This is a genomic window from Aquimarina sp. RZ0 (assembly GCF_008370685.1).
Classification (GTDB): Bacteria; Bacteroidota; Bacteroidia; order Flavobacteriales; family Flavobacteriaceae; genus Aquimarina.
The window spans coordinates 1-57,671 of record NZ_VTZU01000025.1 but is presented as its reverse complement, the minus strand read 5'-3'; the positions used below and the strand labels follow the sequence as shown (position 1 = coordinate 57,671).

30 protein-coding genes (1 of these 30 running past the window's edge) are annotated in these 57,671 nt (G+C 34.8%); 6 read left to right on the top strand and 24 right to left on the bottom strand.

Annotated features, from left to right (window positions below; translation table 11 throughout):
• The 18 genes from F0000_RS11195 to F0000_RS11105 all read right to left on the bottom strand — a co-directional run.
• On the bottom strand, positions 1-504 hold the 5' end (the start) of the coding sequence (locus tag F0000_RS11195) for an MATE family efflux transporter (RefSeq protein WP_149624826.1). The gene continues 876 nt to the left of window position 1, outside the view; only the first 504 of its 1,380 coding nucleotides appear in the window; the start codon lies at positions 502-504; its stop codon lies beyond the left edge, outside the window.
• 378 nt (positions 505-882) lie between these two features.
• Entirely contained in the window at positions 883-3,069 is a 2,187-nt protein-coding gene (locus tag F0000_RS11190; RefSeq protein WP_188112092.1) for a glycoside hydrolase family 9 protein, read from the bottom strand.
• A gap of 754 nt (positions 3,070-3,823) precedes the next feature.
• The gene (locus tag F0000_RS11185) at positions 3,824-8,419 is read right to left on the bottom strand and encodes a DUF5060 domain-containing protein (protein WP_149624802.1); all 4,596 of its coding nucleotides are present in this window, start codon (positions 8,417-8,419) and stop codon (positions 3,824-3,826) included.
• An 808-nt stretch (positions 8,420-9,227) separates the two neighbouring features.
• A complete protein-coding gene (locus F0000_RS11180) occupies positions 9,228-12,635 on the bottom strand; it encodes a PKD domain-containing protein (protein WP_149624801.1) in 3,408 nt (1,135 codons plus the stop codon).
• Between the two features lie 129 nt (positions 12,636-12,764).
• Positions 12,765-19,724: a PKD domain-containing protein gene (locus tag F0000_RS11175; RefSeq protein ID WP_149624800.1), complete on the bottom strand. Its 6,960-nt coding sequence runs from the start codon at positions 19,722-19,724 to the stop codon at positions 12,765-12,767.
• Positions 19,725-19,838: 114 nt separating this feature from the next.
• On the bottom strand, positions 19,839-22,358 hold the full coding sequence (locus F0000_RS11170; RefSeq protein WP_149624799.1) for a cellulase family glycosylhydrolase: 2,520 nt from the start codon (positions 22,356-22,358) through the stop codon (positions 19,839-19,841).
• 185 nt (positions 22,359-22,543) lie between these two features.
• Positions 22,544-29,557 carry a glycoside hydrolase family 48 protein gene (locus F0000_RS11165; RefSeq protein WP_188112091.1) on the bottom strand — a complete coding sequence of 2,338 codons (7,014 nt, stop codon included), beginning with the start codon at positions 29,555-29,557 and terminating at the stop codon, positions 22,544-22,546.
• Positions 29,558-31,882: 2,325 nt separating this feature from the next.
• Complete coding sequence (locus F0000_RS11155) at positions 31,883-33,271, bottom strand: M20/M25/M40 family metallo-hydrolase (protein ID WP_149624798.1); 1,389 nt, start codon at positions 33,269-33,271, stop codon at positions 31,883-31,885.
• A gap of 36 nt (positions 33,272-33,307) precedes the next feature.
• Positions 33,308-34,186: a PPK2 family polyphosphate kinase gene (locus F0000_RS11150; protein WP_149624797.1), complete on the bottom strand. Its 879-nt coding sequence runs from the start codon at positions 34,184-34,186 to the stop codon at positions 33,308-33,310.
• 75 nt (positions 34,187-34,261) lie between these two features.
• The gene (locus tag F0000_RS11145; RefSeq protein WP_223148895.1) at positions 34,262-34,771 is read right to left on the bottom strand and encodes a hypothetical protein; all 510 of its coding nucleotides are present in this window, start codon (positions 34,769-34,771) and stop codon (positions 34,262-34,264) included.
• Positions 34,772-34,819: 48 nt separating this feature from the next.
• Positions 34,820-35,341: a hypothetical protein gene (locus tag F0000_RS11140; protein WP_149624795.1), complete on the bottom strand. Its 522-nt coding sequence runs from the start codon at positions 35,339-35,341 to the stop codon at positions 34,820-34,822.
• 48 nt (positions 35,342-35,389) lie between these two features.
• Positions 35,390-36,553 (bottom strand): sigma-54 dependent transcriptional regulator, encoded by a 1,164-nt coding sequence (locus F0000_RS11135; RefSeq protein ID WP_149624794.1) that lies wholly within the window; start codon positions 36,551-36,553, stop codon positions 35,390-35,392.
• The gene (locus F0000_RS11130; RefSeq protein ID WP_255452694.1) at positions 36,553-37,452 is read right to left on the bottom strand and encodes a DUF6268 family outer membrane beta-barrel protein; all 900 of its coding nucleotides are present in this window, start codon (positions 37,450-37,452) and stop codon (positions 36,553-36,555) included. Before F0000_RS11130 ends, F0000_RS11135 begins: the two co-directional genes overlap by 1 nt.
• A 25-nt stretch (positions 37,453-37,477) precedes the next feature.
• Positions 37,478-38,374, bottom strand: a complete 897-nt coding sequence (locus tag F0000_RS11125; RefSeq protein ID WP_149624793.1) for a mechanosensitive ion channel family protein — start codon at positions 38,372-38,374, stop codon at positions 37,478-37,480.
• Between the two features lies 1 nt (position 38,375).
• Positions 38,376-39,674 carry an ABC transporter permease gene (locus tag F0000_RS11120; protein WP_149624792.1) on the bottom strand — a complete coding sequence of 433 codons (1,299 nt, stop codon included), beginning with the start codon at positions 39,672-39,674 and terminating at the stop codon, positions 38,376-38,378.
• Entirely contained in the window at positions 39,667-40,596 is a 930-nt protein-coding gene (locus tag F0000_RS11115) for an ABC transporter ATP-binding protein (protein ID WP_149624791.1), read from the bottom strand. The genes F0000_RS11120 and F0000_RS11115 overlap by 8 nt, the downstream gene beginning before the upstream one ends.
• 333 nt (positions 40,597-40,929) lie before the next feature.
• Positions 40,930-42,048 (bottom strand): molecular chaperone DnaJ, encoded by a 1,119-nt coding sequence (gene dnaJ, locus F0000_RS11110; protein ID WP_149624790.1) that lies wholly within the window; start codon positions 42,046-42,048, stop codon positions 40,930-40,932.
• Between the two features lie 95 nt (positions 42,049-42,143).
• A complete protein-coding gene (locus tag F0000_RS11105) occupies positions 42,144-42,689 on the bottom strand; it encodes a nucleotide exchange factor GrpE (protein ID WP_149624789.1) in 546 nt (181 codons plus the stop codon).
• Between the two features lie 161 nt (positions 42,690-42,850).
• Here F0000_RS11105 and F0000_RS11100 point away from each other — a divergent pair, with 161 nt between their 5' ends.
• A complete protein-coding gene (locus F0000_RS11100) occupies positions 42,851-43,522 on the top strand; it encodes a YceI family protein (RefSeq protein ID WP_149624788.1) in 672 nt (223 codons plus the stop codon).
• Between the two features lie 219 nt (positions 43,523-43,741).
• On the opposite strand, the gene F0000_RS11095 is transcribed toward F0000_RS11100, so the two are convergent.
• The 3 genes from F0000_RS11095 to F0000_RS11085 form a co-directional block, all read right to left on the bottom strand.
• Positions 43,742-44,647, bottom strand: coding sequence for a TIGR01777 family oxidoreductase (locus F0000_RS11095; protein WP_149624787.1), 906 nt, complete (start codon positions 44,645-44,647; stop codon positions 43,742-43,744).
• 121 nt (positions 44,648-44,768) lie between these two features.
• The gene (gene mnmD / locus F0000_RS11090; RefSeq protein WP_149624786.1) at positions 44,769-45,458 is read right to left on the bottom strand and encodes a tRNA (5-methylaminomethyl-2-thiouridine)(34)-methyltransferase MnmD; all 690 of its coding nucleotides are present in this window, start codon (positions 45,456-45,458) and stop codon (positions 44,769-44,771) included.
• Between the two features lie 3 nt (positions 45,459-45,461).
• On the bottom strand, positions 45,462-45,968 hold the full coding sequence (locus tag F0000_RS11085) for a DUF4920 domain-containing protein (protein WP_149624785.1): 507 nt from the start codon (positions 45,966-45,968) through the stop codon (positions 45,462-45,464).
• 191 nt (positions 45,969-46,159) lie between these two features.
• On the opposite strand from F0000_RS11085, the gene F0000_RS11080 reads away from it, so the two are divergent.
• The gene (locus F0000_RS11080; protein WP_149624784.1) at positions 46,160-47,227 is read left to right on the top strand and encodes a branched-chain amino acid aminotransferase; all 1,068 of its coding nucleotides are present in this window, start codon (positions 46,160-46,162) and stop codon (positions 47,225-47,227) included.
• Positions 47,228-47,576: 349 nt separating this feature from the next.
• On the opposite strand, the gene F0000_RS11075 is transcribed toward F0000_RS11080, so the two are convergent.
• The 3 genes from F0000_RS11075 to F0000_RS11060 form a co-directional block, all read right to left on the bottom strand.
• Entirely contained in the window at positions 47,577-47,963 is a 387-nt protein-coding gene (locus tag F0000_RS11075; protein WP_149624783.1) for a nucleoside triphosphate pyrophosphohydrolase family protein, read from the bottom strand.
• Between the two features lie 264 nt (positions 47,964-48,227).
• Entirely contained in the window at positions 48,228-50,441 is a 2,214-nt protein-coding gene (locus tag F0000_RS11065; RefSeq protein WP_188112090.1) for a HAMP domain-containing sensor histidine kinase, read from the bottom strand.
• Positions 50,442-50,525: 84 nt separating this feature from the next.
• On the bottom strand, positions 50,526-52,583 hold the full coding sequence (locus F0000_RS11060; protein ID WP_149624780.1) for a dihydrofolate reductase: 2,058 nt from the start codon (positions 52,581-52,583) through the stop codon (positions 50,526-50,528).
• A gap of 520 nt (positions 52,584-53,103) precedes the next feature.
• On the opposite strand from F0000_RS11060, the gene F0000_RS11055 reads away from it, so the two are divergent.
• The 4 genes from F0000_RS11055 to F0000_RS11040 all read left to right on the top strand — a co-directional run bounded on the left by F0000_RS11055 (position 53,104) and on the right by F0000_RS11040 (position 57,212).
• Positions 53,104-54,138 carry a GyrI-like domain-containing protein gene (locus F0000_RS11055; protein WP_149624779.1) on the top strand — a complete coding sequence of 345 codons (1,035 nt, stop codon included), beginning with the start codon at positions 53,104-53,106 and terminating at the stop codon, positions 54,136-54,138.
• A 181-nt stretch (positions 54,139-54,319) separates the two neighbouring features.
• Positions 54,320-54,685: a fluoride efflux transporter CrcB gene (gene crcB, locus F0000_RS11050; RefSeq protein WP_149624778.1), complete on the top strand. Its 366-nt coding sequence runs from the start codon at positions 54,320-54,322 to the stop codon at positions 54,683-54,685.
• Positions 54,686-54,747: 62 nt separating this feature from the next.
• Complete coding sequence (locus F0000_RS11045) at positions 54,748-55,086, top strand: P-II family nitrogen regulator (RefSeq protein ID WP_149624777.1); 339 nt, start codon at positions 54,748-54,750, stop codon at positions 55,084-55,086.
• A 971-nt stretch (positions 55,087-56,057) separates the two neighbouring features.
• Positions 56,058-57,212: a serine hydrolase domain-containing protein gene (locus tag F0000_RS11040; RefSeq protein ID WP_149624776.1), complete on the top strand. Its 1,155-nt coding sequence runs from the start codon at positions 56,058-56,060 to the stop codon at positions 57,210-57,212.
• Positions 57,213-57,671 lie beyond the last annotated feature (459 nt).

Sequence of the window (57,671 nt, the reverse complement as noted above, 5' to 3'; positions counted from 1 at the left end):
ATTAGCTATTAGAGTAGCATACATTGGGTATTTGGTCATTGACAACCCATCAGAAAATTGTTTTAGTGCCTGAAAACCTATTAGAGGGATTAATGAGACTGCCACCAGATCCAGATAGGGTATTGCCAATGCTACAACCTCTGTAGGCTGCTTCATTAGATACATAAGAGGTCTGGCAAACACTACCCCTATAAACAATAGTACGCCAAGGACTGTACACAAAAGAAAACCGTGTTTAAAGATTGATTTACCACTAGTAAAATTATTTTCTCCATCCGCTTCTGCTACCAAAGGCGTGATTGCCATAGAGAACCCAATACCCAGAGACATCGCGATAAACATAAAACTGTTCCCCAGAGATACTGCTGCCAATTCTGCTGTTCCCAATTGCCCAACCATAACATTATCTATCAATCCTACAAAAGTATGCCCTAACATTCCCAACATTACCGGAGCAGCTAACTTAAGATTATACCTAAACTCTTTTGTGTATTGATGCAACATGTTTCTTTTTTGAGTTGGCAAAGATAGTAAGATTACATCTCAGAATATAGCTTGTTACTGCAAGTTTATTCCATAAGAAAAGGCTGTCCAGTTAACTGACAGCCTTTTCTCGAGTTGAGTTTGATGACTAATAAATTTATAATTTTATTAATATGACTGCAAATAAACACATCAATGATCTTCACAACTACACACATCTATTATACGCTTGCCTAAAACTAGAATACGTAACAAATTAAAAAGAATTCGGTTTACACATCATGCTTTTGGTAAACAAACTCAGAGTATCCAGTCATTTGGTTCATATATAAAAAAAAGCTGCCCTCTGATAGGGCAGCTTTTACAAGTATTAAATCAATTTAAAATATTCTATGGAATTTATTCCTTTACAAACTTAGACGTTAGTTGACGTCCTTCATTGGTAGTAAGATTAAGGAAATATACTCCTGATGCAAAATCAATAGTATTTATTGCTATAGTACCAGTAGTATTATTGGTTATAGATTTATTATAGATTGTATTACCCAAAATTCCGGTGATTACAATTTTTCCGTTTTGTAATACTGAAGTATCTCCGGATATGTTTAAAACCCTTTTTGATGGGTTTGGATATACTACCAATCCAGACTCATTAATATCATCTACTGATAACAAACCTCCAGGCTCGTTACCAAATACTAATACTCCATCATCATACACTGGAATATTTTCACTTTCTAAATCTTCAGACTCATTTATTCCCTGTGCAGACCAATCATTAGAAGTATCATAAGGCACTCCATTTTGAACTCTTACATTAATTTGAGTTTCTGTTCTGAACTGAGGATCTCCTATAGGTGCTATAGACGGTAGATTGGTGATCTCTGCATAATAAATACTTCCTCCAGCAGATTTGATCTCCATTTGAGCGCTACTTCCAACGCCATTAAGAGAGATATCATAATCATCAATGGTTTTTCCTGCTGCAATACCTTCTGATATATCAAAGAAATATCTATAACTTAGTTTATCCGTCACTCTTGCCGGCCATGCAGTTCTATTCTGTATTAAAATTCTGATTGTACTTCCGAATGGGTTATTGCTATTAAATTTTGATACTGAACGAATTTCAGATCTAGAAGGTACTTCATCCACAGGAAAATCAGATAATGGATCTCCTCCAAACTCTCCATACATTCTTGCTAATACACCTGTTATAGCTGCATTATAATCACAAGCTACTTCATTCGCTATAAATTCACCTCTATCATCTACAAAATCATCATTATCTGGAGATTTTGGACCTCCAACTACTGCTCCAAATATAACGTGACTTGCTACTTCTGGTGGTCCACTCTGACTATTTGTCCAATTACCACTATTTGCTCTATGATGAGGATCATTCGCAGGGTTATTACCAAAACCTACCATAAAACTTCTATTAATAGGATTATCTCCCAATGCATAATCCACCATTCTTTTAGCAAAATCACCATATCTTGCTTGTTTAACGGGATCAGTTGTCACTTTATCCGCATAAATAACAGATAACAATGAAACATTTGACGCATATCTAACTGTACCCCATTGTCTTAAATGTGGTAATCCTCCTGGTGTTGTAGGAACAGATTCTCCATTAACATTAAAAGAAAAATAATCAAGATTACGCTCTGCATCTTCTTTATATTTATCCTTTCCGGTAAGTTCTGCTAATAACACATACGCTCCATATGCTTTATCATCCCAAGAAAAAGCTTCTTTATATTTTGCAATTGTACTTTGACCTTCTCGCTGCAAGTTGTCATATTCTGACTCTGCCTTGTCTAGATACTGAGCTTCGTTTGTAGCTCTATATAACCAAGAAGCACCCCAAACCAGTTCGTCCTGATAACTACTAAATGATCTATAAAATCCAGCTGCGTCTGTTATAGAATTAGAATACTCATCTCTAAAATTATCTGCAAAATTATATAATTGTTTTGCATGAGTTACTAAAGTAGCGCTATAAGTAGGATCATCATCTTTTAATAAAATACTAACTGCTGCCATTGCTGCTGCTGTTTCTGCAGCAAGATCAGATCCAGGGTTTGCCTCATCGATCTTATAAGAAGGTCGTTCTCTTGGGTACACTTCTGGAGAACCCCACCATCCATGATCAACACCTCCATTACCTACTTGTCCATATAACTCATTAGGTGCTGTATGACATTTTAAAAGGTAATCAGTAACAAACCTTAAGTTTCTTTTTATAATATCTAATTGCCCACTGTCTCTGTATGCATCTTCATATTCTATAGCACCCCAAGCTAATGTTGTTACACTATATGCCATTGGGAAATTAAATTTCACATGATCTCCAGCATCATACCAACCTCCTGTAAGATCTAATCCAACATCAGAACCATCTTCTAATGCTGAGTCTCCCCTCCAGGATACTCGATTCCAATCTGGCAATTCTCCTGACTGCTGTACTTCATAGAAAAAAAGCGCTTTTTGTAATGCTTCTCCATAATTAAATTGTGCTATTAATTGTCCACAATAAAGACTTAATACCACTAAAAATAAGTTTAGTTGATTTCTTTTCATTTCTAATAATGATTTGCGTTAAACGTTACGTTTGTTAAATATAATGTATTGAATAAAAATTTTATTTTGCAATTATAGGCTTTCAAACGAAATATATAAATCTCTTATTGCAATAATTTTTAATCAAAATGACATTGTTAAGATAGTTATAAGAATCTTATAGGTTAAAAAAAGTGATTTTCTCTGCAAATCAGTATTATGATTATATAAAGTAAAGAAAGGCTGTCTGGTAATCCAGACAGCCTTTTAAGAAATTGATATAGTTAGTTGAGTCTATTTTTTATTAATAAATCATAATAAATACGATCATTAATTGTATCCTAAAAGTAGGATATTAATACTGCTTTTTCGCTCTAAAAATCTTATCCGCATATTTTAAATTAGAATGTGTACTCATTTCTAAAGAATTCGATACTTATTCAATTCAGTCTTAAAACTATCCATCCAAATTTGCTCTTTTTTAATTTATATTTCAAAATAAAAAGAGGTCGTAGCTTTTAGTTATGTCATAATTTCTTTTTTTGTCTAAGCAAAAAATGGATGTTTTTGTACTTGAGTGGCTTTTAAGCAGCGATGAATACTATCTTTCTTTATCAAAGTCAACAAAATCAAAGAAGCAACATATAATAGACAGGTACCTAAACAAAAAAGGCTGCCTATTATAATATAATAGGCAGCCTTTTTTGTTTTTTAAAGGACTTTGATTTAACTATTCTTTTCCTTTTGCTTAGTTAATAACCTTTTTTTAAGAAATTTACTCTTTTATTACTCGTAAGAATTCGTTTCTCTCTAAACTTCTAATTGCTAAGAAATAAGCTCCTTTAGGAAGATTAGAAAAGTCTATGATATTGTTGGCAGCATCGACATCAACTGATCTCTGTTTAGCTCCCAGAACATTATAAATCTCAACTGATATCTTTTCTCCATCCAGTATTCCTGATAAATTAAGAATATCATTTACAGGATTAGGGAAGCCGGTAAGATGACCACTTGTATCCTCAATAGTACTACGTCCTGTATCTTTATATTTTATAATCAACTGCGGTACTCCCACACTTCTATTCTCTTTTGATGCGAAGGCAAAATCATTTCCTGATGTAGCCTCTAATATTAGACTTACTTTATTGCCTTTAATCAAACCAGCTTTAAGGTTTATTATTTTCTTAGTACCAATTGTATAATTAGTATTTATATTTCCTAATAATGAACCTTTTGCAGGCTTATTGGCATTAGACAAGTTATTTTCAGTCCAATTATCAGAAGTTCCTTTGTATACGTCTAAATTACCATTTCCAGCATCACTATCAACAGTAAACTCTAATTGAGCCTCCAAAATTTCTCCTTTTACAGACGATAAATCAAACATTAAATACCCGGTTCTCCTATTTTGTTCTACACGAACTATATTGATATTTTGTCTGGTATTACCTTGAAGGTATGCATCGTGAATTGTTGATAATGCAACTGTTTCTTCACTATTTGTACTCCCCGTTTTTCTAACAACTGTTATTCGATTAGAAAGATCCAAAGTACCTGTCAATGCCTGAATATTTGTGCCTTTTTCCAAATCTGTCACTTCGCCAGCATAACTCATATGATAAATAAAACAAGTTCCTTCTCCTGCTCCATCAAAATCAACATCTTCTGGAGCCCCCGGGAGCCCCAAGATCGAACCTTGATCATCTGTAACTATCCACTGTGATTGTCCTTTGTTACCTGTTACTTTTACACCAGAAACATTATCTGCAACACCATCACCAACGGTAAACTCAAATGGACCACCACTAACGACTCCACCATCTACTTTTTCTGTAGTAATTATTAATTGTGGAGGGGTGTTAGAACTGTTCTCTTTTGATGCAAAGGCAAAATCATTTCCAGAAGTTGCTGTAAGAATCAAAGAAATCTTATCTCCAGATATTTGACTTATGCTCAAAGGAATCGTTTTCACATTTCCAATTGCAAAAGTACTACTAACCTGTCCTAATTCTGTTCCTATTTCAGGTTTGTTTGTAACCGACAAAGTCGTTTCTGTCCAGTTATTAGAGGTTCCTTCATTTATTTTTACTTCTCCACTTCCAGCATCAGAATTCACTGTAAACTTAAGCTCAGCTTTTGTTATTGTTCCCTGAACAGAAGAAACATCAAACATGAGATATCCTGTTCTTCTATTTTGCTCTATTCTCACAATCTCACTATTTGTTCCTCTAATACCCTGAATAAATGCATCATGAATTGGTGATAAACTAATCGTATCTCCATTACCGCCACCACCTCCAGTAGTATCTTTCTCTCTAGTTACTACAATTGAGTTATTAGAGACTGAAAACTTATCTGATGATAAATCAGCAGCAGTAATATTTTTACCTGTAAGTTGCAAAGATCCTGTATAAGACAATCCATATACTTTACAAATACCTGGTGTAGCCCCTTCAAAATCATGGAAAGAATTTTCTGTGGTAAGGATTTTTCCTGATTCGTCTGTGATTACATAGATATAAGAATTAGATGCTGTACTTGTAGTTCTAAAGTTGATTACATCTGCAACATTATCGCCTGTTATTGTTGTAACGGATGTCAATCCATTTGATGTAGATACCTTACCACCATCTAAAACATCTCCACAATCTGTAAGATTTTCTGCAGGACCTGCTCCACTTGGCTTGGTATACGTTTTGGATAACACAAATTTATCCATTTCGAATCCATCTTCTCTCATAGAAAATGAGATAGTATGTACTCCTGCACTAGGAATATCAAGATATATTTTCTGAGCTTCTCCACAGTGATTAGCATCTGTACGTTGCTTACTTTCCCAAGTCCATTGATTTTTCCCAGAACACCATTGTAATCTTCGACCGGATTCTGGCCATGTCCCATTAATACCAACATGTACTCCATTATCCTCTGTTCCTGAAGAATATGCTCTTACCCAAACAAAGTATTTACCTGCACTAGAGAATTTTATTTTGTAATCTACTATTGCATGTTTTCCTGGGGTATTACTAAAGTTATCACCGTTTAATGGATCTCCGTGAGTGACACGAGTATCTGGTAAGATCTCCAAATATTCACCATCACTGGCTCCACTGTGATGACTCGGGTCTGGATCAGGAGTTGGTGTAGATCCACTACCATTTAGAACATACCATTTTCTTTTTCCATCTTTAGATTGACTTACAAAATGTTCTGCTTCGACTGCGACTACTCCATTTTTTTCTTGTGGAATACAATTTCCACCACCATCACCTCCGCCGGTAACTGTAATAGCGCTTGTTGCGGTTTTACTTCCATCGACAGTAGTCACTGTAATAGTTGCTATACCTGCCGATACGGCTCTCACCACACCAGAATTATTAACTGTCACTACGTTACCATTAGAAGAAGACCAGGTAACAGATTTATTTGTAGCATTATTAGGACTTACTGTTGCATCTAAGTCTTTTGTCTGACCAATACTTAATGTCACATTAGTATCAGAGACATTTACTCCAGTAACAGCAACAGTATTATTTCCTCCACCATTACCTTTCTTAGTAATTAAGGCAACCCAATCATTATTGTCTGGGGCTACTAAATTATTACCCAATGTACTTTTTGATGTTAAGTTACCTCCACTTCGAGGATTATACCACTGCACATCATACTTATTATTTCCTGAAGGTAAATTTAAACCTGTAGAACCTCCTTTAGGCCTGTAAACAGCATAAATTTCTCCTGCTTGTGCAAATACATAATCATTACCATCAGATGTAACTCCATCAGAAGAAACCATATTTATCATATTCGCTTGCAGATAGTTATTAAAAAATGCTAATGCATAGCCTCCTTCTTTATATTTTTTTCCTCTTTTTCTATGATCATTACCATTAATATCGCCATCATCATTGGTATAACCACTGTAGTATTCTACACCAGCGCCACCTGCCATCAAAGTACCCCATAGCACTTCTTCTCTCACTTGTTTATCAGAAACTCTTACTCCTTCTCCTGCATTTCCTTGCTCATCATTGGCAACTACCCATTTCTTTCCTTCGTTTCTGGATTTTTCTACCCATCTCTTAACATCTCTATGAACATTACTTTTTGCTGTTTGAACAGAGGCTCCTGTCAATACAGATTTATTTCCGATTAGAGGATTATAGCCTTCATTCTGTTTCCCAGGAAATGTATGAATTACAATATTATGATCATAAGGGTCTATATCTTTTATATATTTTGCAGTAGCTTTTGCTACATCAACGGGTATGGTAGTTTCTTCTGTTAAATTCCAGTTTAGTGCTAAATGATGACTGAATCTCGCAATTAATTCTCGGTAATACAACTTTCTTTCATTTCCGAATTTATTACCATCCATTTTATTGTCATTCTCAGTTTCCATGGTTTTAAAATGAAGATAAACACCTTTCTTATCAGCGTATTCCATCACTTTTTCCCATTGCGCTAGTTTAGAAACATCAAAACGATCGTGATGTACTTTATTCCATTGACTACCTCTCGAAGTATTACCATATTCTTGTTCTGAAACTTTTAATATGTGAGGAAATACTGCTCCCCCGTCTCCACTTGTATTCCAGGTTAAGAAAGAAACTACGTTTGCTCCTTCTTTTGCAAGGTAATTAAACATTCCCAAAATCTCTGTTCCTTTACCACTCGCCCAAGTATAAGCACTTGCATCTGCTGCTACATAGTCTCTTTGATGAGGTTGCCAGGTTTTATTCCCTATTTTATTTAAATTATTGTTGTAACTGGGAGTTGCATCAAAATCAACATAATTAAAAGCATTTTCTGGCGAATCCGCACCTGCTTTTATAAACCAAGATCCATTAGGACTTCCTGGGTTTGTTCCCACATGTCTTAAATAATGTTCTCCTACGTACTGAAGCCTACCCAAGTCTTTATTTCTAAAATCTTTACCAGACTTATCAGATTCTGCAATTGAAAAGTTACCCGTATCTCCATCCATAAAACCACCTCCGGAGCCGCCTCCGTTCATAGCCACATTAGAACCTTTTTTAAAGGATACAGACCAGTTCCAAGTTCCTGTTCTATCGGGAGTAAAATGAACTCTCCATTTATTTCCTGATGTACAGCTATTGTTTTCTGCATTCCCACAGGCAGCATAATACCCAGGAACTGTATATCTAGCATTACTTCCCTGATGCGTAAATGTTACATCAAGGCGAAAATCTGTAAACGGATTGGGGTTTTCTGTTTCTGAAGTATTCGGTCCATTAAATGTTAATGAAACCTTGTGCCATCTTTTTAGTTCTCCTTCTGCCATCTGTCCTTGCACCAGGAATCCAACAAATAAGAACCCTATTAAAACATTAAGTTTAGTTAGTTTCATGAGATTGTGTTTCGAGTTTTGATTTGGTTTAATAAAATATAAATCCTGTCATTATGCTATAAAATAAATATTTACAAAAAAGCTACTCAAATACAATCGTTTGATACTGAATATCAAATCATTCAAGTCATTTTCTTTATGTATAGCAAAGTCAATTGGCAACTAAAGTACCTCATCACTCATCACAGTTTTTAATAAAACTAGAATATGGATACTAATAAATAGCATTCGTTTTAAAACAACGAGAATTCGATTGAAAAGAATTTTTATTTAAAAATGTGTCCAATTCATGTTGATTACACCTATAGATTTTTATAGCTATCATTCACTGTATTCCTCTCAATAACAACTTCTTAAACTATTTATTTACATATATTCAAAAAAATAAATGAATCAACAACGTCTGTATCAAGAAGCTTTATTACTTTACTTTTGGGAGTATTTGCCTGACCGGGAATAGACAATTTTCATGATTCGAAAGATTTTTGATAAAATTTTGCTTTTGCTGTATTTCTGACCAAATACTAGTTAACAGCCGACTTTCTAAGCTTTTTAATTTGACTAGTTTTAGAGATAAGAGCTTGTTTAAAAACCTTACTTCTTGAAAACAAATATTTTAAGAACCGTGAGCTTACTTCAAATTAATGTAAATATCTCGATATACTCATCATTTGAAGTGTCCTCAGAACCTCAAACTATTGATTTTCAATTTATATTCTTTTTAAACATACTCTAAAATAAAAACCCGTACTCAATCAGATTGAGTACGGGTTTTTAATTATTGAAGCGATCCTTTTATGGATAAATTCTATTTGACAATTCTCCTAATTTGTCTTTTAGTAGCATCTACCACTTCGATAAAATATACGCCTCCTATTAAATCAGAGGTATTAAATTCTACCTGAGTAGCTTTTGATTTTAGAGATTCTTGTTTTAGCATTCTTCCAGAAACATCTAAAAGTTTAATTCTTGCTTTTTCAAAATTTCCCAGACCATCAATGATCAATTTATTGGTGATAGGATTGGGATATGCTATAAACGCTACAGTCTCTGTTTGGATATCTGGGTTTGATCGGATTATCGTTGGTTCGACACCCCAGATAAGGTTTCCATTTAGGTACAACGTTATCTTATCATGAGCACTGTAGCTAGTTATAGTACTATCATAGGAATAGTCATTATCTTCTTCAAAAGGACTCCAATCGGTCTTAGAAAATCTTGTTTGTATAGGACCGGAGTTAGAGTTCCCTACAAGGTCTCCTGCCTCTGAATCAAATGATATTTCCAGATAATCCATACCTCTGGATTGACCAAAGGTGCCATTAATAAAATCTGTGCCTACCTGTGCCCAATCACACCAGAAATTTAAAGTATCATTATCTTCTGATGTAAACCAGTACCTGATAGTGATATCCTGGTACGCTGTTGATTGATTACCTTTATTCACAATCTGAAGATGTGGATTAATCACATTATCAGTATTCTCACCGCGTCCGCCTTCTATATACTCCAGGGCAAGCGTAGTATCGGCTACCTCCTCTATAACACTAATTGTGATTGCTTCTGTTGCTGTTGTTCCTAATCCATTCTCTATGGTTAATACAACATTATATGTACCGATATCATTAAAAACATGAGAAGTAGTGACTCCAGCCTCTATATCTCCATCCCCAAAATCCCAGGAGTATGTAAGCGCATTCCCTGAAGGGTCAACAGATCCCGAAGCGTCAAAATTCACTTCTAATGGGGCTAACCCTTCTATTTTATCTGTTGTAAAACTTGCTAGTAAATCTCCATTAGTTATCCTGATTGTTCCTGTAGCTGTATCTTCTAGTCTCCCATCACTTACAGTCAATGTTATTTCAAAATCACCTGCTTCTGTAAATTCCTGAGATGCAGTAATTCCAGTGGCAGTATTTCCATTTCCGAAATCCCAGGAATAGGTTAATGCATCGTTGTTTGGATCCGAAGATCCGGCAGCATCAAAAGTCAGTATTACCGGAGCGATTCCTGATGTCATATTCGAAACATAAGATGCTACAGGAGGCTGATTAGGATCTGTAACAGTTATTATAATGGTTGTACTATCAGTATTTCCATTACCATCATTCACTGTCAACGTAACAATATGTTCTCCAAATTCTATGAATTCATACACCGTAACTACGCCATCTGCCTTATCTCCGTTACCAAAATCCCATACATATGACAATGTATCTCGATTAGGATCTATTGATCCAGATGCATCAAATGTAACTGATAACGGACCATTGCCTGATATTGCAGATGCCGTTATCACAGCATCAGGAATATCATTAGAAGTTCCAGGTTCTATACCACTAATCAGTTTCCCATTGAGGTATAAGGTAACTTTTTCCCAGGCTATAAATTCTTTTTTAGTTCCATCGTATGAATAATCATTGGTCTGGTCTACATCAGCATAATTACTATTCGCTATTTTGGCTTCTATTCTGCCCGATCCGGCATTTCTGCCCAGCATTCCTGAAGCGGGATCGAAAGTGAGTTCCATATAATATTTATTCCCTTCGGTATTGATAATATTTCCGATTACGTTATTATTACCAATCACAGCATAATCTACAGAAAAATTTTGTGCTAAATCATCTTCTGTTTCATACCAGTATCGTACACTCAGATCGGCATAAGATATATCTTCTGATGAATTGTTGAATAATCTAAAATGCGGTTTTATCACATTACTAACAGCAGCTGTAGAAGCATCTTTATACTCTAATACTACCACGCCTTCTCCTCCTATCTGGATTTTTCTGACAGAAGATTCTTTTGTGACTCCAGTTATACTAGTTGCTACAGATGTAATTTCATATACCCCATCAGAAAGATCTTGCAAATCAAATTCGTAAGGAGCGATCGCATCTTCCCCTACTAATACACCATTACTAAAAAATTCTACTTTTGCAACGGTATTATTTTCATTAATCAAATTAGCTTCTATATGCACATCACTACCAGAAACAAATTTATCTCCTGATTTAGGAGATAGTAAAGAGAGATAAATATGCTCTCCTCCAGACATTTCTTCCATCTTCAATGCGTGTTCTTTGTAGATGGCTACTTCTACATCGCCTTCAAAAACTCCAAATTTATCTCTTGGCGTTTTATCATCCGGAAACCACCAGAAAGCACTTGCTCCTATTTTCTTTTCTTCAATAAAATTATAAATTTCTTCCCACCACTCAAATCGTTCTTGTATTTCTACATTAAACTCTCCTACATATAGTGGTTTTTTAATAATATTATGTGATTCATCTGCCCATTGGCATATGAGCGCCATCGTTTCTTCTAAGGTGAAATCTGCCCAACTTTCTCTTATATACGGATGTGCTGATGTAAAATCTATATAGGGTGATTCATGAATTTTTATGAAATCATTTCCTTCATCTCCACCAAAACCATATTTTAATCCGTGTGCTTCTAAACCTGTTCCTAAAAGGTGATTAGCATCTATATCTTTTATAAATTCTCCCATATCATCTACCCAGGCTCTCAATACATCTGAAGAAAGATCATCTCCAAATCCCTGATATCTGGGCTCATTCATAAGCTCCCAGGCCAGTATCGTGGGATCGTTTCGATATTCTATACCATCATAATGATTGACACGTGTAATAAAATATGCTACATAATCCTTATATCCTTGTATTGCAGCAGGGTGTGTAAAGAACTGTCCCTGGTCATGTGATCCGCCACCACTTACATCTATCCCTTCCCACTTAAGCCGGTCTTTGATTCCTCCATAATCATTCCAATAGTTTTCTAAAGCCACTATTAATTTGATCCCATTGGCTTCTGCAGATTTTATAATATAATCAAAAAGAGAAAATTGCGCTTCGCTGTACACCCCTTTTTCGGGTTCAAAACCATGCCAATCTTCATGACTAAATCCCCATAATCGCACTACTCTGATACCATTGACATATAATCTCCTCATATGGGCATCAATACGATCTTTATCCATAAATTGGGTTTCTATATCTCCACTGGAAGATCCATATGTAAAAAAGTCATACACATTTGTACCTGAAAAGTAATAGGGATTTCCATCCAGCATAAATTTTTCTCCTTCGGCATATACAAAACCTTGTTGCGACGGAATTGTCTGGGCATTGCTATAATAGTTGGCATTTAATAGAAGGTAACATAGAATGAATACCTGTTTAAGAGTAGTTTTCATAATTTCTATTGTATTAAGTTTAGTTAGTTTTCAAAATATAAAAAACCTCTTCTCTTAGCATAAAACTATGAGAAGAGGTTCTATTGGTTATTAGTGTCTGGTCAGAACTAGACACTTAAATAAAATCTATTATTTTGTAATCTGCATAGTTATCGTTTTCTTGTTTTTCTGGATTTGTATAAAATAGACTCCAGATTGCATCGCATTCATATCGAGTACTATTTCTTTCCTGTTTTTTTGAACCTGTTTGATGTGCAGTACTTTTCCTGTAATATCTATAAGTCGTACAAATGCACCTTTAAAATCCTGGTCACTAGCTAAGGTTACATAATCTACAACAGGATTAGGAAATGCTTTTATCATATTCACATCATTTTGATATGGATCTCTAGAAGTGTCTCTACAAGCTGGTGTACTACCATCGTTACTAAAATAAATAGTGAAACCACCATTCTTAGAAACTAACACAAAATTATCTCCATCCAGCGCAGCATTATATGCTCCATCCAAGTTAGGGAACCCGGTATCTAAAAATGTAATATCAGGTTCAGCTGCATTAAAATTCTGACTTTCTATATGAGTTGTCAGATCAGTCCACCAATTAGGAATACCATTATTGGTGTTCATTGATAATTGCCATAAACCATTACTAGACACATCCCAATTTATAGTAAAACCGGTTACATTACTCAAATCTGGCCCTCCAGTACCAAGTACGTGTATTTCTGTAAAGGTTGTATTTGGTATTGTTGGCAATGACGTACTCAGTGGTGTTCCAAAGTTACAATTACCTGGAGTCCCTGGTTGTTCCAGGATGGTTACAATTTTTGCAGCAGTATCTGTAATACCTGTAGCTGTAGATACGGTTAAAGTAACCGTAAAATCACCAGAAGTTGTATATTCATGTGTATTGGTGATACCTGTAGCGGTACTGCTATCTCCAAAATCCCACGAATACGATAAAGCACTGCCATCAGAACTTGTAGAAGCAGCAGCATCAAAACTAATTAGCAATGGAGCGATTCCGGTTGAAATATCTGATGTAAAATCAGCCTCAACTGTAACTGTAGGCGTGCCTATTTCTGTAGCTGTAATCGTTACCACCTCTGAGGTATCCGTCGTAATCCCATCACTGATCGTTAACGTTACTCCATACGATCCTGATTGCGTATATGTATGAGAAGGATTGATCTCATTACTGGTCGTACCATCTGCAAAATCCCACAAATATGTTATTGATGTTCCAGCAGGAAAATCAGATGATGATGAATCAAAATTTACTACTAAAGGAATAGCTCCGGAAATAGGTGTTGCCGAGAAATCAGCTACCAGAACAGGATTAGGATTTTCTACAGAAATCGTAATTGATTCTGAATCCGTTTTACCGTTACCATCATCTACTGTTACCACAACTTCATAATCTCCCGGGCTCTGAAATACATACGATGTTGTTACACCGCTAGCTGTATCTCCATTTCCAAAATCCCAACTATACCTTAAAGTATCTCCATCCGGATCACTAGAGCCTGTAGCATCAAAATCAATCGTCAATGGTGCTATCCCATTCGTTTGATTTGTTGTAATACTTGCAGTTGGTTTTCCATTAGAAGTATCATCATTAACTGTAGGTTCTAATCCCCAAACCAATTCTCCTTTATAATACAATGTGACCAGTACATGTTTCTTTAATGATCGTATTGATCCATTATATGAAAAATCATTGGCTTGATTGTGTGTCTGAAATCCTGAATAGTGTAATCGCGTTTGTATAATACCCGATGATCCATTGGCAGGTAAATTTCCTGAAGATGCACTAAAACCAATTTCCAGATAATTTTCTGATTCATCTATACCAAATTCTCCCGTAGTACCTGTTACAGCGGAGTAATCTACATTAAAGACCATTGGCGCTGTATTCTCTGGCGTATACCAATATCTAATTTTAAAATCACTATACAAATGATTTTCTGATGACTCACTAAAAATCTCGAATACTGGTTTTAATTCTGAAGTTGATACTCCAGAACTATCATCTTTGTAAGCAAGACTAAAATCTGTATCCGGAAGATTACTAAATGCATCATCAACCGTAATTGTTATCTCTGTAGGATCTCCAGAAATTTCTCCATTTGCTTCTGCTAATGATAACTGTATCGTATGTTGTCCTTCATCCAGACCGGTAATCGCTATGGGTGCTATCTCGAACACAGCACCTTTTTCATCTCCGTCGATAAAGTATTTCACATGGCGCCCTCCTAGTTCTATATCCCATTTGATGGTCGAAAACTCAATTTCGAAATCGGGGCCTATCAATCCACCATCTGTAGGAGACTGGATAACTACTGTCGGGTCTTGAGGTATCGGATCATTTGTTACATTAATTGTAATGGTTTCTCCTAAATCAGTAAGAGAATTATCACTACGTTCCATTTGTAATGTTAACTCATGAGGTCCTTCAGATAAGGCTGTTCCATCCGTAAATTCTCCCTCAGCAGCAATCAATCCCCGATCTTGTCCATCAATCTTAAATCTCAATTTATACTGCTGTGATGGTAACTCCCATCCTTCGGTTATAAAATCTACTTTTAACGGAGTATTCACCAGCTCTCCATCAAGTGGAGATTTAAAAAACACATCTGGTAATGGTCCAATAGGAGTATCAGCATCTCCTCCATGAAGTGTCCATAATACAGCTGCATCAAACATATTTAATCCTTCATCTGTAAGTAGATGCATAAATTGATCTCTTAATGGAAATGCAACTCTTCTGGATGGTATTTCTATGCTTGCCTCATAGCCAAATAAAATTGGTACTTCTCCTGCTTTTGCAATGACAATAGCCTCATCTGTTGGTTTCCCAAAGGGTAATCCTTGGGTAATTGAGTATAATGCTGTTTGTGTTCCTGCACCTGCTGCCATAGGGTGATCCGGATTTGAGATTGTAATTGCAGAGAAGCCTTCCTTGGTGAAACCGAAATCAGTATTCAATTCTCCAGCAGTCATTCTAAGTTTACCATACATAAAAGGGTTCCAGGTCATTAATGGAACTTTTGCAGCTTCCAGGTCATTCCCTAATTCTCTTGGATCTACCGTGGCAGAAATCAGTGCCATATCAAAAGGATTGGCCGATTGAGGACTGGTAGCTTCTTCATCAGAAAAGAGCGTTATCTCGAATCCTAATTGCTGCTCTAATCGAGATTTGATCCGCTGATCTTCTGTTGTGAGGTTATTTTTATCTCCTACAACAAATAATACCTTAATTGTATTCTTATATTTTATTGTTGATTCTGGTGTAATAGAAGCTGTTTTACCATTGTTATAAAACACTTTGGCAGAAATGACATACGTTTTCCAGATTATAGGAGTCCACGCAGACTCAAAAGGAGCTGTTGTAACCTCATCTACCAGTGTATTATCAACAAAGTATTGAATTTTAGTCACGCCATCTATATTAGTTTCTACGCTTAGTTTTACAGGATCAGCCTTACTTATAGCCGTTCCATCTTCTGGAGACGCTATTTTTAGTATTTGTTGTGATTCTGAAGCTATTTCTGATCCATCAATTTGCTTAAGATATGCTTCTAATTGCTTTATCTGAGTGGCACTTAAGGTAGAAGTTGCTCCGTGTGCATCATTGGTATTATATACTGTAAGTACTTCTTCTAAAGTTTTGGCTGCTCCATTATGTAAGTAAGGAGCTGTTGCCCAAACATCTTTTAATGTGGGAACATCTAATCCTAACAGTTGTCCGTTTAAACGTTTTCCACTGGTGGTTGATATGGTTCCTACATCGTGTAACTTTCCTGTATTACTATCTGTAAAAGCTTCTCCACTATGACAAGAAGCACATTTTAAATCTTCGAATACTGATTTTCCTGCAACACCATCTGCGGTTAAATTTCCGTTATTCTGGCGATAAGGACTTGCATCAAAGCTATCTAATGATTCTATATAGGCTGTTAATGCATCCAGATCTGTAGATTTACCTTTTTTAGCATCTCCTAATGTTAGCGCTGTAGTTCCTTCATTAAAATCAGCATCACTCATAAATCCTTGTCCTTTAAAATGAGATCGCATATCATTTTCAAAGTCCTGTATCTCATCAAAATTAGCGCTCCAGTGTACTCTCCCGTGAGCAGTACCTGCTCTACCAACCAACGAAATTGTATTACGCAATCCTTCTCCTCTATCGGTAAAATCCCAGGTACGACCATCTTGTGTACCATCCATATGGCAACTTGCACAACTTACATACCCATCAGTTCCCATTTTTAAGTCTGAAGCGTCATAAAATATCTGCTTTCCTTTTAGTACTACCGGGCTTAGTTCTTCATTACTTACAGTAACGACTGTCGCTAATTTTTCTAAAGTATTGCTTCCGGTTTTTATCAGATCTTCTCCATCAAAAATGGTGATACTACGATCCATAAAGTTTTTTACAAAAACACGATCTGTAGTGGGGTCAATTGCTAATCCTTGCGGAGCATTGCCTACATCTTTTTTTAATAGCTCTAATCCTCTTTTGGGATCTATAACTACAATCCTGTTATTGCCCTGCATAGTCACAAATAAATAATTACCTGTAGGCGTATATAGTGCTGAAGATGGTTGCCCATGATTATCTATATCCAATCTCTTGGTTATATCTTCTTTGCCAGTTGTTAAGTTTATAGGAGAAATTGCAGTACGTACGGAATTATCAAAGGTTAATGGTTTTCCGTCTCTGGATATTCCTCTAAGAATATTATCTTTTTTGGCTACTGACCAGGCAGCAGTATTATCTGGATGAATCGTAATTCCTGAAACATAGTTAGGTAATCCCCTTCCTTCATTTCCATTATCCTGTGTAAAATCATCTATTGGTAATGCAATGGTCTCATTTACTGTAAATGTAGTAAGGTTGATTTCCCAAACTTGTCCTGCTTCATCTGGTGAAATAAACTTTGTAACCAATAATTTATTTCCGTCACCAGTAATTGCCAATGCACGTGGTGTCTCTCCAATATCTAATGATGTCTTAATACTATTAGTTGTTGGCGATACTTCTATTATTTTTCCTGATCCGAAAGCAGAAACAAAACCTCTGCTACCATCTGGAGTGAACACAATTCCATATGGGCTTGAACCGCTATCTAATGCTATCTTAGTTTGTAATGTACCATCACTCTTTAGAACATATATCTCATCAGAATCTCTACAAGTGATCCATGCGTTTCCGGCTGCATCTAATGCTATATTTACTGGATCTTGTCCTACCGCTACTTCTTTTATTACAGAAAAGGTATCTGCATTCACTAAGGTTACCGTATTATTATCAGGATTTACAGACCATACAATTCTATTCTCTGCATCTATCGTTATGGGGCTGGATTGAGTTGGTAAATCTGATGGCACTGATGAAACCACCACAATAGATTCTGATCCTACTATAAAACCACCGTTATTATCAGAAACTTGTACTTGTACCTGATAATTACCAGATTCTGTATACGTATGAGAAGTAGTTGATCCAATCCATGCTGTTTTTGGAGATCCATCTCCAAAGTCCCAACGATAACTAAGTGTGTTACCATCCGGGTCACTGGCATTGGCAGTAAAATCTATTTCTGATCCAATTGTAACGGGAGAGGGAGTACTTAGATCTATTCCCGTAATTTCTGGAGATTGGTTAGAAGAATCTCCTCCCGTAGTAAAATAGAAGATGTATTCTTCCATTCCGTTACCTACTGCATCCTCAATTCCTCCTTCTACAAATTTTACTTCATACGTTGTATTGGGTAATAATTTTTCTTTTGGAGCATAATTAATAACCTGATAGGATGTAGAGGTTACGTCTCCTTCTATAGGGCTTCCTCCTAATGGACTTACCTGAATGGTTTTGTCATTGAGTGTTAAATCGTCTAATGTTTCATTGATAACAAAACCAATTGTTGATGTTATCGGTTGATTGATGGCTCCAGCCACAGGAAAGTGATGTCCTACGGTAGGTGGTTTTGTATCTAATCCATCTTGATGTGCAAAAATAGATGTCTTATCATCTCCACTAGCCACTAAGATATGCCCAATTGGCATCCACTGATTATCTATAAATTGTAATGTTTCATCACTTGAAGGAGGGAAAAACTCTTGTTCTATTTCCATCGTTTCAAAATTAAATTTTACTCCTCTGTCAAAACGCCCCGTGAATCCGTATTCATCCTGAAAAATCATGTATCTACCTAATGTTGCCTGATCAGAATGCAGGCTAAAACCTAGTTTTACATCTGTAGGATCACTAATATCAAAACCTACTAAAGCATCAGGCCCTTCATTACCACTCATAAAAACCAAATGATTTCGCCATAACTGAAACCCGGTACTATATTGTTCATGAGGTATATCTCCACCAAAAGATCCTAAAAACTTAATGTTTTCCGGATCTCCGAAATCAAATACATTGATATCTCCTGTCTGCGGTGCATAGAAAACATAATTTCCGATTCTTACCACAACATCGGGTAAAGAAACAGACGTTGGGATATCATCTACCTGAACTCCTGTTCTCATATCAAAAACCCTGCTGCCATCTATGGTATGCGGAAAGGTTTCTAGATTATCAAAATTAGATTGACCATCTTCTACGGTAAATAATATATCAGAAGAAGTTACTGGTTTTCTATCTAACATATTAGAAAGATCCAGATATTTATACCCTGTCCCTTCTACTTCTGGGACAGAATATTCTCTGTAAAAAAGGTCGCCTAATTTCCACCAGCGGTGACCGTTATTAGCGGCATCACTAAATTGTATTCTTTTGGGTGCGGTTGGATTAGAGACATCCCATACGCCTGTTCCTGCTTGTCCATTAATCATCAAATAGTTACGATGATATGTATTAATTCTATCTCCTTCAGGGAAATTAGCCAAAAAAGTCCCAGCTGGCCAGGTCTGAGTTGTCATTTCTGGTCCTGCAGTGCCATCATAAGCATCTACCACAGATTTGACCACTAATCCAAAAGAAATTGATATGGCAATTGCATAAAAAAGACTAAGTTTTATCTTTCTTGTATGCGCCCGCCAACCTTTCTTCTTACTATTTGTTGGTTTCATATTAGTTATAAAGTTTGTGTTTGTTTTCTTTAAAAAAATATAGTTCTGAAGATTTTAAGGGGAAGTAAAAGAAGAAGACAAATTATCGCCTTCTTCTTTTATATATTTTTAAAGTTATTTTTTTATAATCTGCTTGGTAAATACTTGCTTTTTATGAGCAAGCTTAATAAAATACAAACCTGATTTCAGGTCAGCAGTATTTAATTCAGTTTCTTTAACTTTTGATTGAACCATCATAGTTTTTATGACCCTTCCTGTTATATCTACTAAACTAATTCTTGTGCCCTCCATAATATCCTGACTTTGTATCATCAATCTATCTTGTACTGGGTTAGGGAATGCCTTTATTTGTGTAGTATTAGCAGAAATTGGATCTCTAAATGTATTCTCACAATCAGGAGCTGTATCACTATTACTAAAATAAATAGTGAAGCCACCACTTTTAGAGACTAGTGCAAAATTATCACCATCTACTACGGCATTATATCCTCCATCAAGATTTGAGAATCCTGTGTCTGCCAATGTTACTGCTGGTTGTGCTGAGTTAAAACTCTGACTTGTTATTTTTGTATTTAAGTCATTCCACCAGCTTGGTACACCATTATTAGTATTCATTGAGAACTGATACAATCCATTATTTTCCAGATTCCAATTGATCGTAAAGTTAGTGACATTACTCAAATCTGGTCCTCCTGTTCCTAAAACATAAATTTTAGTATAAGAAGCATTGGGTATTGTAGCCAAGGCAGTATTTACAGGGGCACCAAAAGTACAATCTCCTCCTGATGAAAAAGGATTTCTCACTACCTCTATACTGTTAGAAAGATCAAATTCTCCAGATAGTGTAGACAAATTTCCATTTTGTGCAAGACCAGTAATCGTTCCATTATAACTAATATTATAGATAAAACAGCTTCCTGCTCCTGCTCCATCAAAGTCTACAGCTTCTGGTGTAGGTGGTAATCCTAAAATTTTACTTTGATCGTCTGTTATTACCCATTGGCTGGTTTCTCCCATAGCACCTGTTAAAGTAACTCCGGATACATTATCAGCAATACCATCACCCACTGTAAATACAAATGGACCTCCTGTTATAGTCCCTCCATTAATAGTGGGGTTTGTAATAACGGGATTTCTCACTACCTCTATGCTATTAGAAAGATCAAAATTTCCGGATAATGCAGATAAATTTTCATTTTGTGTAAGACCTGTAATCGATCCATTATAACTAATATTATAGATAAAACAGCTTCCTACTCCCGCTCCATCAAAATCTACAGCTTCTGGTGTAGGTGGCAACCCTAAAATTTTACCTTGATCATCTGTTACAATCCATTGACTAGTTTCTCCTATAGTACCTCTTAATGTGACACCAGATACATTATCTGCAATCCCATCTCCAACTGTGAATACGAATGGCCCTCCAGTGATCGTTCCTCCATCTACTAATGCAGGCCCTGGATTGCCTCCTATAACATTCGGGATTAGCGGCGCAAAATGTGGTTTTAACACATCTAATTTCCATTGATTAACCGTTATCCAATCATCTTGTAAAATTCCTCCCGTATCTCCAGAATTAGGATTCATCGTCCAGAAAGTCCAGGAATAAATGTCTCCCATAAAATTCATCCATTCTGTAAACCAAGTATAAGCTACACCATTAAATGCATCTTGATTTTTGATTCCGAATTCTCCGATAAATAAAGGCGAGGTATTATTTTCATATAAATAATGGAAATGTTCTTCCCAAAGACCTGGCATATTCCCAGGGAAATTAGCAGCCTGAAACCAATCTTGTTGTGACACTTCTGGCCCATACTCATGTGCTGAATAGACTAGTTTTTCTGGTTTGGATAATTGAATTGGATATTTTTCAGCTCCTTTTAATTGTCCACCCCACCAATAAGAGTCTCCTTCAAATTCACCAACTCCTTCTACCATAATCAAAACATTAGGATTTACTGCAAGAACAGCATTTCCACATCTTTCTGCCGCTTTGTTCCAATCTGTAGCTGGATTGCTATCACCCCAAGATGATCCATGAGGTTCATTATTTAAATCCATAGCTACAACAGCAGAAAAGTTTTTATATCGATCTGCCATAAATACCCAATCATTAATCCATCTTTCTTCAGAATATTCTGGAGTATACCAAAATGCTTCGTTTAAAAAGCCATCAGCAGCTCTGGAATGATTATCCAACACGATTTTCATATCATTCTCCTGGCACCATCTCACAAAAATATCCAATAATTCTATCGGTTTGCTTACTGTTGTTTCTTCTTCATTCATAGGAGATATTCCAGTATACGCATCTGTACCATAAGAATTTACTGCTATAGTTGCTCCCGGATCCAGCATTTCATTACACCAGGGAACGCGAATTGTATTAAACCCCAGATCTTTTATCTGTTGTAATACACTTTTCATATCACGAGTCCAAATTCCGTGTGGGAAGTATGTTTGAGTTTCAAAACCAAACCAATTTACTCCTGTAAGTCTAACTTCTTTTCCAGTGGCATCATATAATTTATTACCGGAAGCTGTTAAGAAATTTTGTTGCTGAGCAAGTACTTCTGATACGTTTATGCATATCAGTACTGCTATGGCTATATATTTTATTATTTTTTTCATGTATTTTATTTTTCACATTACACCTTGTTGTTGTAGAATATTGAATCAATTATACAGATGTACTAAATGAAGTTTAACACCTATTTCATTACTTATAGAATGAAATAGGTGTTATTTATTTTTGTTTTCTAAAATCAGAAAATCTAAAAATAAGAGAGGCTCTATATCAAGCCTCTCTCTTCTAATTAGTTTTTAATCAGTTTATTTCTGAATTTTTTACCAGAATTTACATCGTAGATTTCCAGGATATATAAACCAGTAGATAAATCATCAATAGAAAGTCTGGTTGACTTCTGTCTGCTATTTACTGATTCTTTTCTGATCACGTTTCCTGCAATATCTATTATCGTAACTCTTGCATCTTTCATTTCGAAATTAGCTGTTAAGTCAATATAATTGTTAGCTGGATTCGGGCTAACGATCATTTCTAGCTGAGTTACTTCTGAGGCTCTGGTTGTAGTCGCTCCTCCGAAGAAGAATCCATACTCAGCATTTGCCAAGGCAACTTCCATTTGAGCCCAACTTCTGTGATAACGTTGTGTAAACGGTTCACCAGCATTATAAGCTGCTTCTAATCTAGCAAAATCCGGATCATTTTTATATCCTGATCTAATATCTAAGAATGATACGCCAGGCTTGATTTCATCTCCATTCCCCATCACTCCAGTGAATCCACCAGGAACATAAACTTCTTCGTCAAAAATTCGACTAAAGTCTCCTCTTTCTTCTGGTGCAGAAACTCCTTTATCATCTCTGTATGTGTTCCACATTCTATCTAATACTTCTTTGGCTAAATCACGTGCTTCTGTATCTAATGTAGCATGCTTCTCTGTAGCAGCTGCATAATAGATAAGTGCTTTTGCCATAGATGCTGCAACACCAAGATCTTGACTATAATTAGTAACTTCAACACTCAGGTTATCATTACTTCCCGGACTATTTGGATCCCAGGTATCTGGTTCTCCAGACCATTCTAAAGTAGCAGGGATTTCAAAATCATCAGTCCCTATAAGCTTCACTTCACTTTTTACCCAAGCTGTCCATTTATCCATTAGATTTTTTGCCATAGGGTCATTGGTAATGTAGTAGTACTCTGCTACCCTTTCCATAGACCAGGCTTGCCATCCAAACCAAGTTCCACTTCCTGGATCGTGATATACTGGATCCGTATCAAAAGCCATATCATAGAAGGTAGATTTTCCTGCAGGATATGCACTATAGTCTCCATTCCAACTATTAGTAGCACCACCGGCAATAGCTCCCTCTTTAGACTGTAACCAGGTATAGAATTCCATCTGTCTGGTTAAACTCTCATTCCAATCTCTTTCTCCGTTTTGAGATTTTGGTTTTAATTCATCTACCTGAGTTAATGCATAGGCTGCTACCGGGTTTTGGTATCCAAAATGACAATGACTAGAACTGATTCTGAATGCCCATGGAGAAGCTGTATCTGCAGAACCACCCCAAGACATATACCAAGACATTAGGTAATGTGCACTATCGTACCCCGTACCTGCTCCATTGGTAGCACTCTGTACTCCTAATGGTTTAAAATACTTATCAAACATCGCTAGTCTCAAGAAGTCTCCCATTTTAGTTGCTTTGTCTAAATCAAGCGTTGCTAAAGAGGTTCCTTGTTCTTCTGCATATACTTTTGCCCAATACATAGCTTGTACTGCTCTTGCATCAGCATCCGGAGCACTTGTGTATCTCCACTGCTTAGCATAATTCTGATCTTCTACAAATAGTGGAAGGAATCCATCTGATCCTCCCCAGTCAAAACTCTCCCAGGATGGGTGTGGAATTGTTTCATATACTGATTCCTGCTCACCTCTCTGGAATGTATTGATATAAGAAGGAGTACTTACTCCATCTCCTCTATTACCATATCCATAGAAATTATCATTATCTAATAACCAGTGCATCTGGTATATATCATCACCATAAGTAGCCGTTAGATCTGGAGAAACCGGATCTGTTCCCACAGGTGCGTTAAAAACAAGTGGTGCCGGATACATGCTAGGCAATGCAAATTCACTTGCATATGCTGCCGGTGAAGATGGATTGTATGCTCCATTTGTAGGTTGATCCGCAGTAGTAGGGATTATAAATTCTTCAATTCTATCCCATACATTACTTAGTGGTTCCCAATCATTGGTTATTCTTCCGTTCATCACTTCTAGCCATAACCAGTATGAATATAATTCACTTGTTGACTCGTGACCATAATCTGGTGCTTCTACCAGTAACGTTTCTATAGAATGATGTGGAGATCCGTCTGCACTGAAATATCCATTTGCAGGGTCATAAAGCTCGTTTCTCAATTCAACAAAACGCTCGATATAAGGATTACTATCTCCAGGACCTCCTGGTCCACCGCCACCGCCAACATCTTCTCTTGTCACTGTAATAGCATTACCAGAAAGAGAGAACTCTCCAGAAGAAAGATCAGTTGCGGTTACATTTTTTCCAGATACATCCAAAGCTCCTGTATATGATAAACCATATACTTTGCATATCCCTACTGAAGCTCCTTCAAAATTATGAGACGCTGTTTCTGTAGTTAAGATATTACCAGATTCATCTGTTATAAGATAAATATAAGATTCTGTAGAAGAACTCGTATTGGCAAAGACAACAATATCATCGATACCATCTCCTGTAGTTGTAGTAACTGTTGTTGCTCCAGTATCTGTAGCTACGGTACCTCCATCAACTGTGGCACTTACCGCATTTCTTACTACTTCTATACTATTAGAAAGGTCGAATGTACCTGCCAGGCCTGATATGTTCTCATCTGCAGTAAGACCTGTGATTGGTCCATTATAACTCACATTATAAATAAAACAACTTCCTACTCCTGCTCCGTCAAAGTCTACTGCTTCTGGTGTAGGTGGTAATCCTAAAATTTTACCTTGATCATCAGTAACAATCCATTGGCTAGTCTCTCCAACATTACCTGTTAGTGTAACTCCTGACACATTATCAGCAATGCCATCTCCTACAGTAAATACAAATGGACCTCCTGCAATAACTCCTCCATCTACTGCCGTAGTTACAGGGTTTCTTACTACTTCTATACTATTAGATAGATCAAATACACCTGCTAAACCTGATATATTCTCATCTGCGGCCAGACCTGTAATTGTTCCATTATAGGTAACACTATAAATGAAACAACTTCCTGCTCCTGCTCCATCAAAGTCTACTGCTTCTGGTGTAGGTGGCAATCCTAATATTTTACCTTGATCATCAGTAACGATCCATTGGCTAGTTTCTCCAACATTACCTGTTAGTGTAACTCCTGATACATTATCAGCAACACCATCTCCTACGGTAAATACGAATGGACCTCCTGCAATAACTCCTCCATCAACCGATGGTGATGATCCACAATCAGGAGCTGTAGTAGCAGTACTAAAATATATAGTAAATCCTCCGGTTTTAGAAACCAAAACAAAATTACCATTATCCACAGTTGCCCAATAAGATCCATCCAGTCCGGTAAATCCGGAATCTGCAATTGTAACCCCCGGCTGAGCCGCATTAAAATTCTGTGTTACTTTTGGTAAGAAATCATTATAATAAGATGGATTGCCATCATTAGTATTCATAGAAAATTGATACAAACCATTATTAGCTAAATCCCAATTGATTGTGAAATCAGTAACATTATCTAAATTTGGTCCTCCATTACCTAAAACAAATATGTTTTGGAATGTAGCGTTTATTGTTGGTAAAGCATCTGCTACAGGTGTCTCAAAGGTACAATCTCCTCCAGTGGACTGTGTATTTCTAGTTACAGTAATTGAATTAGATAAATCAAAAGTTCCTTGCAAGTCACTTGCATTATTTCCTACGGCTGCTCCTTGTAAACCATCTTCATAGCTCAAGTGCCAAATTAAACAAATTCCTGCTCCTGCTCCATCAAAATCTACAGCCTCTGGCGTTGGTGGCAATCCTAAGATATTTCCTTGATCATCGGTAACAACCCATTGAGAATTAGCTCCTATGTTTCCTGTTAACGAAATTCCTGATACATTATCTGCAATACCATCTCCTACAGTAAATACGAATGGACCTCCTGCGATTACACCTCCATCAACAGCAGTTGGCGATGGTGGTGGACCATCACAACCAGGAGCTGTAGTAGTACTACTAAAATACATAGTAAATCCTCCGGTTTTAGAAACTAAGACAAAATTACTATTATCAACAGTTGCCCAATACGAACCATCTAATCCGGTAATTCCAGAATTAGTAATTGTGATCTCTGGCTGAGCTGTATTAAAATTCTGTGTTACTTTTGGTAAGAAATCATTATAATAAGATGGGTTACCATCACTAGTACTCATAGAAAATTGATACAAGCCATTATTCGCTAAGTCCCAATTGATTGTAAAATTGGTTACATTATCTAAGCTAGGTCCTCCATTTCCTAAAACAAATATATTTTCGAATGCAGAGTTTATCGTTGGTAAAGCATCTACTGTCGGGGTACCAAAAGCACAACTTACACTTCCATCTGTCACTGTAATTGTTTTGGTATCAGAATCAGTGGCTCCTGCAGCATTTGTAACAGTTAGCGTCACTGTTGCCTCTCCTATTGTTGTATACGTGGTAGCGGCAGTTGCGGTAGACGCTGTTTCTCCATTTCCAAAATCCCAGCTATATGTAAGAACTCCTCCTGTAGGATCTACGGATGCAGAAGCATCAAAAGTAACATCAAGTGGTGCTGCTCCAGAGTCAGTACTTACAGTAAAAGAAGCTATTGGACTGCCATCTGTAACCGTGATTGTGATTGTTTCGGTATCTTCTTTACTTCCGTCACTTACTGTTAACAGTGCATTATATTCTCCTATTGTATCATATTCGTGATCAATAGTTACTCCAGAACCTGTGGTTCCATCTCCAAAATCCCAAACATAGGTCAATGAATCTCCATTAGCATCAGAAGACGCAGAAGCATTAAAACTTACAGTTACCGGAGCTACTCCACTAGTAGGAGCTGCAGTAAAATCAGCAACAGGTGCTGTATTACCATCTGCTACAGTAATAGTTGTTGTAAATTCTGATGATGTATTAGTTCCATCACTTACAATAAGTGTTACCAGATAAGATCCTATATCGGTATAAGTTATCAGCGGATCAACTACAGATGATGTTTCTCCATTTCCAAAATCCCAACTATACGTGATCGCATCTCCATTAGGATCAGAAGATGCAGCGGCATCAAAAGAAACTTCTAGCGGAGCTGTTCCTGATTCTGGAGTTGCAGTAAAAGAAGCCGTTGGAATTTCTCCACCGGTAGGTTCTTTTCCTCCTGCTAAAATTCCGTTTACATAAACAGGAACATTTTCTGAAATTCCAAGCGTATTGCTTAGTCCTGAATATGAAAAGTCATTTGATGGATCCCAAGCTGATACCGGAGCATTAGCTGGTAGTGCTACTCGTAACTGGATTTCACTTCTATACTCTCCCTGTCCTCCCGGGAAAGGCATTTTATCCTGATCTACTTCTATTTCTGCATAATAAATATTCTGACTTGCATCCCAAGCGATTAGGTTTGACCCTACAGTAGTTCCAGCTCCGCGAGCAGTAAGACCATAGTCACTTGCTCCAAATCCGGCTGCAACTCCTTCAGAAATATCAACAAAATAACGTGCTGTCATTCTATCAGGGACTCTTGCCGGCCAAGCCGATCTGTTATTCAACCATATAGAAACCTCAGTAAAACGAGATTGATCATTATTAAGTTTTACCTCATTTATAAACTCTAAACCTGGTGTTTCAGGTTGTGGGAAGTTTGATAGCGGTGTCCCACCGAATTCCATAATCATTCTTGCAAGAACACCTTGATAGCAAGCATTATAATCTGTAGCTACTTCATTTGCCTGAAAATCATCTCTATCTTCTTCAAACGCATCATTTGCAGCAGATGGGCCTCCCATTAAGGCTCCCCATAGTGTATGTCTGGATTCTACAGGATTGGCTGAACTTCTTGTCCAACTTGCATGCTGTCCTCTATGGTGGGGTTTTGTTGGTGGATTCACACCAAATCCCGTAACTAAACTTCTGTTATTAGGATTATTTCCTAATGCATAGTTTACCTGACTTACGGCAAAATCATGATATTGTGTTTTCTTAGGTGTAGCCACATTATCACTGTAAATAAGTGCAGTTAGTGATGCATTCATTGCATGGCGAAGTGATCCCCATTGTGTTAAATGCGCCTGACCTCCGGGAGAATAACTAATTCCTCCACCATTTTGCCAGAAATCCAAATGCTTTTCTGCATCAGCTTTATAGGCATCTTTCCCTGTAATGATAGAAAGTAATACCATATTACCATATGATTTATCATCCCATACAAGACTCCATAAGAAATCTGGTTGTGTATATTCTGCTTCAGCTTTGTCCAAATAAGCCTGATCTCCTGTTGCTTTATATAACCATAAGGCTCCCCAGGTTAGCTCATCCTGAAAACCTTGTGATGAATATGTTCCATCTGCAGGAATCCCACCATCTGTATGGTACAATCCACGGTTCGCATCTCCAAACTCATATAACTCTTTGGCATGTCTCAAAAGCGTCGCACTATATGCAGGATCACTATCCTTAAAAATGATACTTGCAGAAGCTAATGCTGCTGCAGTCTCACAAGCTACTTCTGTTCCTGGTTTAGAGGGTGATAATTTATAAGATTTACGCTGACCATATTGCGGATGCACATCAACCATTTCTGGTGCCATCCAAAAGTTATGGTCTTGAGATTTGCTATCTGCTACTTGTGCATAAAACTCATTAGGAGTAGGATGACATTTTATAAAATAATCTGTAACCCACTTAATATTACGTTTGAATATTTCGGTTTGATTAGCCCGATCATATCCATCTTCATATTCTAGAAAGCCCCAATTGAGCGCTGTAACCGAAAATGCCATGGGGAAACCGAATTTAACATGATCTCCAGCATCATGCCACCCTCCTGTAAGGTCAAGGCCGACATCTTTACCATCATTTACTCCGGCATCTGAACGCCAGTTAATTCTATTCCAATCAGGTAAATTTCCGGATTGTTGTGTTTCATAAAATAGAAGGGACTTCTGCAAGGCCTCTCCATAATTAAATTGTGCCCAAGATGTGACACAGAATAAGTACAATAGCACCATTGCACTTTTCTTTATAAAGTTTTTCATTATAGGTATAGTTTTAAATTTGTGTTTTTACTTTAAAATCTTCTCAATTTCAAAAATTGAGCTTTGCTACAAAACTGTCAATCAACTCATAGTCATACCCCTATCTATCATTCATAAATAATTATAAAACAAAATTTGTAACATCCATTGTTTTTATCCTTATCTATAGCTCCAATATTGTTGATAAAAGTAGTTTTATGTAGCCTAAATCGTGATTCATAACTATTATAGGCTATCATTAAAATAGAATCCGATACAAAAAGTATAGAATTAGAATATTTAATCGGTTGTACAATCAAATAATTTAAGACTATATGATAACGCAACTCCTACTTTTAAGTAGTTAATAATTGTTATTGAAATAAAATTCTGAGGGTATACAACGAAAGATTCTGGTACAATCCAACTTACCTAAAAATAAGTTTTAGATTTTTTTTCAGTACTAAATATTCTAAATTGATTCTCAAAAAATGATGTAAGCTATCATGTTTCACATCTATTATGCTATTCAATCATGACTAAATAGTTGTTCTGATAGTTTTGCCTTAGAAAAAAAGCTTTTTTTCTAAGGCTCAATTCATAATTAAGTTGCGTAGTACAATTAGCAGTAGGTTGTAAGTACTTCATTAGTGTAGTACAAGTTCTCATAAAATTCTTCATCGTCAGTATAGTTTTGAATTTGTGAATAATCAAAAACCATATCACACATAAAATTGGGTAAGTGCCTGATATGACATTAGTTGATGTTTACATTTACGTTTTATCGATATTCTCTTCTGCACAAACTCGGTTTCCTTTTTTGCTTTGTAATAGAATAATATCGCTCAACAGTTTAGTAAAGTTATGATATGTGCTTAGTAAACGGAGATACAAGAGCACTTAAATAACTCTTAACAAACATCAATTAATATATACTAACATTTAAAAAAGCTACTTGTAACATCCTTATTTTCCGCACTTCTTAAGAAATAAAACTCTCATATTCTTTACTAAATAAAAAAAGGTAAATATTCTTATGTTAAGATGATGATAAGAAAAAAAAGAAAGGAATTGAGGATGAATTTATATTTTTTACAAAAAAACAGAACTTTTTATACGGTAAAACCATATATAAATTTATCATAAACTCAAATTTACATTTAAAATATTACCAAAATTTTCTTAAAACTGTTAAATAATTAAACAAGAAACAACTTACATTAAATCATGATTACATCTACAATATCAGATAAAATACTTGTCAAGTATATATTAAAAAAGAATATTTATTGAATTTATGATATTATTTTTTCTATATCTTTTCGTTAAAAAGATGGCGAATATTTATTAATATCATTTCTAACTTGAACTTGGCATCGCTATAATTACAGGTTTTAAAAAAAATATAACTCCTAATATTCATGTTTAATATTCACCATATAGAGCAATAATTTAATCAATAGTCGCATTATGTATGGTCGAATATTTACATTGTAGCAACGCGGACATCTATAATATGAGTTCTCAGATAATATTACCCACTAAAACTATTCCTTTTTGATTTAGCCGATAATACTATCATTTTGAGAATTGGATTATAAACAATTGAAATTCCTAATTCTTTGGCTATTCTGATAACATTTTTCTGTGTATGTCAGTTTAAACAATGAATGAAATTTTTATTGGATCTCCAATAATTGACGGTTTTCAATCTTCTATGTTAATAATCTAAAAATCAGGTTATAAGGCAGGAAATGGTTTTTAAGAACACCTAATTACAATTCCTTTTTTGCTTCGATTAGCTTGATAAAATACTTTATAACACCTGGTTATAAAAGATTCAAATAATACGATTTATAACTAAAAATTTCGCATATTCATCGTTTCTTTTTCCTTTCTACTTCGTTTAAAAAATAAACCGTAGCTATAGCTATGCTTGATTTTTTTGCCTTGCATAAAGAAAAAATAATTCAATGAATTTATACGAATTTTTTAATCACAAATCGTATAAAAAGCAACTATTTTTGTTTGTACTAAAAAGAAAACTAAGGCATCGTTACAGCATCTTTCTATTTTAAGATATAAACGAAAAGAGTAATTTATAGTAGTGATTTTTTACCAGAAATAATAATCCCATTGGATTTTCAATTGGGCTTTCAATATCGCTAATTGAACTATTCTTTAACTTCTTGGGAATAGCAAAAACGAATACTTTGATTCACGGCAGAATCTTCTATTCATCGTTTTTCAAAACGGACATAAGAAAAATTTAACGTTTATTATCAACTATTTATCTTATTAAAGAGTATTCTAATCAAACATTTGATTGTACATCAACACAAAAGTCTACTTTACCCCATATTTATCAAAGAGATATACTAAACTAGTCATCGTAGCTGCTCCCAATTCTAATTCTCTTTTATTAATGGCATCAAATATATCATTTTTGGCATGATGATAATCAAAATATCGCTGTGAGTCTGGACGCAATCCTGCTAAAACCATCCCTTCTTTTTTTAGAGGACCAATATCTGCTCCACTTCCCCCTTTTACAAAATAGTGTATGAGATACGGTTCGAAAAGAGGTTTCCAACTATGAACTTGTGAAATATTCTGATCACTACAATCAAAAGAAAAACCTCTGGGCGTAAAACCGCCAGCATCACTCTCTAATGCAAAAACATGATTTTCTCCTTTATTCTGAGCAGCTTTTGCATATTTCTTTCCTCCTCTTAATCCATTTTCTTCATTCATAAACAGAACTACACGAATTGATCTTTTGGGCTTATATCCAGTCTCCTTGAACAATCTAAGTACTTCCATAGATTGTACTACACCTGCCCCATCATCATGAGACCCATCCCCCAGATCCCAAGAGTCCAAATGCCCTCCAACGACCATGTATTCCTTAGGAAACTCAGTCCCTGTAATTTCTCCGATCACATTAAAAGACTCCACATCTTTCCAACTACGGCAATTCATATTCATTAAAAATTTAATCTTGGGGTTTAGCTTAAGCATTGAACTTAATAAGTTTGCTCCATTAGTACTTATAGCTGCCGCCGGTATTTTTTCAATATTTGTCAAATTGCCATAACTCATAGCCCCCGTATGCGGAAAATCATCGAGTCGCAGATTCATAGAACGCACTAATACACCGACAGCTCCAAATTTTGCAGCTTCGGCAGCTCCAGAATATCTCTGATCCACACATCCTCCATATGCTTCAAAAGTGTTGATTAAATCTGCTTGCATCGGTCGATTAAAAAACACTATTTTTCCTTCTACTCCCGAAGTTCCTAATTCACGAAGATCTTCAAAATTCTGAACCTCTATTATCGAAGCCTTTATACCTCCAATAGGAGTAGGAACCGATCCACCAAGTGCGCAAATAGGTACATTCGTAGATTTTCCCGGTTCTGTTTCTATATATGCGAACTCTGTAACACCTCGTGTCCATTTAGGAACCATTACTGATTGCAACCATACTTTGTCTAGCCCTATCGCTTTGAGTTCTTTTTCTGTCCACTCTACTGCTTTTTGAGCATTTAAAGAACCGGACAACCTTGCTCCAATCTGATTTGATAAGTGATCTAACCAAGCATAACTCTTACCTTCTAATAATGAAGTATTGTAAAATTTCTTGATTGCTATAGAGTCTTCTTTTACTATATCTACTTGAGCAAAGCTATTAAAAGATATAAGTATTAAAATAGTGAGGGATAGATTTTTCACAGAAAAATTTTTAGTAATAGTTCTTAAATTATGTTATTATTCATTTTCTAACTGTCGTTTGTACATCTCCAGGTTCGATTGCGTTTCTTTGTCCAACTCTGGCTCTCTAATATCATCAAAGGCTTTTAAGGTGTCATACAGTGTTTTTGCTACAATATACCTGGCAGTCGGTTTATCATCAGCCGGAATAACATACCAGGGAGCATGTGACAAGGATGTTTTATTAATTGCATCTTCATAGTAGAGTTGATACTTATCCCAAAGTTTTCGCTCTTTGAGATCTCCTTTAGAGAATTTCCAATTTTTTTCTCTTTTTTCTAATCTTCTGAGGAGTCGATTTTTTTGTTCTTCTTTAGAGATATGTAGATAAAATTTATAAATCAAAGTTCCATTTTCTGCAATATGTTTTTCAAAATTTCTTATTTGTTCAAAACGTTTTTCCCAAAATACATCATCAATATCTTCTACCGAATTAATATCAGGAAGGTTTTCGCCCATAATATATTCAGGATGCACTCTTGTAACCAAAACATTCTCATAATGTGTTCTATTAAAGACTGAAAACCTACCGCGTTGAGGCAAGGCGATATAATGTCTCCATAAATAGTCGTGACTTTTCTCCAACTCTGTAGGCACCTTAAAACTATGAACAACAATTCCTCGCGTATTAAAATCTTTAAAAACCTCCCGAATCAAACTGTCCTTTCCAGCTGTATCCATACCCTGAAGGCAAATCAATATTGCGTATTTATCATGAGCATAAATCGTATCCTGAAACTTCCCGAGTTTCTCTCTAACTTCTTCGAGTTCTTTCTCAATTTTCTTTTCGCTAGCTCCCAAGTCATAAGTAGTTGCTATTTTTGACAACGCTATAGATTGAGAAACTTTAAAATCTTCATGATTTATGTTATTCATAGTGCTCGATATATCTTGATCTTGGAAAGATACTAAAGTTTTGGATTGAAGAAAAAATAAAAGTGTTAAGGAAGTTTAAATCCCTAAAGAATAGGTAAGACCAAAGGCAAAGGTATCATAACGCTTCCCAAAACTTTTTAAGTTTAACTCTGCAAATATATGTATGGGAGTAGTAATATTATAGATCCCTCTAAATTTCAGTGCTGCACCGTGATTAATATCTCCTGTAGAAAAAAACAAATTAGAAGTATCTTCTGCTCTAGCCAAAACCCGATAATCATTACCTACATAACCTATACCTCCTGTAATACTTAACGTCTCCCAATGAATTAACCTTATATTATACGAAAATGCAAGTTCATTATATACTTCTGTATTCTCGAATTCTTTTATAAAATATCGATTGTATTCTCCTATATATGTTGTCTTTTGTGTTGGTGATGTGTATTGAAATCTAATATCAAAACCAACTTCTTCCTGAAGACCAACACTAATAACTGCTCCTACGCCAAAATCTACGCTTCCGCTCTCGTATTGCTGAGAAAACATAGCGTATGCTGAAAATAAAGCAATGAGAAGGAACATTTTTTTCACGTCGAATAATTTGTTTTTACGAGTATGCAAAATTAAGAATTATTCTGCATCAAAATCATAACTAAATCCAATAAGAAATGTATCATATCGTCTCCCTAAGCTTTTTATATTGAGTTCTGCAAAAATATGAACCGGTATTGACACTTGATGTAACGCTCTTAATTTAATCTGCGATCCATGGTTAAAATTTCCTGTTCTAAAAGCAAGAAAAGCCTCTTCTTCTATAGTTTCGAATATTGAGGAATCATTTCCTATATAACCAATACCCGCCGTAATTGTCGTAGGATACCAGTTAAAAAGAATTAGATTAACACTTAATCCCAACTCGTTATAGCCTTCTATATCTTCTTCTCTCCCGACAGAGAAAGATCTATTATATTCTCCCAGAAACGTTGTATAACAATTCTTAGCATATTCGAGTCTTACTCCTGCTCCTATCTCATTTACAAAACCAAAACTCTTTGTAGCCACAAGACCATAATTAATAGCTCCCGGTTCATATTGTGATGATGCGGTAAATGAAATGCAATACCAAAGTATAAAAAATAGAATTCGATTCATTTTGGGGTAAAAATACATTGTCTGTAAGTCGCAAGATAAGAATTCTACTTACTTGGCTGCAAAAAGTTTAACATCCTCCTCGCTTACTTCTTTGCCTCCAAGAATAATTAACCTCTCTACAACATTACGCAATTCTCTTATATTTCCTGTCCAATCATATTGCTGTAACTGCTTTATTGCTTTTTCTGAAAATGTCTTTGTTGGAGATCCTTGTTCGCTTGTTATCTTTTTTGTAAAATAATCTACTAATAATGGGATGTCCTCTCTCCTGTCATTCAGGGCAGGAACTTTGATCAAAATAACAGCGAGTCTGTGATATAGATCTTCTCTGAATTTATTGTCAGCTATTTCTTTTTTAAGGTCTTTATTAGTTGCCGCAATTACACGAACATCCACTTTAATATCTTTATCATTACCTACACGTTGTATCTTATTTTCCTGCAAAGCTCTTAATACTTTGGCCTGAGCCGAAAGACTCATATCTCCTATTTCATCCAGAAATATAGTTCCTCCATTAGCTGCTTCAAACTTACCCGCACGGTCTTTATTAGCTGAGGTAAAGGCTCCTTTTACATGACCAAAAAGTTCACTTTCTATTAATTCTCCAGGGATTGCAGCACAGTTTACTTCAATCATTGGTCCCTTTGAGCGTTCACTTTTTTGATGAATCCAGTGCGCTACTAATTCCTTACCTGTTCCATTAGGGCCTGTAATAAATACGCGAGCATCTGTTGCTGCTACTTTTTCTATCATTTCTTTTATATCAGAAATTGCAGGAGATTCACCGATCATTTCATAGTTTTTGGACACTTTCTTTTTAAGCATCTTATTCTCTACTACCAATTCTTTTCGATCCAGTGCATTACGAACTGTGTTCAATAACCGATTCAGGTCTGGGGGTTTAGAAATATAATCAAAGGCTCCTAATCGCATTGTATTTACTGCCGTATCTAAATCTCCATGACCAGAAATCATAATCATAGGAATCTCCGGTTTGATTTTCTTAACAGCTTCTAATACCTCTACTCCATCCATTTTAGGCATTTTGATATCACATAATACCAAATCATAATCATCTGCTTTGATTTTTTCGATACCTACTAATCCATCTTCTGCCTCAGATACTTCATACTTATCATTTTCTTCTGATAGTATTTTTATAAGAACTCTCCTGATTGCAGCCTCGTCTTCTATAACCAATATTTTTGCCATTATAACTTTAGTTTAATTCCACTTCTAAAATAAAATGTATTTCTATCATTAATTGTTAATACGTTTTCCTGATTACCATCGCGTAAACGAATCTCATTACTCAATGTATATCCTGCATACCCAAACCACAATAAGTGTTGCGTAAAATAGTACTCATATCCCAGTGCACTATTAATGATTAGCATAGAGGCATTCTCTGCCACTTTTGTCTCTCCATTAGTATCTACAAACACTCTGTTATCCTGAATATTACCATAAAATCGATCCAATCCCACAAATGCTTGTAGTGTATTTTTTTCGCTAAAAAAATATTTAATACTTGTTTTGGGCGTCCCAACGGCATAAGACCAACTGGGATGAAACCTCTTTGAATAATTAATAATTGGCAGGGGAAAATTAAGGCTTGCGGGAGTAGTATATCTTAGTCCCACAATAAGTCGTGCCATTTTGGGAGCATTTTTATCCCCATAACTTTTTACAAAAAATACAGAACCAGTATACCTGAAATCATCACTTTCTATTCCGCTTCCTTCTAAATTTGATGATAATCGCGTCCCCAATTTTGCACCAAACCTCCAATTATTTTGCATTTTAAAAGTGTACCCCAACTCAAAACCAAAAGTCTGAAAATCTCCTACATCTTTTTTGTCAAAAATTGTTTCATCTTCTATATTCAGATTATTAAAACGATATTCAAAAGATAGCACCAAATAAGTCCCTTTATCATCCATTTTGATAGGGTAATTTCCAGAAAATCTAAAACGGTTGTATAAATTATCACTTTTTGATTGCGGAAGATATGTATATTCTATCCTTGCCAAATTAGTATCCTGACATCTAATTGTATTAGAAATACAGCTATACAAGACACAAATAACTATCAGACTTTTATAATTCATATCTCACATCTTGGGGCATACTAATTTACTCTTTTTGCTTAACAATTGTAATTTCTCTCTGTGGAAATGGAATACTAATGTTATGCTCCTTGAACAAACGATCAATCTCAAACCTTATTTCGCTCTTAGGAATAGATGCTTGAAAACTATCATTCATAGTAAATATCAATTTAAAATGCAATGCACTATCTCCAAAATCTGTAAACAATACAAGAGGCTCAGGAGTTTTCATGACTTTGTTATTAGCTAATGCCACCTCCATCAACAACTCCTTAACCAATTTGGTATCACTACCATATGCTACACCTATCTGTATAGATTCTCTGGTAACAGATCCATTTTGTGTCCAGTTATATAAAGTGGATGTCAAATATTTATGATTCGGAATAATCAATACTTTATTGTCAATGGTCACCGCTCTGGTAGTCCTTAATTTAATCTCTTCTATTCTACCTATTTTACCCTCAAGTTCTATAATATCACCTACGTGTACGGTCTGATCTATGAAGATAAAAATTCCTGAAATTATATCCTGGATCAGTGTTTGCAAAGCCAAACCTACTCCTACTAATAAAGCCGCAGACGCTGCAAAAATTGCTGTAATATTAAATCCTATGCTATCCAAAGTAATTAATACAACAATAATGTGGATAAAATATTTAGAAAATGAAAATATGGATGCAAACTTTAATTTATCTTCATTTCTAAGCTTTCTGTTTACTATTTTTTTTATCGTTTTAAGAAAAAAAGATGTAAAGAATAAAATAAAAACTACAAATATCAGGAGTCCAACTGTAAGAACTATTGGATGTTCATCTGACCCAAAATGAAAAATTTCATACTCCAAAAAATGTTTGATTGTACCCCAAACATTTTCTTGAATCACCTCTTTTACCTGTTCTGTAATCTCTTCCTGAGTCATGTTAATATTTAAGCCACTTAAACAATTCTTTATAGCTTGGTTTTTTACCGTACATCAATATACCAATTCTATATATCTTACCAGCGAGCCATACCATAAATATAATATTTATTACAAGTAGGATGATTGAAATGGAAATCTGCCACCATGGCACTCCAAACGGTATTCTCATTAGCATCACTATAGGAGAAGTAAGAGGTATCATAGAAAACACTGTAGAAACCGTTCCATGTGGATTTTCTATCACTGCAAAAAAGCCTACATATACACCTAACATTAATATTAATATTATAGGCATCATGAATTGTTGAGAATCTGTTTCGCTATCTACGGCAGCTCCTATCGCTGCATAAATAGAACTATACAAGAAGTATCCTCCTATAAAATATATAAAAAACGAAAATACAATCATTAGCAAAGGTAGTTTACTAATATCTTGCAATATCAACTGGATCTCTTGTTGATTCCCTTCTTGTAATACCATAGAAGTATCAACTCCAACTGGCTGAGGAGAAATTCCAAAAACACTATTCGTAATCACCAGAAGCACACCTCCTAGAAATAACCATATGAAAAACTGAAGAATTCCGGCAAAAGAAGTTCCCAATATTTTCCCCATCATCAATTGCATAGGTTTTACTGAAGAAATTATAATCTCAATAATGCGGTTTGTTTTTTCTTCTATAACTGATCGCATAACCATATTTCCATAGATAATAATAAACATCATCAGAAAATATCCCATCGCGGCTCCAAAACCCATTTTTATATAATTAGACATTTTGGATGTCTTTTCGCCAGAGAAATTCTCTATCTGTATATTCACCTGTGCTCTGGAATCTTCAATTGTAGAGAGATCCAATCCTTTTGTCTTATAATTTTGTTTTGTTAACTTATTACTTATTATTCTTTCAATACCATTAAGTATCGGGAGACTAGGAGACTCATCTGCATAAAACTGAATGGATGCCGCCAGATCTCTATTAGATTGTTTTTTGGGTATATATAATAGCCCATATAGTTTTTTGGACACAACAGAATCTTTTGCTTCTTCCAGATTAAAACTACTATAATCAATATAATCTATCTCTGAGGTATCATAAAGATCAGAAATAAAAAGTCCAGTCTCATCATAAAAGGCTATTTGTTTAATGTCATCATTACTCATAGTAGCCAACCAGCCAACTAATCCCATCATACCAATCCCAATTAAGGGGCTCAAAAAGGTCATTATAACGAAGGTTTTGTTACGAATACGGGCAATAAACTCTCTCTTAATAATTAATTGTAAATTACTCATTATCGTTAATAGTTTTAATGAATATTTCGTTTACACTAGGTATCACCTCATTGAAACGCAAAACCTGTCCTTTCCCTGTTAAATACATTAATAAATCATTTGTAGAAGCATGCTTATCTAACGATATTTTCAATTTTAATTGATCATCAATCGTTTTGAAATTTGCTGGTTCGACCATAAATCTATCCTTTAAATCATCCAACAACAACCTATGGTCATCTGACAATATTCCAACTTCAAATGTATTTGATTTATGTTCTCTTTTTATATCAGAAACTTTTCCTTCCAATATTTTATTAGATTTATTGATCAAAGCTATATGATCGCATAATTCTTCTACACTTTCCATGCGATGTGTAGAAAAAATGACAGTAGCTCCTTCGTCTCTTAATTGAAGAATCTCATCCTTGATAATAGTAGCATTTATTGGATCGAATCCACTAAACGGTTCATCAAAAATTAAAAGTTTCGGTCTATGAAGTACGGTTACTATAAACTGTACTTTCTGAGCCATCCCTTTAGAAAGTTCCTGTATTTTTTTATCCCACCAGTGAGAAATATCAAATTTATCAAACCAATATTTTAATCGTTCTTTAGCTTCTTGTTTAGTCAATCCCTTTAATTGAGCCAAATATAGAGCCTGTTCACCAACTTTCATCGATTTATATAAACCTCTTTCTTCTGGCAGATAACCTATATCTTTAATGTGGTGCGGTTGCAAAGGTGCTCCGTCTAAAAAAACAGTGCCTGTATCTGGTAATGTTATTTGATTGATGATCCTGATTAATGTAGTTTTACCAGCACCATTCGGCCCTAATAATCCAAAAATACTTCCGTCAGGAACTTCTATCGAAACATTATTGAGAGCTATAAAACTTCCAAAATGCTTTGTTGCATTCTCCACCCTTAAAAGATTAGTCATATAAAAAAAACAGGTTAATTGAAAAATTTAAAATTTATTGCTAATTAAGTTAAAAATTTTAATAAAACGACAACTCTTAATCTCTTTTATTTGAGAAGCATTAGATCAGGTGTATTGCTTCAAAAACACTTTATAGAAGACCATATCCTTGAAATTCTTTTAAAAAACAAAACCCACCCTAAATACAAGTATTAAGGATGGGAAAAAAATTGCTATGAAAAAGAAAAATTATCACTAAATGCGCTAGTGATGTTTCAAATATACGAATTTTTCTTAATCATAAGTTAATTACTTTACATGATTCGTAATAGTAAAAAAGATATCTTGTATTTTTTAAGAAAACATATCCTTCACTTTTTCGAAGAACGATTTATCTCTACTATCAGGACTAGGCTTAAAATGATCATCCTTAGCCATTTTCTCAAAAAACTCTCTTTGTTCCCTGTTTAGGGTCTTTGGTGTCCATACATTCACGTGAACTAAAAGATCTCCTTTGCCATATCCATTAATACTTGGAATTCCTTTTCCTCTTAGTCTAAGAATTTTTCCGCTCTGTACTCCTTCTTCTATTTTTATACGAACTTTTCCTGATACTGTATCAATCTCTCTGGATGCTCCCAGTGCTGCTTCAGAAAAACTAATATATAAATCGTAGTGTAAATTATCTCCTTCTCTTTGTAAATCTGGATGATCTAATTCTTCTATTGCAACAAGAAGATCACCAGGTACACTATTCCCCGGAGCTTCGTTTCCTTTTCCGGTAACCTTAAGCTGCATTCCATCTTCTACACCTGCAGGTATTTTTATACTTACCGTTTCTTCTGATACTTCCAGCCCTTGTGCATCAGCACCTGCAGGTTTCTTATCAATACTTTGTCCTGCTCCTCCACAAGTAGAGCAGGTAGTAGCTGTTTGCATTCTGCCCAGGATTGTATTGGTGATTCTGGTCATTTGACCACTACCATTACAAGTACTACATGTCTTATATGTTGTTCCTGCTGCCTGGATTTTACGCTTTACTTTGATTTTCTTTTCTACTCCGTTAGCAATTTCTTCCAGTGTAAGTTTCACACGAATACGCAGATTACTGCCTTTTGCACGACGTTGTCTTGTGCCACCGCCGCCAAAACCACCGAAACCACTACCGCCAAAGATATCTCCAAACTGACTGAATATGTCATCCATATTCATGCCACCGCCGCTAAAACCACCACCGAAACCTCCGGCACCTTCGAATGCCTGATGTCCATATTGATCATAACGCGCTTTCTTATCAGGATCACTTAATACCTCATAAGCTTCTGCAGCTTTCTTAAACTTCTCTTCTGCTGAAGCATCTCCAGGGTTTTTATCAGGATGATACTCTATCGCTTTTTTACGGTATGCTTTTTTAATTTCAGATTCTGTAGCTCCTTTGCTAATACCTAAAATATCATAAAAATCTTCTTTCATCTTTTTATTTTAATGCCTTTACAGGTCAGATGGAATTGTCATTATATCCCTTAAGCTATTATTCTCTTAATTGTTATGACACGTTTTTCGTTTTTTTATTGCCCGGTTACTACTTTAGGGAAACGAATTATTTTATCTCCTAATTTGTATCCTTTTTCTATGACATCTACAATTTTACCTTTTAGATCATCACTTGGTGCAGGGATCTGAGTTATTGCTTCATGATTATCGGCATTAAATACCTCTCCGGCTTCAACTACGACCTCAGATAATCCTTTATTTTTTAAAGTTTCCTTTAATTTATTATGGATTAACTCTATGCCTTTGATCAGCTCTTTGTCTTCTGATTTATTAATCTCTTTTTTTGCACGATCAAAATCATCAAGTACGGGCAACATAGACTGCACTATATCCTGACCAGCAGTTTTAAACAATTCTATTCGTTCCTTAGAAGTACGTTTTTTATAATTTTCAAATTCAGCAAAAAGCCTTAAAAACTTATCTTTTTCTTTTTCAAGATCTTCTCTAAGTTGTGTTTCTATATCAACCTCTTCTGTTGTTTCACTTTCTTCTATAGGAGCGTCAAGTACCTCTTCTACCTGATCCTTTACATCTTCGTTGTTTTTATTTTTCTTGCTCATGTAACAAGTATCTTTTTTAAGTTTATTTTTTGGAGATGCAAAAGTACTGCCATTTTTGAATTAATGTCATAATGTCACTGGAATATTTTAGGATATAATTAAGAGTATTCATTTTCTAAAAAAATAATTTCGATTTTTAAACATATAAAACAAATGATATTATGAAAATTAAATCAATCAACCTATTAGCTATTATCTTACTTTTTACAATTTTTCAGTCCTGCAAAGGAGAGAAAAAGAATGAAACCGAAGCTTCTGATGCTAAGCAAATTACAGAAGCACCCGCAGTTGCTGTATCTTATATTGTAGACAGTGCATCAAGCATTGTAGAATGGACAGGTAAAAAACCAGTTGGAAAGCATAATGGCACTGTAAATATTTCTAAAGGAAAAATACAAACACAGGATGGAAAAATTCAGAGTGGTTCTTTCATAATCGATATGACATCTATTACGGTAACAGATCTTGAAGGCGATGAAAAAGCAAGTCTTGAAGGTCATCTCAAAGGTGCTACCGATGAGAGCCAGGATCATTTTTTTAATGTATCAAAATTCCCTAGTGCTTCTTTTGATCTAACAGGTATTTCTGAAAAAGAGGGAAAAACATTTATAGAAGGTAATCTAACCATAAAAGGAATTAAGAAAAACATATCTTTTCCGGCCATAACTACTACAGAGGGCGATACAATGAGTCTTACTACAGAAGTTTTTACTGTCAATCGTACTGAATGGGGAGTAAATTATGCTTCAAAATCAGTCTTTACTGATATTGGGGATAAATTTATTAATGATGATATCGAATTAAAAATAAGTTTAAAAGCTAAAAAAGCTTAATAACCAGAAACTTAAATACTAATTAGTATCTCAACTATATATTACATCGTATATCCCTGTCAGAGGCGTAAAAACTTTGATAGGGTTTATAGTTGATCCTAACGTTTCTATTCCCGAAAAAATAGTTGAAATTCACATACATTTCGTTTTAAAAAATCAAGTATAATAGTCTTTTAATACGAAACAAAATCTTCAAATATAAAAAAAGGTATGACTGAATTATTCTATAAGACTATCTACTGCAGTAGTCACATTATCATAGTTAAAATAAAAACCTGCTTCCCGAGTCTTGTTACTACACACCCTTTGACTGGAAAATAATAACATATGCATTTCGCCTAAAATAAGACGCATTACAAATTTTGGAACATTAGGTAATACTATTTTTTTACCTACTTTAGTCGCAATAATATGAGTAAGCTTTTTATTAGAAACAGGATTAGGAGCTACCGCATTAAAAACACCTTTTAACTCTTCCTCTACAACAAACATAAATAAAAGGGCAAGGTCTTCCAGATGTATCCAACTCTGCCACTGTTTTCCATTACCAAAAACAGCTCCCAAACCTTGTTTAACAGGTTTTGAAATTTTAGGAAATGCTCCTCCAGACGATGCGAGAACTAATCCTATTCTTAGCAAACTCACCTCTATTTGATGGTTTTTAAATTCCATAACTGCGGCTTCCCACTGCTTCACTACTTCTCCCAGAAAATCAGTGCTTTTTTCTTCTGCATCTTCCATATAATACTTCTGAAAAGAATCTGGATAAATCCCGACAGCACTTGCTGATACAATGTGTCTTACTGTGTGTTGTATCGTTTTTAATGATTCTAAAATGAGTGCCGTAGTCAATACTCTACTATCAATAATTTCTTTTTTATATTTCTTTGTCCACCGTTTGGCAATAGACGCTCCTGCAAGATGTATAATTACCTCTACTTCTTCAAAACAATCCAAATCAATTTCTCCAGAACCAGGGTTCCAAAAAAAACCTTTGTAATTTTCTTCTATCTTAATTTTGTCTCTATTCGTTGTAAGATAATTTACATTAATATTAGACTGGTGACACACTCTTGTAATTTCCTGTCCTACAAGACCCGTAGCTCCAGTAATTAAAACCCTCATAAATGAATTATTTATTGCAAAGTAATACCAGCTATCAATATAACCTATGCCTTTATTATAGGTTTAACAATCTTTTCTGACTTGCGTTATTAAACAACATAAAACCTTTGTAATTGTATTTTTATATATTTTTTGTAGCTCTTAACATTTCCCGTTTTCCTGGAGGCCCAGGAAGTCGTTCCACCACAAAACCAACTTCTTGCATGGCTCTTCTCACACTTCCTTTTGCCGCATATGTAACCAAAACTCCTCCGTTTTCAAGCGCCTCATACATTTTCTTAAATATAGTGACTCCCCATAATTCTGGTTGAACTCTAGCACCAAACGCATCAAAATAAATTAAATTAAAGCAATTCTTGTCCTCTATATCCTCAAAAAACTGTTTCTTTTTTGTTAACGAAAACAGAGAAGAGATAATATTCATTGTTTCCCAGGAAGATCCATGCATCAGATCAAATAATTCTTGATGTTTCTGCTCTCCCAATACCTCAATGTAGTTAAGTTTTTTTATTTCCTCGGTTTGCACAGGATATGCCTCCACCCCAACATAATTAACCTTTTGATTTACCCTCTGAGCTTCTAAACAGCTAATAAAAGCATTTAATCCAGTGCCAAAACCAATCTCAAGAATAGCGAGATCTAAATTTTTTTTTGAGTCTAAAATATAGTCAAAACCATGCTTAATAAAGACATGTTTGGCTTCGTTAATAGCTCCGTGTTTAGAGTGGTAGTGTTCATCTAAATCAGGAAAATGGATTGTTGTAGAACCATCTGATGTTGTAATTATCTCTCGTTTTAATCCTTCTTGCATTATCTATTCTTTGATTAATACTCCATCTGCCATAAAAGAATACGTTTTTTTCGGAGAAGTAATTGCTGCAATTTCGGTTTCTGATTTACCGGCATCACTTGCCAAATGCCTTAATTCTTCTATAGAAGTTTCTGACACATATGCTTTTCCCTGAACAATAACCGTATCGTTTTCGATATCTTTGGGTACAAAAAAAGCATAATCTTTAAACTTTATTGTAGTTTCCTTTTCATTACCCAAAGCAACCTTCATCCAGCACCCTTTTGCTTTACATACATTATTAACAGTACTGGAAAAAGCAATATCAATCGTATCTCCTTCACCCAAATCCTGATATTGTTCTATTATTGCTTCCTTATAAAGGATCTTGTCAGACGAAACGGTACCGCCAAAATTAGTGTACTCTTTAGCTGAGATATCCTTTACAGAAAAAAAAGATTTTTCCTTATCGGTAGTTTTACAACTTATAATACTTATCAATCCTGCAAAAAAAAGTATATTTTTCTTCATAATACATTATAATTAATGATGTAGAACAAAATTAAACATTTTTAAAATTCTTAATTTATAAGAAAAGGGTATTTTTGTTTAAACATCGACATAGAATTAACGCTTGTAAGAATATAATTAGTTTTCAGACTTAATAAATTGTACATATAGTTAATACTATAAATTTTCATAAACTTTTAAATGAGTAACGGATGAGAAATGCAGTTCCACGGACTATTGAAATCACTAAAGTAAGTACATCCAAAATTGGAGAGGTAGATTTTAAAAATTTAAACTTTGGTAAAATTTTTACAGATCATATGTTTGTCTGTGATTATGTCAATGGTGAGTGGCAAACTCCAAAAATAGTCCCTTATGGTCCATTAACATTAGATCCTTCTGCGAGAGTTTTTCATTATGGACAAGCCGTTTTTGAAGGTATGAAAGCATACAAAGATGATCAGGGAAACACTTTTTTGTTCAGACCTGACGAAAACTTTAGGCGTATTAATAAATCTGCAGAAAGATTAGCAATGCCTGAGTTCCCGGAATCTTACTTTTTTGAAGGGTTACATACACTATTAAAATTAGATGACGAATGGACAAAATCTGGTTTTGGTAATTCGCTGTACATAAGACCATTTGTAATCGCCACCCAACCTAGTGTTTCTGCCTCAGAGGCCGATGAGTATCGATTTATGATTATATGCTCTCCAGCACAGTCATATTATAGTGGAGATGTAAATGTATTAGTTGCAGAAAAGTTTAGCCGTTCTGCCAGCGGAGGATTTGGATATGCAAAAGCTGCTGGTAATTATGCCGGACAATTTTACCCTACAAAACTTGCTAAAGAAAAGGGATATCAACAAATTATATGGACAGATGCTGAAACTCACGAATATATGGAGGAAGCTGGAACTATGAATGTTTTCTTCAGAGTAAATGACACCCTTCTTACTGCTCCTACCAGTGATAGAATACTTGACGGAATTACTCGAAAAAGCCTGATTGCTCTTGCAGAAAAACAAGGCATCAATGTAGATGTAAGACCCGTAAAAGTTGATGAAATAGTTGAGGCTGCAAAAAATGGTAGTCTAAAAGAAATATTTGGTGCAGGAACTGCTGCCGTAGTAAGCCCTATCAAATCCTTTGGGTATAAAGGCAAGAACTACGAAATAGAAAAACAAGAAAACTCTTATGCATCCCATTTTAAGAATGCTCTAATGAATATTCAATATAATAAAGCTGAAGATCCTTTTGGATGGAGAGTAAAAGTATAATTAATAGCGTGATCTAAGGAAATTAATTCGGATTTGATGCGGAAATCGTATCAATCCAGAAGAAATTTGATAAAAGAAAATAGTATCGAAAACATTGGTTTTTTGACTAAAAAAACTGAATCTCGATACTATTTTTTTACATTTTATTTCCAAAAGTTACTTAATTTTACGGTGTTTGTGCAACCAAATGCTGATGCCTTTTATTCTTTTGAATTTATTTAGAATAAAATATCTTTCTCACCTTAGTTTCAATATCAACGAAAAAGGATAAACTGCCTCGGGGCATTTAAATCTCGATTATCGAGTAAATTTTAATTGGTAATTTTTAATCAGAAATGATAGTATATCTTTACCGATCTAAAATCTCTTTGATATTAGGTTTAAAATAGTTTGGCCCCTTCAACACCTTACCGTCTTCGCGATAAATTGGTTTTCCATCAGCTCCCAGTTTGCTCATATTACTGCGCTGGATCTCATTAAATACTTCTTCTATTTTATGCTGCATTCCATGTTCTATAATGGTACCACATAAAATGTATAACATATCTCCCAGTGCATCTGCTACTTCTACCGCATCATTATTCTGAGCTGCTTCAAGATATTCTTCGTTTTCTTCTTTCATTAAATTAAAGCGAAGTATGTTTTTAGCTTCTCCCAAATCCGCTACAGGTTCATTTTTATACCCAATCTCAAAGGCAGTATGAAACTCCTGTACGGCTGCAATTTTATCTTTCATCTAACTATTATTTATTTAATACCAGTTCTTATCTTTGTCGTAAAAATAGTAAAATATGTTTAGTACAGGTCAGTTAATATTTGCTGCTGCTTTTGTCGTTGCATTTATCGTTTTAATGATATTTAGCTATCGCAAGGACATCCAGTTACATCGCAAATATTACAAAGGCAGCGTTTTTATTCTTATAGGTTTTATCATCTTTATTGTATTCCTTTTTTTATTAAAAATATACTTACGACCTGCTGACTAAGTTTTATAGAATATTTAAACAGACAAATTTATGGTCGTTTCAGAAGTCGATTCATCAGTTATGATGACTTTCGGAAAATGAAGTTCAAACTTACTTCCAATATTCATTTCAGAAGAAACCTTAATATTTCCTTTATTCAGTTCCACAAATCGATATACTAAATTAAGACCTATTCCTGTACCTTTTTCACCTTTGGTTCCTTCAGTTTTATTTTTTTTCAGTTTAAAGAGATTATCTAGTTGATCCTGTGACATCCCAATACCTGTATCCAAAACTTCATACATAATCGTTTCATCTTGCTCAGAAAACTTGATCGTAATCGTTCCATTTTCGGTATATTTTAGAGCATTTCCAATAAGATTACGAAAAATGATATGAAATGCTCCTTTATCAAATACTCCTGTTATTTCTGATCCTCCTACTATATTAATCGCAGTATTCTTTTCTTTGGCATAAGGTAGAAAGGCATTCTTTATCTCTTTTAATTCTTCTGTAATCATAATACTTTCTACTTTAATAGTGTACCCATTCATTTGCTCCAAAGACCAATTTAATAGGTTATCTAATAAATTAGACAGGTTTAAGGAATTTTCTTGTAATTTATGAGAGAGCTCTGTCACCTTCTCATATTCTTTTTTATCTATATAATATTTTAATATTTTCCCTCCCCTCTGAAATGGAATCAGCATGTTACGCATATCATGAGATATTACAGAAAACAAACGATCTTTTACTCTATTAGTAGAAGCGACTTCTTCATGGCTTTCTTTTAATTGTTTATGTGCAAAAGTCAGTGCTTTTTGTTGTTTTCGTATTTTTATATACGCCCAAACACTTATTAACAAAAGTAACACACAAAATAATGCAATTCCTAAATAGATGAGCTGTTTGGTTTCTGCTTTCTGAGTCCTAATCTTTTGTTTTTGGGATTCTTCATTGAGCTTTAATACTTCTATTTCTTTTTTTTGTATTTCATATTTTTTTTCTAAATCGGCAACATCTACACGTACTTGTTTGTTGGCTATTGAATCTGCAATCTTAGTAGCTTTTCTCTGATATTTTAATGCCTTCTTAAAATCACCTATACCTTCATTGTATTGCATATAAAAACGCGCTAAAGTCTTTTTATTTACAAGTAAATTCAAATTATCTACTCCATCTTCGTATTGTTTAAGATATCTCAGCATTTTTGCATAATCCTTTTTCTTTTCACTTAACATAACAAGCCCTCCAAGGTTTGTCACAGACGTGATATCTTTAGTCCGTTGGCTTACTTCTTCTGTTTCGAAGATAGTATTGGATCTTAAAAAAGCTTTTTCAGCCTCTTTATAATCTTCTATATTATTTAGTAAAATAAATCCCTTATCAGAATAACCAAGGGCAAGTCCAGAATAATCTCCTGTTCTTTTTGAAATGGAAATTGTAGAGTCCAACACCTCTAGAGCTCTATCATTTTCTTTTAGGTGTCCTAATGATATGCTAAGCCTTGAGTAAGAACGAGCTAAAGTTTCAAGATCATTATATTTTGATGCAGTTGTAATAGAAGCTTCCAGAGCTTCGACTGTTTGCCCAAAATCTCTAAGTCGCTCGTAACAAACCCCTTTTAAAAAATAAGCAAATCCTAGTCTTTTTTTCGAATCTAGTTTTTCGATTATTGATATTGCCTTTTGAACAGATATAATTGCTTCTTTATACTGAGATAGTCGTATGTGATATGATACTTTTTCTAAATATATTTTATGCAAAAGTTCTGTGTGCTTAAATTTTTCTCCTAACTGAATACCACTATCTACAAATTTGATTGCACTTTTATAATCTCTTTCTCCATCTTTAACATAAGCCCACCTATTGTAATAATTCAACCAATACTTACTCTTAAGGTTTTTATTTAATTTTTTCCTACATAGGTTTAATACTTCTATTGCTTGTTTATTTTTATTTGCTCTAACATAAAAATAAACATTCGATAACGCTACCTCCAGATAAAGTTCATCTTCACTAAGACTCTCTGCAATATGAGTAGCTTTACTTAGTGAATAACTCACTGAATCTATAAGAAACTTTCTTTCAAAAATATCTGCTCTTTTTTTCCATAATTGAAATTGACAATTTAGATCTTGTGTTTGTTCTAAATAAAAAGTAGTCTTCTTTAGTTTTTCTTCAGAAGAACCTAACTCGTCTATTTGCTCTAAAAATGATTCACAATCAGAATTATCCTGTGCGTACAAACAAAAAAGAGTAAACAAACAAAATGAAATTGAAAGTTTAAATGTTTTTTTCATCAAGTTAATATCACATTTGATTTTTTTTATCTAATTCACCTCGGGCAAGAAACTATAGTTCTTACTATACCAAAGCATTTGTTCTTCAAAAGTCTTAGGCTGAAATATCTCAAAACCTGAGATTTCATTAGTATCATTTGTTTTGGGTACTAAAACGGGATTCACAAATCCACTATATGGAGCAGAAGTGAACTGCTCATTACGTTTTAACACCTCTGCATGAATTGCCTGATCTACCTCTACGCCATATCCTTCTACTAATGCTTCAGCAGCTTTGTAATCTCCTTCTGATTTAATGCGCTGGGTTTCTCTTAGTAAACGCCCAAAGATTTCACGGAGTTTTTGGTAATCGTTAATATTATAATACGTCTTCCCTTCTTTAACTATCTTTTCTATTACATTATCGTTGGCTCCTTGCTCAAAAGCCCAACCACTCACCCACTGACGATTACGCATATGTGCTTCTTCTACATCATCTCCCAGTTTTAATCGAATTAACTGCATCAGTAACCCATTCCTGATATATCCGTCATAAGCGGCTTTTCCTGTTTTTTCCCAATCTGTTACCAGTCCAAGTTCTTGTAATTTTGGATCCATCAAATAGTACAGCCCTACTAAATCTGCACGTCCTTCTTCCAAGGTCGATGCATAATTTTTTAATGTTTCTTTAGTTTCTCCTACGCCCGGATTTAATTGACCTGAAGCATGACCTACTACTTCGTGCAGTGCGGTATGCAGCTTATCAGCTAACTGACCATATTCTTCTTCTAATTGATACTCTTCTTCGTCATGTACAAATTCTTTGAGGCGATCAGAACCTCCAGCATTATTATAGGCGTTGATAATATTACCCAAAGAAACAGATTTAGAACCAACCGCTGCTCTAATCCAATTGGCATTAGGAAGATTCACACCAATTGGAGTACTGGGTGAAGCATCTCCTGCTTCTCCTGCCACTGTAATTACTTTGTAGGTTACTCCTATTACACTATCTTTTTTATGCGCTTCCATTAAAGGTGAATTATCCTCAAACCACTGTGCATTCTCTGACAATACTGCCATTTTCTTTGACATATCAAAATCCTTAATTTGTACAATAGTTTCGTATGATCCTCTATACCCCAGTGGATCATTATATACCTCTATAAAACTATTAATGTAATCGATGTTACCATCTGTAGCTGCAGTCCAGGCCACATTATAATCATCCCAGGTCTGTAAATCACCTGTAGTATAATACTGTATCAATAATCCCAAAGCATCTCCTTGTGCTTTATTTTCGGCTACACTCTGCGCTTTTTTTAACCACTTGATAATCTCATCAATTGCCGCTCCATATAGCCCTCCGGACTTATACACTCTTTCTTTTAGCTTGCCATTTTCTTTTACTAATTGAGAATTAAGTCCAAATGATAATGGTTTGTCTTTATCCGGAGATTTCATTTTGCTATAAAAAGAGGTAACATCGGCATTTGTAACTCCCGGACCATAGAAATTAACAGCAGATAAGGCTACATTATCAATTCCTTTTGCCTGATTTACTTTTTTAGCATCTTCTTCATTAAAAATCACTGCCAGCGCTTCCTGATTCAATTCAGTTTTTGTTTCTTTTAGTAGAGAAGTTAAATATTCTTTGTCAAATTCTGGTTTTATTTTATCATTACTATAATGATGATGTATCCCATTAGAAAACCATATGCGTTTCAGATAAATCTCAAAGGCTTTCCAGCTCGCATCAGTTTTATCACCAGCGTAAGATGTGTATATGTTTTCCAATGCTTTACGAATCGCAAGATTATAACGATAGTTTTGATCCCACATAATATCCCTACCACTTAATCCTGCCTGTGTAAGGTAATACACTAACTTTTGTTCTTTTAATGAAAGGTTCTCCCATCCTGGAATCTGATACCGTAAAATTTTAAGATCTGCAAATTGTTCAACAGTATGGTCAAATTTTTCTTTCACTGTGTTTTTTACGACTTCTACCTGCTGCTGATTGCTCTGATCCTTACTTCCTGGATCTTTCTTACAAGTGATCACCGATATACTGAAAGCTATCAAAATTAATATGTAATTGATTTTCATATATTTGTTAGTTAGTTTATAGTTTATTTCTTATCGAACTCATCTTGCGTACTGCTTTGACCTAGAAAATTTACAGGTTGCACTTTAATTTTGTTGCTTTTTTTAACGTAGCTATGGCTGTACTGAAAAAAAATCTACTTCGTTATGATACAAAAGCCAAACTTTTCGTTTGAAAACTACTACTCAAGATGAGTTCACTTAACAAATGTAACGAAATCGATATAATTATAACAATCATCGAATACTACATCGATACAGGCAGTAAATCTTACAAAAGATTGCAGATCCATAAATACAAGACAACAAATGGAATGGTCTCTCATAATTCTATCACCTATTCTATTCCAAAAGAATCATATAATACGACTTATCCTTTGAATTTTCTTTTACAGTAAATTTAAACAACAAATGGCACAAAACCTTTTAAAACCAGCAACTTGCGTTTTTCAAAAATATACCATACAATACTGCCGTTAAAAATTGATTATATTAGCTAAAGAAATAATCTAAACTAACAAGCATGAAAATTATCAAATATTTATTTTTTCTTCTACTACTTGTTGTCATTGGAGGTGCAGTTTATGTTGCCACAAAGGATGGAGAATTTCAGGTAGAAGAAAGCAAGGTTATTGATGCTCCGGATGAATTATTATTTAGTACTATAAATGAATACAAGACTTGGGAAAAATGGGGTCCATGGATGGATGAATCCGAGGATCTTACAATGAGTTACCCTTCAAAAACGAAGGGAGTTGGCGCTTCTTATAGCTGGCAAAGTAAAACACAGGGAGACGGAACTATGAAAACAATAAAAACGGCGCCATTTTCCAGTATTGACCAAAAAATCACTTTTATTACTCCGATGGGAGAGAGCATTAGTGATGTATATTGGAAATTCGAAAAAATAGAAGGTAAAAAAACAAAAGTTACCTGGGGTATGAAAGGAGAACAAAGTTTTATGGAAAAGGCATTTTGGATGACGCAAGATAGCACTTTATCTCAAAACTTGAGACCTATGTACCGGAGAGGTCTTGAAAAACTTGATGTTTTTGTAAACGAGAAAATGAAGAAACATAGTGTCAATGTAGATGGTATTACTGAGCATGGTGGTGGTTTTTATATGTATAGCGCCACAGCATCTTCTGTAGCCGTAATCCCTCAAAAAATGGCTCAAATGCTACCTGCTGTTCAAGCATATATACGACAAAACAATCTCCCGCAGACTGGCATGCCTTTTACCATATATAATGAATTTAATGAGGAACAAGGAACTGCTATTTATTCTACAGGGATACCGGTAAGAGAAAAGGTTATTACCCCTATTGACAGCAATGTGCTATGTGATTTTCTTCCTAGACAGAAAGTAGTCAAAACTACCTTAAATGGAGATTACATTCACTTAAAAGAAGCCTGGGAAGCCGGCTATAAATACATTACTGATAATAGTTTAGAACCTTTATCAGATGCTCCTGCTTTTGAGGTATACAAAACAGATCCGGAACAACAACCCAATCCCGCCAAGTGGATTACAGAAATATATATACCTATTAAGTAACTAATTAAGTGCGTATGATACTATTTTTTATCCAAAACCACTTCATTTTTGTAGTTTGAACACAGAAAGAAATATATCGAATTGGCAATTTTCATTAACATTCCTTTCATTGTACACACTGGTAAAACACTATATTTACAAAAACGTATTTAAGGATCTTAACTATAAATTATAGGAGTTCATGAAACAATTGTTATTGGTATTTATAGGTGGTGGTACCGGCAGTGTTGCAAGATATATTATTAGTAAGTATCTTAATAATCCAGAGTATAGTATACCCTATGGAACATTTACTGTCAATCTTTTGGGTAGTTTTATGATCGGAATTATACTGGGGCTAGCGCTTAAGAATACGATCGTTTCTCAAAATACCGCTTTATTACTAGCTACAGGGTTCTGTGGTGGATTTACAACTTTTTCTTCTTTTGCCTATGAAAACCATATACTGCTAAAGACCGGAGATTTTATTAGCTTTTTCCTATATACTATAGCATCCTTTGTAATTGGATTTCTTTTAGTATTTTTAGGAATGTGGTTGGTAAAATAAAAATGCTTTACACTCCATAATATAAATATATTAAAAACAATACGTTATTTATTTGTAGACACATGAAAAAAATAGAAGCAATTATACGCAAATCAAAGTTCAAAGAGGTTAAAGACGCTTTGCATGAGATAGAGGTTAATTTTTTTACCTATTGGGATGTTACGGGAGTAGGAAATGAGAAGAAAGGACATGTATACCGCGGGATTAGTTATAGTACTTCTGATATTCAACGCAGGTACCTATCTGTTGTGGTAACTGATGAATTTGAAGAAAAAACGGTTCAAGCCATCATTAATTCTGCTAAAACCGGAGACGTTGGTGATGGAAAAGTTTTTGTTTCTGACATACAGAACACATATAGAATACGAACTGGAGAACACGGAAATCAGGCTGTTAACTAAACGTATCTGGACTTATAAAAATACTTCCAGACAAAAGACATCTTATAATTGTGTTTAAAATTACAAAGCTATTTTCGAGATTTTTGATTAACTCGAGAGTAGCTTACTTTTTTCAAAAACCAGTTATATGTATTAATTTGTTAAGATATATGGATTCCTTTTAATCCCTTACTTCTCTCTTGTGATTGCACTTATTATAGCCAATACATACGAAGTTACCTTTTTGAAGTACACTTTTAGTTCTTTTTGCCTAAAATATTAAAAACCTTTTTATACGATTTATAACTAAAAATTTCGCATATTCATCGTTTCTTTTTCCTTTCTACTTCGTTTAAAAAATAAACCGTAGCTATAGCTATGCTTGATTTTTTTGCCTTGCATAAAGAAAAAATAATTCAATGAATTTATACGAATTTTTTAATCACAAATCGTATTAGATTGCATGTTACAAACATCAATCCTATATCTGTACTCGCTTTTTTTTGTATATTTTTTGGTCAAAATATAATTAAACCCTCATTACCCCTTTATGGTACCATATGGATGTTCTGCAATCTGATAACTTTAAACAATTTACAAATAAATCAAGTAATCACACCTCGTTATCAGGAGCTATGGAATTTGCTAATGAAATAGGAAAAGATGGGTTTGACTTCGGTTACTTCCTTCTATACATTTTATGCCATGAAATTACTAAAAAATAAAGTCAAATTATAAATCTCTTACATTTGAAAAACAAAACCTAAAAAAAAAAGTTATTAGACAAACTGACGTTGAACTCATCTTGAGTAGTAGTTTTCAACCGAAAAGTTTGGCTTTTGTACTATACTGAAGTAAGTTTTTTTCGGCATAGACATAGTTAAAAAAACAAACAAAATTAGAGTGCAACATGTGAATTTTGTAGGTCAAAGCAGTACTCAAGATGAGTTCGTTATAATCAACTTTTAAAAAAATAAATTTATATCAAAAAAATGGAAAAAATAAAAATTTCTGGAACAGTAGCAAAAGGGTTTGAGAGTGTTATAGAAGCCTATGAATCGAATTTTTATCGTGATGATATTTATAAAGAATTAGGCTCATCATTATCTGTCTATCACAAAGGCAAACAAGTTGTTGATCTATGGGCTGGTTATAAGGATAGAGAAAAAACTGAGCTCTGGACAAAAGACACAATGATTGCTCTTTACTCTACAACAAAAGGAATAACTGGACTTTGTATGGCTTTATTAGTAGAGCGTGGATTGGTTAACTATTCTGATTTAGTATCAAAACATTGGCCAGAATTTGGACAAAATGGAAAAGAAAATACTACGATTTCTCACATTATGTCTCACCAATCGGGAAACCCTGGCCTTAGAGAATTTACTTTACTGGATGAATTAATGAATTGGGATTTAATCTGTGATCGCCTTGCGCGTCAAGCGCCATATTGGAAATCTGGTGAATTCACCTCGTACCATGGTTGGACTGTAGGGTTTCTTGCAGGTGAAATTATAAGACGTGTTTCGGGTAAAACAGTAGGAGATTTTTTACAAAGTGAAATAGCAAAACCATTAGATGCCAAAGTATTTGTTGGGCTGCCAGAAAACGAACATATAAATGTTGCGACATTATACAAACCTCTTACACAACATCAATTACCTGATTTAATAACCTTACCTAACTTTTTGGCATCTGCTGTTGGAAATCCTGTTTTAGATGCAGAAAGTCCTAATAGAAAAGAATGGCGAGAAGCAGAAATGCCTGCTTTAAATGGACATAGTAATGCTGAAGGACTTGCAAAACTATATAATCCTCTTGCCGAAAATGCAAAATCTGAAAGCTTTAATTACCTTTCATCTCAAACAATTGACAAAATGACTACCGTAGCGAGTTCCCGCCTGGATGCTATGATTGGATCTCCTGTAGACTGGGCTCACGGTGTAACAATGAATACACTTGACCTAAAACTTTATGGAGAAAACAAAAAAGCATTTGGACATAGTGGTTGGGGTGGCTCTTTTGGTTGTGCAGATAGAGAAAATAGAATTGCAATTGGATATGTATGTAACCAAATGGGACCAGATACTGTAGGAGATGCTAGGACACCTCGGTTGATCAAGGCAATATATGATAGTATAAAGTAAAATAAATGCGCTACTATTAGGATGTCCTAACAACCTGAGTTCGATTAATACGAAATGCGTCAGTTTGAGTAAAATTCTGGTAAGAATTTTGTATCGAAAACAAGCATTCTGGGATCAAAAACCTATTCTCGATACACTTTTCCTTTGCCAAAGCACTCGAATTGAAGGTTTTGAATAGTCTATCATAATAATCGAACTCAGGTTAATAAAACATAGCTAATAAGCGCTAAGCTTGAAAATTATTTCTATCTAAAAAGAGTCAGAAACAAACGTTGAAGAAAGATTGGTGAAAGTTTATCAGAATTCGAAGAAACCAAAAACCTGAAAAGGTAAAGGGGACCTCTATTAATTGGTTTTTAAAAATATTCTATATCTATTCTGCTATATTTTTACTTTCAAAAATGATCGTTATTTTTTCATTTCAACTCGATTTTGTGTAAGTTATTGTTTTATAGCTAC

Bases quoted from the DNA above. Each gene is read 5' to 3' on its own strand.
- F0000_RS11190 (WP_188112092.1), bottom strand. From the start codon at position 3,069: ATGAAAAGAAATCAACTAAACTTATTTTTAGTGGTATTAAGTCTTTAT.
- F0000_RS11185 (WP_149624802.1), bottom strand. From the start codon at position 8,419: ATGAAACTAACTAAACTTAATGTTTTAATAGGGTTCTTATTTGTTGGA.
- F0000_RS11180 (WP_149624801.1), bottom strand. From the start codon at position 12,635: ATGAAAACTACTCTTAAACAGGTATTCATTCTATGTTACCTTCTATTA.
- F0000_RS11175 (WP_149624800.1), bottom strand. From the start codon at position 19,724: ATGAAACCAACAAATAGTAAGAAGAAAGGTTGGCGGGCGCATACAAGA.
- F0000_RS11170 (WP_149624799.1), bottom strand. From the start codon at position 22,358: ATGAAAAAAATAATAAAATATATAGCCATAGCAGTACTGATATGCATA.
- F0000_RS11165 (WP_188112091.1), bottom strand. From the start codon at position 29,557: ATGAAAAACTTTATAAAGAAAAGTGCAATGGTGCTATTGTACTTATTC.
- F0000_RS11150 (WP_149624797.1), bottom strand. From the start codon at position 34,186: ATGAATAACATAAATCATGAAGATTTTAAAGTTTCTCAATCTATAGCG.
- F0000_RS11145 (WP_223148895.1), bottom strand. From the start codon at position 34,771: ATGTTCCTTCTCATTGCTTTATTTTCAGCATACGCTATGTTTTCTCAG.
- F0000_RS11140 (WP_149624795.1), bottom strand. From the start codon at position 35,341: ATGAATCGAATTCTATTTTTTATACTTTGGTATTGCATTTCATTTACC.
- F0000_RS11135 (WP_149624794.1), bottom strand. From the start codon at position 36,553: ATGGCAAAAATATTGGTTATAGAAGACGAGGCTGCAATCAGGAGAGTT.
- F0000_RS11130 (WP_255452694.1), bottom strand. From the start codon at position 37,452: ATGAATTATAAAAGTCTGATAGTTATTTGTGTCTTGTATAGCTGTATT.
- F0000_RS11125 (WP_149624793.1), bottom strand. From the start codon at position 38,374: ATGACTCAGGAAGAGATTACAGAACAGGTAAAAGAGGTGATTCAAGAA.
- F0000_RS11120 (WP_149624792.1), bottom strand. From the start codon at position 39,674: ATGAGTAATTTACAATTAATTATTAAGAGAGAGTTTATTGCCCGTATT.
- F0000_RS11115 (WP_149624791.1), bottom strand. From the start codon at position 40,596: ATGACTAATCTTTTAAGGGTGGAGAATGCAACAAAGCATTTTGGAAGT.
- dnaJ (WP_149624790.1), bottom strand. From the start codon at position 42,048: ATGAAAGAAGATTTTTATGATATTTTAGGTATTAGCAAAGGAGCTACA.
- F0000_RS11105 (WP_149624789.1), bottom strand. From the start codon at position 42,689: ATGAGCAAGAAAAATAAAAACAACGAAGATGTAAAGGATCAGGTAGAA.
- F0000_RS11100 (WP_149624788.1), top strand. From the start codon at position 42,851: ATGAAAATTAAATCAATCAACCTATTAGCTATTATCTTACTTTTTACA.
- F0000_RS11095 (WP_149624787.1), bottom strand. From the start codon at position 44,647: ATGAGGGTTTTAATTACTGGAGCTACGGGTCTTGTAGGACAGGAAATT.
- mnmD (WP_149624786.1), bottom strand. From the start codon at position 45,458: ATGCAAGAAGGATTAAAACGAGAGATAATTACAACATCAGATGGTTCT.
- F0000_RS11085 (WP_149624785.1), bottom strand. From the start codon at position 45,968: ATGAAGAAAAATATACTTTTTTTTGCAGGATTGATAAGTATTATAAGT.
- F0000_RS11080 (WP_149624784.1), top strand. From the start codon at position 46,160: ATGAGAAATGCAGTTCCACGGACTATTGAAATCACTAAAGTAAGTACA.
- F0000_RS11075 (WP_149624783.1), bottom strand. From the start codon at position 47,963: ATGAAAGATAAAATTGCAGCCGTACAGGAGTTTCATACTGCCTTTGAG.
- F0000_RS11060 (WP_149624780.1), bottom strand. From the start codon at position 52,583: ATGAAAATCAATTACATATTAATTTTGATAGCTTTCAGTATATCGGTG.
- F0000_RS11055 (WP_149624779.1), top strand. From the start codon at position 53,104: ATGAAAATTATCAAATATTTATTTTTTCTTCTACTACTTGTTGTCATT.
- crcB (WP_149624778.1), top strand. From the start codon at position 54,320: ATGAAACAATTGTTATTGGTATTTATAGGTGGTGGTACCGGCAGTGTT.
- F0000_RS11045 (WP_149624777.1), top strand. From the start codon at position 54,748: ATGAAAAAAATAGAAGCAATTATACGCAAATCAAAGTTCAAAGAGGTT.
- F0000_RS11040 (WP_149624776.1), top strand. From the start codon at position 56,058: ATGGAAAAAATAAAAATTTCTGGAACAGTAGCAAAAGGGTTTGAGAGT.